This window comes from Flintibacter sp. SJQ-8, from assembly GCF_054108085.1.
This window is the reverse complement of the sequence record NZ_JBPJWR010000014.1, coordinates 1-57,671: the sequence shown is the minus strand read 5'-3', so window position 1 is coordinate 57,671 and position 57,671 is coordinate 1. Positions and strand designations below refer to the sequence as shown.

The window sequence follows — 57,671 nt, the reverse complement described above, 5'->3', positions numbered from 1 at the left end:
CACCCGGGACCGGAACAAGCCCCCGGAGGAGCGCACCCCCATGTGCGGCGTGCCCTATCACTCCTGCGAGGGCTATATCGCCCGGCTCATCGCCAAGGGCTATAAAGTGGCCATCTGCGAGCAGACGGAGGACCCGGCCCTGGCCAAGGGCCTGGTGGACCGGGACATCATCCGGGTGGTCACCCCGGGGACGGTCATCTCCTCCTCCATGCTGGAGGACAGCAAGAATAACTATCTCTGCGCCGTCTACGCCGACTCGGCCCGGTATGGCCTGTGCCTGTGCGACCTGTCCACCGGCGAGGTGTATGCCACCGCCTTCCCCGCCGGGGGGGAGAATCTGGACCACCTGAAAAACGAGCTGGCCCGGTTCCACCCGGCGGAGGCCCTGCTGTCCGCGGGAGCCTGGGAGGTGGACGGCCTGCGGGACTTTTTGAAGGAGCGGCTGGACTGCCCCTGTGAAAACGGGGGGGAGGGCCGGTTCCGCCCCGACGTGGCCCGGGCCCTGGCGGAGAAGCAGTTCCAGTCTGGATTAGACGGCCTGGGAGCGGGAGAGGAGGCCGCCGTGCAGGCGGCGGGGGCCCTGTTGTCCTATCTGTACGAGACCCAAAAGACCGACCTGAGCCACATCGCCCACTTCACCTACTATACCACGGGGCAGTTCATGGAGCTGGACCTCACCGCCCGCCAGACCCTGGAGCTCACCGCCACCATGCGGGGCAAGGAGAAGAAGGGCAGCCTGCTGTGGGTGCTGGACAAGACCCGCACGGCCATGGGCGGGCGGCTGATCCGGGGCTGGCTGGAGCGGCCCCTTCTGTCCCCCGTCCAGATCTCCCGGCGGCAGCAGGCGGTGGGCGATTTAGTGGAGAACAGCATCACCCGCCAGGAGCTGTCCGCCGCCCTGCGGGAGGTGACGGATCTGGAGCGGCTCATTGGCCGGGTGGTCTATGGCTCCGCCGGGGGCCGGGACCTGGCCGCCCTGAATACCGGCCTGGGCAAGCTGCCCCACATCCGGGAGCTGCTCGCCCCCTGCCCCTCCGCCCTGCTCCAGTCCCTGGGGCAGCAGCTGGACGACCTGCCCCAGCTGCGGGACCTGCTGACCCGTGCCCTGGTGGACGAGCCACCCTTCTCCGTGCGGGAGGGCGGCTTCATCCGGGACGGCTTTGACGGCGAGGTGGACCGGCAGAGGAATATTCTCAACCACTCCGCCGAGCTGCTGGCCCAGCTGGAGACGGACACCAAAGAGCAGACCGGCATCAAAAACATGAAGATCAAGTCCAACAAAGTGTTTGGATACTACATCGAGGTAGCCAAGTCCCAGATCGACCTGGTTCCCGACAGCTGGACCCGGAAGCAGACCACGGTGAACGCCGAGCGGTATATCTCCCAGGAGCTGAAGGAACTGGAGCACGCCATTATGTCCGCCCAGGACACGGTGACCGCGTTGGAGTATCAGCTGTTCTGCCAACTGAAGGACCAGGTGTGCCAGCAGGTGGCGGCCATCCAGGCCTCCGCCGGGGCGGTGGCCCAGGTGGACGTGCTGAACTCCTTTGCCACGGTGGCGGCGGATAACCGCTATTGTATGCCCCAGGTGGACGACTCCGACGCCCTGACCATCACCCAGGGGCGGCACCCGGTGGTGGAGAAAGTCCTGAAAGGGGTCCCCTTCGTCCCCAACGACACCCACATGGACCGGGGGGAGGACCGGTGCGCCATCATCACCGGCCCCAACATGGCGGGCAAGTCCACCTATATGCGCCAGGTGGCCCTCATTGTCCTGATGGCGCAGATGGGCTCCTTCGTCCCCGCCCAGTCGGCCCACATCGGCGTGGTGGACCGGGTGTTCACCCGCATCGGGGCCAGCGACGACCTGGCGGCGGGCCAGTCCACCTTTATGGTGGAGATGACCGAGGTGGCCGCCCTGCTGAAAAGCGCCACCCGCCGCTCCCTGCTCATTCTGGACGAGATCGGACGGGGCACCAGCACCTATGACGGCATGTCCATCGCCCGGGCGGTGCTGGAATACTGCGCCGACCCCAAGCGCCTGGGGGCCAAGACCCTGTTCGCCACCCACTATCACGAACTGACCGTGCTGGAGGGCCGCATCCCCGGGGTGAAGAACTATCACATCGCCGCAAAAAAGAAGGGGGCGGACGTGATCTTCCTGCGGAAAATTCTACGGGGCGGCGCGGACCAGAGCTATGGCATCGAGGTGGCCCGCCTGGCCGGGGTGCCCGAGGGGGTCATCCGCCGGGCCAGAGAGATCCTGACCGAGCTGGAAGGCGGCCAGGGGACCCATCCCCAGCCGGCCCAGGCGCCGGAGGACGACCAGTTCTCCATGGCCGACCTGGGCAGCCGGGCGGTATTAGACCGCCTGGAGCAGACCGACGTGAACGCCCTCTCCCCCATCCAGGCGCTGAATCTGTTAGACGAGTTGAAGCGGATGCTGGAGGGGTGAACCGCCGTAGGGGCCGACCTCCGCGTCGGCCCGTCGACAACAGATGCACCCCGCAGATGCATTGACCTCAAAACAAACAGCATAAACAAAATCAAAAAATACAAACCGTATTCAAAATTGACCCAAAAGGAGCCATTTATCATGCATCATGGAGAACTGATTTTGCGCCAGCCCCGAAAGGACGAACTGTATTGGATCTGCACCTTTGTGGTGAGTCTCATCCCCTGGGGCCTGTCCCGGGCCTATCTCACCCAGGAGACGGTGACCGCCGGCGTGCTGGCCACCCTGGCGGTGCTGGTGGCGGTGCGGGTGACGCTGCTGAAAAATTGGAATGTCCGCCGGGTGGCCTGGACAATGGATGACCGGGCCCTGGAGCTGGACGGCCGGACCATTTTGATCGGGGATATTCAGTCCGCCTTTCTCCGCCAACACACCATGACCCGGGGGGTGTGGACCCTGACCATCTGGACCAAGACCCCGCTGCGCCTGGCGGGGGTGGCCGTCGGGCCCCAGCGCCTGGCCTCCCTGCACAGTCTGCGGCAGCTGTCCGCCGCCCTGGACCAGGTCCGGGGCGTGGAGCCCCAGGTGTAAGAGAAGGGGTACATCATGCCTGAGATCGCAGTATTAGACCCGCATGTTGCCGATTTAATCGCCGCCGGCGAGGTGGTGGAGCGGCCCGCCAGCGCCGCCAAAGAGCTGATCGAAAACGCGGTGGACGCCGGAGCCTCCATCGTCACGGTGGAGATCGCCCACGGGGGCATGACCTTCCTCCGGGTGACGGACGACGGGGGCGGCATCCCCGCCGACCAGCTGAAGACCGCCTTTCTCCGCCACGCCACCAGCAAGCTCCACTCCGCCCGGGATTTAGAGGCCATCGGCACCCTGGGCTTTCGGGGCGAGGCTCTGGCCGCCATATGTGCCGTGTCCCGCATGGAGGTGCTCACCTGCACCGCCGACGCCCCCCTGGGGGCATCCCTGACGGTGGAGGGGGGCGTGCCCGGCCAGGTGGAGGAGGCGGGCTGTCCCCAGGGCACCACCATGGTGGTGCGGGACCTGTTCTATAACACCCCCGCCCGACAGAAGTTTTTGAAAAAGGACGCCGCCGAGGGGGCCGCCGTATTCGCCGTGGTGCAGAAGGCAGCCCTGTCCCACCCGGAGGTCTCCTTCCACTTCATCCGGGACGGCAAGCAGGAGCTGATGACCCCCGGGGACGGACAGCTGAAGTCCGCCGTCTACGCCGTACTGGGCCGGGAGCTGGCCCTTGGCTTCCGCCCGGTGCAGTCCGCCGGGGAGGACATGTCGGTCACCGGCTTTGTGTCTATGCCCGCCTGCTGCCGGGCCAGCCGGAACTGGCAGTTCTTCTTCGTCAATGGCCGCCCGGTGAAAAGCCCCCTGATGACCGCCGCCGTGGAGCAGGCCTATCAGAACCAGAAGATGGTGGGCAAGTTCCCCGGCTGCGTCCTCCACCTGGACATCCGCCGCAGCGCCGTGGACGTGAACGTCCACCCCGCCAAGAGCGAGGTGAAGTTCGGCAGCGAGCGCCAGGTGTTCTCCGCCGTGTACCACGCAGTCCTGTCCGCACTGGAGGCGGACCGCTCCCGGCCGCAAGTGGAGCTGAAGCCCAGGCCCATCCCCGGGGTGCGCTCCCTGGACCAGGTGACGGAGCACCAGCTGACCATCACCCCCCGCCCCGCCGCCAAGCCCGCCGGGACGATTAAGCCCGAACCCGCAGGGGCCGCCGATCTGAGACCCGTAGGGGCCGCTGTCCCCAGCGGCCCGTCTCAACCCCCGCGCCCGGCGATCCCCACGAGACCGGCCACGCCCCCCGTGAACCTGCGGGTCCAGGACAGCACCTATCGCCCCCTGACCCGGGTTTCCCCCGTTTCACCCGTGGCTGTGGAGAAAAAACCGGAGATCTCTGCCCCCACCCCCGTCTCCCCCGCCCAACCGGCGGCTTTTGCCACGGCAGAGAAGCCCCATGTGGAAAACCTAGAGCCGAAAGAACCCGAAAGACCTGTAGGGGCCGCTGTCCCCAGCGGCCCGTCGCCCGAACCCGAGCAGCCCCAGACCCCCGAAGACCTCCCCTGGCGCATGGTGGGCGAGGTGCTGCACACCTACATCGTGGTGGAGCAGGGGGACCGGGTGTTCTTCATCGACAAGCACGCCGCCCACGAGCGGATGAACTTTGACCGCATGAAGGCCCAGGGCTATGACCCCATGGCCCAGACCCTCCTCTCCCCCGTCCTGTGCCGCCTGCCCGCCGAGGAGCAGGAGGTGCTGCTGTCCCACCAGGAATTGCTGGGGCAGTTCGGCTTTGACGTGGACCAGCTGGGGGACGCCCTGGCAGTGCGCCAGGCCCCCTTCGACGTGGACGCCGGGGACATCGAGACCACTTTGTCTGAGCTGGCCCAAAAGCTGCTGACCACCGGGGACGCCGACCCCGCCGCCGCACGGGACGAGCTGCTGCACACCATGGCCTGCAAGGCCGCCATCAAGGGCGGCTGGAAGACCAGCGACCAGGAGCTGGAGCGGGTAGCCCAGGCCGTCATGTCCGGCCAGGTGAAATATTGCCCCCACGGCAGACCGGTGGCCATTGAGTTGACGCAAAAGGAGTTGGAGAAGCAGTTTAAGAGGATTTGAGTTTAGTTAGGAGTTAGGAGGGATGAGATAGGAGTTGGGGGACGGATTGCCACGTCGCTCCGCTCCTCGCAATGACAAGATACGGGGGCTTTCTGTTTCCGTCATTGCGAGGAGGGGCAAAGCCCCGACGTGGCAATCCGTAGCCCCCGTCCTAAAACTCATCACTCATCACTCCTAACTCCTACCTACCTAAAGGAGGGTCCATATGAGCAGCTACATCGACTGGAACCGATTTCTTGCGGGCTATCAGAAGTGCCGGGGCGGCAGCTTTTTCAGCTGCGGCCGGGAGCGGCTGAACCAGTGCGACAGCCAGCTGGTGCTGCCCGACGGGGAGGAGCCGCCCCTGCTGATCCTCCTCCAGCGGTGCGCCGAGGGGCGCAGCAGCTGGAACAGCCTGATCGCCCGGACCACCATCCCCCTGGACGGCAGCTACTCCCTGCACATCCGCCGGAAGGACCTGACCGGGGCGGGCTTTCAGACCCTGATGAGTCTGGCGGGAGAGCGCCGGGACTATGGCGACCCCGCCGCCCTGAAGGGCCGGGTGGTGACCACGGACGACCGGGCCTTCACCAAGCTGGTGCTGGGGGATCGGGAGCTGCGAAACGCCCTGACCGCCCGCCCCGGCGACTCCCTGCGGGTCGCCCCCGGCCCCCTGGACGACGGGGCGCACACCGTGGAGGTGTGCTGCGAGAATTTTGACGGCACCCTCACCCAGCGCTCCCCCTGGCTCACCGACCACATCGCCGCCCTCACCGACGACTGCTTTTTGAAGGACGACGGGGAGAAGTCCGCCCTGCAAAAGGCCGCCCAGGAGGACTTCGACCGGCAGATGGACGGCTTTTTGGCGTTTTTGAGGGCGGCGAGGGACGCGGTGAAGAGATGGCCGGTGAAAAAATAAAGATGGCCCAGATTAAAGCCTTCCCCTGGGGCCGATTCCCCTTGTCAAGGGGAAATGTCCCGAAGGGACAAAAGGGATAGGGCAGGTGCCCCAGTGGGCGCACTGGGGCGGATGAGGGGAGCGCCGAAGGAATTGGAGCTGTTGCGTGGGAATCCTCCAGTCATCGCCTTACGGCGATGCCAGCCCCCTTTAACAAGGGGGCCTATTGGTGCGGAACATCAGCCTCCCTTGTTAAAGGGAGGTGGCACGGCGAAGCCGTGACGGAAGGATTCCGTTCCCTCGTCCCCAAGCCTTGACCGCTCAATATTCGCCACCCTCCCCCTCATCCGTCACGGGCTTGCGCCCGCGCCACCTTCCCCCAGGGGAAGGCTAACTCCTACATCCTATCTCATCACTCCTAACTCAAAGAAGGTGAATCCTATGCCCCCTAAAATTTTAGTCATCTGCGGGCCTACGGCCTCGGGGAAGACGGCCCTGGCGGTGGAGCTGGCCCTGCGGCACCATGGCGAGGTGGTGTCGGCGGACTCCATGCAGATCTATCGCCGCATGGACATCGGCACCGCCAAGCCCACCCGGGAAGAGATGCGGGGCGTGCCCCACCACATGCTGGACGTGGCCGACCCGGAGGAGGACTTCTCCGTGGCCCGGTATGTAGACATGGCTGCCAAATGCGTGGACGACATCCTGTCCCGGGGAAAGCTGCCCATTCTGGCCGGGGGCACGGGGCTTTATATCGACTCGCTGCTCTCGGGCCGGACCTTTGCGCCCTTTCAGCCGGACAGCCCCCTGCGGGGGCAGCTGGAGGAGCAGCTGCGCCGGGAGGGCGGGGCCGCCATGCTCGCCCGCCTGGCCCAGGTGGACCCGGACAGCGCCGCCCGCCTCCACCCCAACGACGAAAAGCGCATCGTCCGGGCGTTGGAGGTATATCAGTCCACAGGCAAGACCATCACCCAGCACAATCTGGAGACCCAGGCCATCCCGCCCCGGTATGACGCCCTGACTCTGGCCCTGGCCTTTGAGCGGCGGGAGGACATGTGGAGCCGCATTGACCGCCGGGTGGACCAGATGATGGACCAGGGGCTGGTGGCGGAGGTGCAGGGCCTTTTAGACTCCGGCGTGCCCGCCAAGTGTACCGCCATGCAGGCCATCGGCTATAAGGAGATGGCCGCCGCCCTGCTGTCCGGCGGGGACGTCCGGGCGGCCGCCGAAGAGATCCAGCTCCGCTCCCGCCAGTATGCCAAGCGGCAGCTCACCTGGTTTAAGCGGAACAAGGCCGCCCGGTGGCTGCTGTGGGGCCGGGAGCCGGATTTTGCGGCTGCCCTCCAGACTTCGACAGAATATATGGAAGAATTTGGTTTAGTATAAAAGCACTCAGGGACTTTCCCAAGCACCCCCGGCGTCGCCCGAGGGTTTGGGACGGGCCCCAAAAGAAAAAGGAGTGCTACTTATGCAGAAAACCAACAACCTTCAGGAAATTTTTCTCACCCAGCTGCGCCGGGAGCGCCGCCCCGTCACCATGTTTTTGATGAACGGCTTTCAGATGCGGGGCTATGTCACCGGCTTCGACGCCTTTTCCGTGGTGCTGACCAGCGACGGAAAGCAGATGTTCGTCTATAAGCACGCCATTTCAACCATTACGCCGGAGCGCCCCGTCCCCCTGACGGAGCAGAACTCCGGGGAGTAACGCCTCCCCGCCGGGGCGGCGGCAGAAAAGAGGACCCCATGAAGCAAGGAAAATCTGTCATCACCTTTGCCATGGCCGCCATCGCCGTGGCCCTGGTCATCTATTTCGGCTTTTATGTGGCCAAGGTGTTCAGCGAGCCGTATACCACCGCCCTGGCCTATACCTATACCTCCAACGACAGCGCCGAGGCCGTGGGTATTCTGGTCCGGCAGGAGACCGTCCTCCCCGCCCAGACGGGCATCGTGGACGTGACAAGGTCAGAGGGGGAGAAGGTGGGCGTGGGCCAGAGCGTGGCCCAGGTCTATCGGGACAGCCAGGCCCAGACCAACCAGGCCGACTTAGAGGCCCTGGCCGACCAGATCCAGCTGCTGGAATACTCCTCTGACGGCGGGGGCGTGGACTCCGCCGCCAAGCTGGACGAGAATATCTTGCAGGCCGTCACCGCCCTCCACGCCGCCTCCGGCGTGGGGGACTATAACCAGCTGGAGGACCAGGTGCGCACCCTGAAGAGCACCGTGCTCAAGCGGGGCTATGTCTATGGCAACGGCCTGGGGTCCGAGGAGTTGACCCAAAAGCTCAACGACCTGAAAAGCCAGTACGCCGCCCTGAAGCAGCAGACCTCCTCCTCCACCTCCTCTGTCCGGGCCCCCCAGTCCGGGGTGTTCTCCACCCTGGTGGACGGGTATGAGACGGCGGTGACCCCCCAGACCGTGTTCCAGCTGACCCCCTCCTCCCTGTCCGCCCTGCTGGCCGGGCAGGGGAAGGAGTCCGGCGGCGGGGTGGGCAAGCTCATCACCGCCACCCGGTGGTATTTCGCCGCTGCCCTGCCTGTCTCTGTGGCAGAGCGGCTGAAGGAGGGGAGCACGGCCACCCTGCGCTTTTCCGGCGACTTTGACCAGGACATCGACATGCGGGTGGACCAGATCGGCGAGGCCGAGGGGGACAAGAGCGTGGTGGTCTTCTCCACGGACCGCTATCTGTCCCAGACCACCCTGCTGCGCCAGCAGACGGCGGAGCTGATCTTCAACAGCTGGTCCGGCCTGCGCATCCCCAAGCAGGCCCTGCGCATGGAGAAGAGCACCTATACCGACAAGGAGACGGGCCAGGAGGTGCAGAACAACCGCCTGGGCGTGTACGCCCTGCTGGGCGGACGGGCGGAGTTTAAGACCGTAGAGGTGGTCACCGAGGGGGACGACTATTACGTGGTCCGCTCCACCACCGACGAGAGCGACGCCCTCCGCGCCGGAGACGAGGTCATCGTCCGGGCGACGGAGCTGTATGACGGGCAGCTGTTGGAGTATTAAAGAGTGATGAGTTAGGAAGGATGAGTTAGGAGTTGAGGACGGATTGCCACGTCGGCCCGTTGGGCCTCCTCGCAATGACAGGAACGGAAAGCCATCGTATCTTGTCATTGCGAGGAGCGAAGCGACGCGGCAATCCGCACCCCCGTCCTAAAAAACTCATCCCTCCTAACTCCTAACTAAAAACAAAGACCGAATAAAGACAGAAAAGGTGATCAAAATGGATGTTTCTCAACATGTTCAGTCGGTAATGGAGCGCATTCGCCAGGCGGCACTGGCCGCCGGGCGGGAGCCGGGGGAGATCACCCTGTGCGCGGCGACGAAGGTTCAGACCGACGAGACCATCCGGGCCGCCATTGCCGCCGGGGTGCGGGTGTGCGGCGAGAACCGGGTGCAGGAGCTGGTGGCCCACCTGGCCGCCGACGCCTATGCCGGGGCGGAGCAGGTCCACTTCATCGGCCACCTTCAGACCAATAAAGTGAAGCAGGTGGTGGGCCACGTGGACCTCATCCAGTCGGTGGGCTCTGCCCATCTGCTCCAGGCCATCCAGAACCAGGCGGACAAGCAGGGCCTGGTCCAGGATATCCTGCTGGAGGTGAACATCGGCCAGGAGGAGAGCAAAGGGGGCTGTATGCCCCAGGAGGTGGAGGCCTTGGCCCGTCAGGCCATGGACATGAGCGCCGTCCGCCTGCGGGGTCTGATGGCCATCCCCCCTGTCTCCGCCCAGCCCGGGGCCAACAAGCCATATTTTGCGGCAATGCGTCAGCTTTTTGTTGACATCAGGGAAAAAATGTCGGATAATGAGAATGATATCGTTTGTCTGTCTATGGGCATGAGCGGAGACTTTGAGGACGCCATCGCCGAGGGCGCCACCATGGTAAGGGTGGGGTCCGCCCTGTTCGGCCCCCGGCCCCCCATGAAGTCTCATCTGCCCTCCTGAGTTCGGCTGTGATCTGACCTTTTCAGGATAATCGGAGAGAAAAGAGGAGTACCATGGGATTATTGGATGAATTCAAGCGCCTTGCCCATCCCTACGAGGATGAGGAGGAGGACGACTATGACGAGTATGACGCCCCCGCCCCCCGGGCGGAGCGCCAGGACCGGTCTGACCGCGCTGACCGCAGCGACCGGGCGGACCGCGCCGCCGAGCGGGCCGAGCGCCGGGAGCGCACCGGGTCGCTGTACAGCTCCACCGCCCTGATGGACGAGGAGCGCCGCAGCAACAAGGTGGTGAACATCCGGGCGGCCACCCAGCTTCAGGTGGTGCTGGTGAAGCCGGAGAAGTTTGAGGACGCCTCCTCCATCGCCGACCACCTGCGGGAGAAGCGCACGGTGGTGCTGAATCTGGAGTCCACCAACAAGGAGATCGCCCGCCGTCTGCTGGACTTTTTGTCCGGCGTGGCCTATGCCAACGAGGGCAAGATCAAAAAGGTGGCCATCTCCACCTATATCATCACCCCCTATAACGTGGACATTCTGGGGGATCTCATCGACGAGCTGGAGAATAACGGGATGTATTTCTGATCCCGCGCCCCCGGGCCGGTCAGGCAGGGGGCGGTTTTTTAGGAGGTAATGGACTATGCTGACCCCTCAGGAGGTCTCTGAGCGCGCCTTTCAAAAGGCGTCCTTCGGCGGCTATAACATGGGACAGGTGGACGAGTTCCTGGATGTGCTCACCGGGGACTATTCCGCCCTGTACAGCGAAAACGCCGTTTTAAAGAGCAAGATGAAGGTGCTGGTGGACAAGGTGGAGGAGTATCGTTCCACCGAGGAGGCCATGCGCAAGGCCCTGATGACCGCCCAGCGCATGGCGGACACCATGGTGAAAGAGGCCGAGCAGAAAAAGGCCGAGATGCTCCAGCAGGCTGAGGGCGAGGCCCGGCAGCGCAAGCAGGCTTTAGAACAGGAGCTCCAGGCCGAGGAGTATCGCCTGGCCCAGGCCAAGGAGCACACCGCCCAGTTCGTCGCCCAGGTGAAGGCCCTTCAGGCCGCCCAGGCCCAGTATCTGGACCAGCTCTCCCAGCTCTCCCCCGCCGCCCCCGTCCAGAGCCAGGAGGACCGGGTGGAGGAGGCCGCCGAGGAGATCGACGACAACGTTCAGCGCCTGCTGGCCCAGGCCATGCAGGAGGCCACCGCCGCCAACCAGGCCCAGCAGGCCCAGGAGACCGAGCAGGACCAGTCCCAGCCCGAGGCCGACCTGTCCGACACCGCCGAGTTCTCCCCCGTCTCCGCCCAGCCCCAGCCTGAGGAGCAGGCCCAGGAGGAGGACGTGCCCCCCGCCCGCCGGGATGGCCGCATCGATTTCGGTTCCCTGCAATTTGGCCGGGATTATGAGATCAAGTAAAATTTTAGGCATAAAAAACAGCCCTGAGAGGGCTGTTTTTTTATGCCTGTTTTGTTTATCGCAGATAGTTCAGGGGGTTCACGGCGGAGCCGCGGACGCGGACCTCGAAATGGCAGTGGGTGCCGGTGGAGCGGCCTGTGCTACCCGCCCGGGCGATGGTCTGGCCCTTGGACACCTTCTGTCCGGCGGACACCAGCAGAGAGGAGTTGTGGCCGTAATAGGTCTGGGTGCCGTTGTCGTGGGTGATGACCACCAGATTGCCATAGCTGCCCTTGTATCCGGCGAAGGTGACGGTGCCGCCGTCGGCGGCCCGGACGCTGGCACCATAGCTGGCGGAGATGTCGATGCCGGAGTGATAGCTGTACCGGCCAAAGATATACCGCCCGCCGAAGTAGGAGGTGATCCGCCCGGAGATGGGCCAGGAGAAGGAGCCGGTGGAGGCCGTTTTGGGCTTCTCTTTCGTGCCCACGGCCTTGATGGTGGTGGTGGGCTCCCGCACGGTGACGTTGGACAGGATATCCCGCTGCTGCTCCTGGCCGTTGACATAGGTCACGTCGGCCTCGATGCGGGCCTCGCCCTTCACGCCCTGGGTGACGATCTTCGAGGTGCCCTTGTACATGGAGCTGTCCTCCCGGGTCTCCACGGGGCACTCGATGTCCTGGCTGTACACCTGGTGCTCGGTGGTCTTCACCGACAGCACCGGGGTCTGGGCCTTCACGTTCAGCACGTCGCCGATCATCAGGCGGTTGATGTCCACGCTGGGGTTCAGGGCCTTTAAATCGCTCACCGACATGTCGTTGGCATAGGCGATGCCGTTGAAGGTGTCCCCCTTCACCACGGTGTAGGTGCCCGAGCCGCTTCCATTGGACTGGAGGGCCGCCTGCATCTCCTCGGTGGTCAGCACGTTGTCCGCGGCGTAGACATATTGGATGGACACGTCCTGCATGAACTCCACGGAGGTGGTGTTCTCGTTCACATACTGGTTTTTCAGCTGGTCCAGCATGTCCCGCAGGGCGGTCTCGTCCTTCACCACGCCCACGGTCTGGCCGTCTACCACCACCTGGCACTTGCGCAGGGTGACGCTGACGTCGTTGAGCTGGCTGTAAAAGTAGTCCTCGATCTGGTTCTGGCTGCTCAGGTCGGTCTTCAGGGTGAGGGCGAACTGATAGCCGATGTCCCCCTGGACCTGATAGTCATAGCCCAGGAGGGAGGAGCCCTGGGCCTCTACGTCGGCGATGGCCTGGTCCACCACCTCCCGGTCAGAGACCACGCCCACCTGCTCCCCGTCCACGGTGACGGCATAGCTGGGTGCATAGAGGGTGGTGAGGGTCAGGGCCACGCCCAGGGCGGCGGAGACCACCAAAAAGGAGGCCGGGCCGACAGCCTGCTGAATGGCCAGGGTGCCGTGGGTCCGGTGGGCCGCCCGGCGCAGATGGATGCGGGCCCAGTCCCGGGCCAGCCGCCGCCGCTGTCCCGCCCGGCGGCCCCGCTGCTGGCGGGCCTCCGGGTCATTCCAGGCCGCCGCCCGCTCTTTCAGACGGGCCCACAGGCCAGTCTGCTGGTTGTTTGAATGTTGTTCCATGTTCCGCCTCGTTCATCGTGTATGGCTCCGCTGTGGGGAGACCGGACGGGCCGCTGGGGACAGCGGCCCCTACGCGTTCAATGTACAGGCCCCGCCCCTGGGCGAGGTCTTAAAAAAGAGTTACAATTCGGTAACAACCGTAATATACACGGTTTTTCCCCGCCCGTCAACCCCGCCCCCGGGCCGGAGAGGGCCTTTTTCAGGAAAAATTTGAAAACGAATTGAAAACCTTTTGTGAACGAGGGGGTATTTTGCTGAAAACCGTCAGATGGCCAGCACCCAGAAAGTAAAGGCGGCGGTCATGGCCACCACCCCCAGGCTGGCCAGCACGTCCATGGCCAGGGCGCACCGGCGCAGGCGGCTGCTCCGGCGGCGGGGCCGGGAAATGGGCACGGGGACGGGTAAGACCCGCGGCTCCGCCGGGGCCTGGGTGGGGACGGACCAGCAGTCGGCCAGACTGCGGCGGTATTCCCCCAGGTCCACCACCTTGTCCCGGGCGCACATCATATAGGTTCTGGAAGCCTGTATCGTCTGCATCTGCCGTTCCTCCCTTATCCCCCATGCCGGGGCCGTTTGATGGGGATAGAATACCCAAAGCCCTGTCCCAAAAACCGGACAACAGCGAATTTTGTCGAAACATTTGTTCTGGATTGAGAATACAACATCTGTTCGAGCTTGTCAAGATGGTTTTAGAACAAAGATTCGAGTTTTGGGTGTAAAAAGCCTTTCCCCAGGGGAAAGCTAAAATTCGTTGTTCTCCTATACAAAACACGAAAACCATGGTAAAATCAAAACAGAAGCATCCGCCATGCAGGGAAAGGAGGGGCCATGGCCTGGTATACGACGGAGGAGACCTTATATTTCTATGAGACCCGCCGGGGACTGGAGCCTGCGGAGACGGAGCAGGACGCCCATTTGACCCTGACTTTGTCCACCCAGGAGGAGTATGACAGAGAGACGGGGCAGGTGGAACAGACGCAGGTCCAGGTGGACTATGCCTGGAGCGCTGGGCGGCCCCACTGGCGGGGAGACGACGCGATCACGGTGACCTGGGACCCGGGTCAGGACACCTATGCCGGGTCCTTCGTCAGTGAGCACCGGGCCGACGGGGCGCAGTATTACCGGACCGAGCGAGCGGGAAGGCTGAACCAGGGCAGCGCGGAGTGGTCGGTGCCCCTAAACAAGGCCGGTCTCTTTGCCAAGGAACTGGAGGGTACGGCCCGGTTTGTCCTGCTGCCCAAAACGCCCCGGGTCCACAGCCAGACGGGACAGACGGTCTATGCCCATTATCAGCATTCGGTAAGCGGCGTCCCCCTGCTGGTCGGAGCTGTGGTGGTGCTGGGCATCGCGGTCTGGTGGGGGCGGAAACACATTAGGAAGAGCAAAGCGTGAAGACCGGCCCCGAGGGGGGCCGGTTTTTCTGTGGAGAGGACGGATTGCCACGTCGGGCTGTGCCCTCCTCGCAATGACAGAGAATTGGTCTCTGCGTAAAGACGGAAGACTTCCTATTCTTGTCATTGCGAGGAGCGTGAGCGACGTGGCAATCCGCTCTTTTCCCTGCAAATACCTTGCTTTTTTTCGTGGACGCCCCGTCTTTTTTACGGGAAAGGCGTTGCGTTTTTTCGGAATTAGGGGTATAATATCCCGTCTAAAATTTAATCGTAAGTTATCATGCGCAATTTTAAGAATTCGAGGTGCCAATATCGTGCGTAACGAAAAGCTGAGAAACGTAGCGATCATCGCCCACGTAGACCACGGCAAGACCACTCTGGTGGACGAAATGCTGAAGCAGTCCGGCGTGTACCGGGAAAACCAGACCGTGGTGGACCGCGTCATGGACTCCAACGACCTGGAGCGTGAGCGGGGCATCACCATTCTGGCCAAGAATACCGCCGTGCAGTACGGCGACGTGAAGATCAACATCGTGGACACTCCGGGCCACGCCGACTTCGGCGGCGAGGTGGAGCGCATCCTGAAGATGGTCAACGGCGTTATCCTGCTGGTGGACGCCGCCGAGGGCCCCATGCCCCAGACCCGCTTCGTCCTGTCCAAGGCCCTGGAGCTGGGCCACCGGGTCATCGTGGTGGTGAACAAGATCGACCGCCCCGACCAGCGCATCCACGAGGTCATGGACGAGGTGCTGGAGCTGCTGCTGGACCTGAACGCCACCGACGAGCAGTTCGAGTCCCCCACCCTGTTCTGCTCCGGCCGCCAGGGCACCGCCTCCTACTCCCCCGACGTGCCCGGCACTGACCTGAAGCCCCTGTTCGAGACCATCATCAACTATATCCCCGCCCCCGAGGCCGACGTGGACCAGCCCTTCCAGATGCTGGTCTCCTCCATCGACTACAGCGAGTTTGTGGGCCGCATCGCCATTGGCCGCATCGAGCGGGGTACCATCAAACAGAACCAGGAGATCGCCGTGTGCAACTATCACGACCCCGACTCCCCCGCCAAGAAGGCCAAGGCCACCGCGCTGTATGAGTTCGACGGCCTGGCCAAGGTCCCCGTGCAGGAGGCCACCGCCGGCAACATCATCGCCATGAGCGGCATCGGCGACGTGACCATCGGCGACACCATCTGCGCCCCCGAGGCCGTGGAGCCCATCGAGTTTGTGAAGATCTCCGCCCCCACCATCGAGATGACCTTCTCCGTGAACGACTCCCCCTTCGCCGGGCGGGAGGGCAAGTTCGTCACCAGCCGCCAGCTGCGGGACCGCCTGTTCCGGGAGACCCTGAAGGACGTGTCCCTGCGGGTGACCGAGGTGGAGGACTCCACCGACTCCTTTAATGTGGCCGGGCGGGGCGAGATGTCCCTGTCCATCCTGATGGAGACCATGCGCCGCGAGGGCTATGAGTTCCAGGTCTCTCCCCCCCGTGTGCTGTTCCAGGAGATCGACGGCGTGAAGTGCGAGCCTGTGGAGCGCCTGGTGGCCGACGTGCCCAACGACTGCGTGGGCGCGGTGATGGAGAAGCTGGGCGCCCGCAAGGGCGAGTTCCTGTCCATGAACCCCGTGGGCAGCCGCACCAAGCTGGAGTTCCTGGTCCCCTCCCGGGGCCTGTTCGGCTATCGCAACGAGTTTTTGACCGACACCAAGGGCGAGGGCATCATGGCCTCTGTCTTTGAGAAGTACGCCCCCATGAAGGGCGAGATCCAGCGCCGGTCCACCGGCTCTCTGGTGGCCTTTGAGACGGGCGAGGCCGTGACCTATGGCCTGTTCAACGCCCAGGAGCGTGGCGTCCTGTTCATCGGCGCGGGCACCCCCGTGTACGCCGGTATGATCGTGGGTGAGTGCCCCAAGCAGGAGGACATCTCCGTCAACGTGTGCAAGAAGAAGCAGCTGACCAACATGCGGGCCTCCGGCTCTGATGACGCCCTGCGCCTGGTCACCCCCAAGACCCTGTCCCTGGAGCAGTGCCTGGAGTTCCTGGCCGATGACGAGCTGCTGGAGTGTACCCCCGAGAACCTGCGCCTGCGCAAGCGCCTGCTGGACCACAGCGCCCGTATGCGCGAGGCATCCAAGAAGAAGAACGGCTAAGCTCTGTCATTGCGAGGAGCGCAGCGACGTGGCAATCCGCGACCCCCGTCCCCTTTCCTATATAGAAAGGGCGGCGGGGGTCTTTTTTTGCAAGCAAAACCCGGGCCAAACCCAGGCCAGTCCTCCCCCGGTAAAACGCTGAAAATTCTGCCCCAAAACGTGTCTGAAACCGGGGGGAGACGGGGCGGAGACAGCACAAAATTTCAGCGGGTTTTCACGGCGAGAAACGGGAAAGGGGGCAATGAAAAAAATAAGAGAATCGAACTTAAAAAAGTAAAGACGCAAGGCGTAAAAAGACAACAAAATCCATTTACGAAATGGCTGGAATGCGGTACAATATGCCCATAAAGCGAATCCCGACTACATCGTAAAAATAACTAAGGAGGCTGTCAAACATGACCGATATCGAAATCGCCCAGGCGTCCAAGATGCTCCCCATTGAGGAGGTTGCCGCCAAGGTGGGCATCAAGCCCGAGCAGCTGGAGAACTATGGCCACTACAAGGCCAAGGTCGACATCCACGCCCTGAAGGACCTGCCCCGCAAGTCCAAGCTGGTGCTGGTGACCGCCATCAGCCCCACCCCCGCTGGCGAGGGCAAGACCACCACTTCCGTGGGTCTGGCCGACGCTCTGAACAAGATGGGCAAGAAGACCATCGTCTGCCTGCGTGAGCCCTCCCTGGGCCCCGTGTTCGGCGTGAAGGGCGGCGCTGCCGGCGGCGGCTACGCTCAGGTCGTCCCCATGGAGGACATCAACCTGCACTTCACCGGCGATTTCAACGCCATCGGCATCGCCAACAACCTGATGTCCGCCCTGATCGACAACCACATCCAGCAGGGCAACGCTCTGGACATCGACGTGCGCAACATCCCCTGGAAGCGCGTTGTTGATATGAACGACCGTCAGCTGCGTCACATCGTGTGCGGCCTGGGCGGCAAGGCCTCCGGCGTGCCCCGTGAGGACGGCTTCGACATCGTCGTGGCTTCTGAGATCATGGCTGTTCTGTGCCTGGCCACCGACCTGGCCGACATGAAGGCCCGCCTGGCCAAGATGGTCGTGGCTTACAGCCGTTCCGGCCAGCCCATCACCGCTCACGACCTGAAGGCCGAGGGCGCCATGGCTGCCGTTCTGAAGGACGCCATCAAGCCCAACATGGTCCAGACTCTGGAGCACACCCCCGCTTTCATCCACGGCGGCCCCTTCGCCAACATTGCCCACGGCTGCAACTCCATCCAGGCCACCGAGACCGCTATGAAGCTGGCCGACTACACCGTCACCGAGGCTGGCTTCGCTGCCGACCTGGGCGCTGAGAAGTTCCTGGACATCAAGTGCCGCGCTGGCGGGTTCCACCCCGACGCCGTGGTCATCGTTGCCACCGTCCGCGCCCTGAAGTATCACGGCGGCGTGCCCAAGACCGAGCTGAACCACGAGAACCTGGAGGCTCTGGAGAAGGGTCTGCCCAACCTGCTGCAGCACGTTGACAACGTGAAGAACGTCTATGGCCTGCCCTGCGTGGTCGCCATCAACGCCTTCCCCACCGACACCAAGGCCGAGCTGGACCTGGTCGAGGCCAAGTGCAAGGAGCAGGGCGTGAACGTCCGTCTGTCCGAGGTCTGGGCCAAGGGCGGCGAGGGCGGCATGGCTCTGGCCGAGGAGGTCGTCCGTCTGGCTGAGGACAAGACCAACGATCACTTCCAGTTCGTCTATGACCTGGAGGACTCCATCGAGGAGAAGCTGAACAAGATCGCCACCAAGGTCTATCGCGCTGACGGCGTGGTGCTGGCCGGCGACGCCAAGAAGCAGGCTAAGCAGCTGGCTGAGCTGGGCTTTGCCAACCTGCCCATCTGCATGGCCAAGACTCAGTTCTCCTTCTCTGACGATCAGACCAAGCTGGGCGCTCCCCGCGGCTTCAAGATCACCGTCCGCGAGATCAAGGTCAACGCCGGCGCTGGCTTCCTGGTTGCCAAGACCGGCAACATCATGACCATGCCCGGCCTGCCCAAGGTGCCCGCTGCCGAGCGCATCGACATCGACGCCGACGGCAAGATCACCGGCCTGTTCTAATCTAGGACCCATATAAGAGTTCCCCCTCTTTCTGTATCGACCCAAGCAAAAAAGAGGAAGAGCCGCATGGCCCTTCGGCCATGCGGCTCTTCTTCTGAATACAAAATATAAAAAGAGGGTTTATTCCGGCATGGGAATGTCCTTGGATTCGAAATAGGTCTTCAGCTCCACCGAGGTCTGGGAGTCGCCGTATCGCTTGATGGCGGACAGCAGCTCGTCCAGCTCCCGGGTGCCGCGGACGGCGAAGCGCAGCAGCGCGTTGAACACGCCGATGACGTGGTAATGGCTGATGATGCCGGGGTCGTTCCGGCAGAACTCGCAGAAGCTGTTGTACTTCTCCGGCTCCAGAGCCACCAGAATGAATCCGGTCATTCCGCTGTCCAGACGGGCACGGTCAATGTCGATGCGAAAATCGCGGATCACGCCCTTCTCTTCCATGCGGCGCACCCGCTCGGAAACGGCGGGAGCGGTCAGGCCCACCTGGTCGCCGATGCACTTGAGCGTCGCCCGGCAGTCGGCCTGCAAAATGTTTAAAATCTGATAATCTGTCCGGTCCATACCGGTCACTCCCTTATCTAAAGTTTGCTCGGCCGCCAAAACAGGGCCGGGCTGTTGCCGCGCCTGCGCTGTCAACCGGTTTTTTCAATTTATAGTTGTATTTTATCGAAAAGATGCTATAATTGAAAATACTTGTATTATATAATAGAAATACAAAAAAGGTATGACGGTATGAATTTCAAGCAGTTGGAATACTTCGTCGCCGTGGCAGAGGCCAAAAGCATCTCCAAGGCGGCGCGCAAGCTACACGTGGCGCAGCCCCCCATCAGCCGGCAGATCGCCATGCTGGAGGACGAGCTGAAGGTGTGTCTGTTCCTGCGCACCAACAAGGGCGTGGAGCTGACCGAGGCGGGACGGAGCCTGTATCAGCAGAGCCAGCACATGTTCCAGAACTTCCGCATGATGGTGGACAGCGTAAGGGACGTGGATGCCGGCGTGCGGGGATTGTTGAAGGTGGGTGTTGTCTACTCCAACACCCCGGTGGTGCTGAATTATCTGAAGGCCTATCACAAGGAATATCCCCAGGTAGAGCTTTATATCCGGGTGGGGGCCCCGGGCGACCTGCTGGACGACCTGAACAAGGGCAACCTGCACGTCCTCTTTCTCCGCACCCCCACCGAGGGCAGCTCGGACTTCCACGAGAAGATTTTGGGCGAGGACCCGCTGGAGCTGGTCATGTGCCCGGAGCTGGACCCGGCCCCGGACCAGGACAGCATCCCCATCGAGCTGTTGAAGGATGTGCCCATGTGTCTGCTGCGCAGCGACGATCTGTGGGGCTACAGCAGCCACCTGATCAACGAGTGCCAGCGCAAGGGCTTTACCCCCTACACGGTGTGTCAGTGCTATGACACGCCCATGACCATGCAGCTGGTCCAGGCGGGCTTTGGCATCAGCTATCTGCCCCGGTCCATCGTAGAGACCCATCCGGGCTCTAACATCTACTCCAAGCCCCTGGTCGGGCTGCCCGCGAAATCTTATCCCACGCTGCTGTGGAGCAGCAACATCTATTACGCAAACTGCGTGAAACGGTTTATCTCCATGTTCGGTTATCCCACCTAAAAGCCGGGATGCTGCCGGATATGGTTGAGAAATATCCAATCCAATTGTTATTATGAATTATGGAGGAATTTATCATGGCTAGACTGGTAGAGTGTATCCCTAACTTCAGCTGCAGCAAGGAGAAGGACGAGGCTACTTATAACGCCCTCGTTGAGGCCGCCAAGAGCGTGCCCGGCTGCACCCTGTTCGACGCCCAGACCGACGGCAACCACAACCGCTGCGTGTTCACCCTGATCGGCTCCCCCGAGGCCATCGAGGAGGTCGCCTTCCAGCTGACCAAGGTCGCCACCGAGCGCATCGACATGAACCACCACAAGGGCGAGCACAAGCGCATGGGTGCCACCGACGTGATCCCCCTGGTCCCCCAGTCCAAGGACGTGACCGTTGAGGAGTGCGTGGAGATGTCCAAGCGTCTGGGCCAGCGCATCTGGGACGAGCTGAAGGTCCCCTCCTTCCTGTATGAGGATTCCGCTACCCGTCCCGAGCGCCGCAACCTGGCTACCTGCCGCAAGGGCGAGTTCGAGGGTATGCCCGAGAAGCTGCTGCAGCCTGAGTGGGCTCCCGACTTTGGCGAGCGCAAGATCCACCCCACTGCCGGTATCGTGGCCATCGGCGCCCGTATGCCCCTGGTCGCCTTCAACGTGAACCTGGCCACCTCCGACGTGGAGATCGCCAAGAAGATCGCCAAGGTCATCCGTGGTTCCTCCGGCGGCTTCCGCAGCTGCAAGGCCATGGGCTTCATGATGGAGGACCGCGGCATCGCCCAGGTCTCCATGAACATGGTCAACTATGAGGACACCCCCCTGTACGTCACCTATGAGATGGTCAAGGCTCTGGCTGAGCGCTACGGCACCTATGTCGTGGACTGCGAGATCGTTGGCCTGACCCCCGCCAAGGCTCTGGTCGACTGCGCCGAGTTCTATCTGAAGGCCCGCGACTTCGACTGCCACAAGCAGGTCATGGAGTATCACCTGCTGGACATGCAGGGCTGAGCCTGAACGGGATAAATAAAGGAGAATATGAACATGAAGAAGTTAGCCGAACTGACCACCACCGAGTTTGTTGACCTGCTGGCCTCTGACGCTCCCGCCCCCGGCGGCGGCTCTGCCGCTGCCCTGGAGGGTGCTCTGGGCGCCGCTCTGTCCGCCATGGTGTGCGGTCTGACCACCGTTGGCAAGAGCAAGGAGAAGTACGCCGACTATCAGGAGTTCGTCATCGAGAGCCAGAAGAAGCTGACCGAGCTGAAGGTCGCCTTCGTGGACGTGATGGACCGGGACACCGAGGCGTTCAACGTCGTCAGCGCCGCTTTCGGTATGCCCAAGGCCACCGACGAGGAGAAGGCCGCCCGCTCCGCCGCCATCCAGAAGGGCCTGGAGGGCTGCACCGCCACTCCCTTTGAGATGATGGAGCTGTGCTGCAAGGCTCTGGAGATGACCCACGAGCTGCTGGGCAAGACCAACGACAGCGCCGCCAGCGACCTGGGCGTGGCCGCCCTGTCCCTGCGCGCCGGTATCCAGGGCGCCTGGCTGAACGTGCTCATCAACATCGGCAGCCTGAAGAACAAGGACCTGGCCGCCGACTATAAGAAGAAGGGCGAGGAGATGCTGGCCAAGGCTCTGCCTCTGGCTGACAAGATCTACGAGAACGTCCTGGCTCAGATGTAATTTTTTCCACAACGGGTCAGCCGGGCTTTGCCCGGCTGACCTTGTTGCGCCTAAAAACCAAAGACTGATTGACATAGACCGATTGACAGAGTAGACTTAAGCGCGTCAAGTGCCGCCGGATGGGAGGTCGCCGGCGGACGAAGGGAGCGTCCCGCGTCGCTAAAGCCGCATCCGCTGCCATGGAGGACCCAGCTCCTTTCATGGCAACACGCCGTGAAAGGAGCATTCTGCTTTTTATGAGTTCCAAAGAAAAAACCATGTTTCTGTGCCGTCTGGCCCTGCTGACTGCGGCCTATTTCGTGCTGAGCATCACCCTGACCGTAAAGACCCCCTATCTGGAGATCACCTTCAAGTCCCTGCCCGTGGTGGTGGGTGCCCTGATGTTCGGCCCGGTGGGCGGCGGTCTGGTGGCCCTGTTCGGCGAGCTGCTTGCCCAGATGATGGGCCCCTATGGCCTGATGCCCACCACCGTGCTGTGGCTGCTGCCTCCCCTGACCCGGGGCCTGCTGCTGGGCGCAGTGGCCGCCGCCCTCTCCAAGCGGGGCAGCCATCTGGAGAAGCGGCCTTTGATGTGCTATGGGGTCTGTCTGGGGGCGTCCATCGTCACCAGCTGCGTGACCACCGTATGCCTGTGGCTGGACAGCCTGATCTATCACTACTATAACTTCGCCCTGATCTTTGGCAGTGCCCTGGTCCGTTTCGGCAAAGAGATCGTGGTCACTGCGGTGGTCACCTCCCTGGCCATCCCCATGGTGCGGCTGCTGCGGCGCATGGGTCGGGTAAGTCAGCCCGCCTGATGCCGGCCGGGGCGCAGAAGGAAAGGAAGTATCTTTATGGAATGGAAGCTGTTGACCCAAGCCGATCAGGTGACCACCACCTGGTCCGGCGGAACCACCACCCAGCTGGCCATCGCGCCCGAGGGTGCGGTGTATGCCGACCGGGATTTCCTGTGGCGGCTGAGCTCCGCCAAGGTGGAGCTGGAGCACTCTGACTTCACTCCCCTGCCCGACTATAACCGCCTGATCTCTGTGCTCCACGGGGAGCTGGATATGAAGATCGGCGACGGGGCGCGCTTCGGCCTGGAGCCCTTCACCCTGCGCTCCTTCGACGGCGGCGTGCCCGTGGAGTCCTGGGGCAAGTGCACCGACTATAACCTGATGGTCCGCAAGGACAAGTGCCAGGGCATCGCCCAGTCCATCGCCCTGACAGGCGGGGCCACCTGCCGCTGGACCGCCCCCCTGGCCGCCCCCCAGGAGGGGACCCAGTGTACCCTGGCCCTCTACTGCGTCCAGGGCGGCGTGAGCCTGCCCCAGGCCGGCGTCCAGGCCCAGGAGGGCCAGCTGCTGCTGTGCCGCCAGGCCGACGAGGGCGCCGTGGAGCTGAAAGCCCACGGGGACGCCGTGGTCATGGCTGCAGCGATCTATACGCGGTAAAGTTTTGATTTTCGCCTTCCCCCCAGAGTGGGGAAGGCGAATGAACTGACAGAGAACACACTAGGAGGAACGCACATGGCCATATTGATGCCCGGGGGCCCGGTGGGCAAGGCGCTGAGTGAAAAGACCGCCCAGAATGCGGCCCGGCTGAGAGAGCTGGGCGTGACGGCCACCCTGGAGGTCATCCGGGTGGGCCAGCGGCCGGAGGATATGGCCTATGAGCGGGCGGCCATGAAGCGGGCCCAGGCCGTGGGCGTTCAGGTGCGCCAGACCCTGCTGCCCGCCGACGCCCGGCCCGAGGAGCTGGTGGCGGCCTTAGAGCGGGTGAACCGGGACGACTCCGTCCACGGCTGCCTGCTGTTCCGGCCCCTGCCCGAGCAGCTCTCCGCCCCCGGCCTCACCGAGACCCTGTGCCCGGAGAAGGACGTGGACGGCATGACCGCCGCGGGCCTGGGCGGGCTGATGACGGTGGAACGGGGCGGCTTTGCCCCCTGCACCGCCGCCGCCTGCATGGAGATGCTCCGCCACTACCGCATCCCCCTGCGGGGGAAGAACGTCACCGTGGTGGGCACCGGGCGCACCGTGGGTATGCCCCTGGTGCTGCTGCTCATCCAGGAGGACGCCACCGTGTCCGCCTGCCACCTTCAGACCCCGCCGGAGCGGCGGATGGAGCTGTGCCGCACGGCGGACATCATCATCTCTGCCGCCGGGTCTGCCGGGGTCATTGACCGGGCGCACCTGGGCCGGGGACAGACCATTGTGGACATCGGCCTGAGCCCCGGGCCGGACGGGGAGCTGCTGGGGGACGTGGACTTTGACGCCGCCGAGCCCCTGGCCGCCGCTCTCACCCCCAAGAAGGGCGGCGTGGGCGCCGTGACCACGGCGGTGCTCATGGCGCACACCGTGGAGGCGGCCATGCGCAAGTGCGGGCTGGAAGAATAATTCGAACACTTTGAGAGGAGGTGCGGTGGATGACGGGACAGGAAGCGGTGGAACGGATCCACCAGGAGGCTTGGATCGGACGGGAGCCGGGACTGAGCCGGATCACAAAGCTGCTGAGTATGGTGGGCGACCCCCATAAGGCGCTGAAATTTGTCCACATCACCGGGACCAACGGAAAGGGCTCCACGGCGGCCATGACCGCCTCGATCCTGGCGGCTGCCGGGCTGCGGGTGGGGCTTTATACTTCGCCCCACCTGTGGCGCTTTCACGAGCGCTTTCAGGTGAGCGGCCAGCCCATCCCCGACGAGGCCCTGGGCCGCATCGGCGAGCGGGTCATCCTGGCCGGGCGGCAGATGGACGACCCCGCCACCGAGTTTGAGCTGATGACCGCCCTGGGGATGCTCTATTTCCAGGAGGCCAAGTGCGACCTGGTGGTGCTGGAGGTGGGCCTGGGCGGACGGCTGGACTCCACCAACGTCATCCCCGCGCCGGAGGTGGCGGTGATCACCAACATCGGCCTGGAGCATGTGGAGCAGTTGGGTGACACCCACGCCAAGATCGCCGGAGAGAAGGCGGGCATCATCAAGCCCGGCTGCGACACCGTGCTGTATCACCAGCGCCGGGACGTGGAAGAGGTCGTCACCGATGCCTGCCGCCACGCGGGCAGCCCCATGACCGTCACCGACCCGGACAGCCTGAAGGTCCTGTCCACCGGGCGGGACGGACAGAACTTTATGTACCGGGGGGAGGGCCCCTATCACATCAATCTGCTGGGCCACTATCAGCTCAGCAACGCCCTCACCGCCCTGGACATCGCCGCCGTGCTCCGCCGCCGGGGCTGGCCCATTTCCCAGGAAGCGGTGCTGGAGGGCATGAAAAAGGCCGTGTGGCCCGCCCGCATGGAGCTGGCCCGCCGGGACCCGGACGTGATCCTGGACGGCGGCCACAACCCCCAGTGCATGGGGGCCATCCGCCAGGCCCTGGAGGAGCTGTACCCCGGCAAGAAGATCTATTTCCTGGTGGGCGTGCTGGAGGATAAGGACTATCACTCCATGGTGGGGCAGCTGCTGCCCCTGGCCAAGGCGTTCATCACCATCACCCCGGACAGCCAACGGGCCCTCCAGGCCCAGGCGCTGGCCGACTACCTCCGCGGCGAGGGGGCCGAGGCCCACTCCTGCGAGACGGTGCAGCAGGGCATGGAGAAGGCCCTGTCCATGGCCGGACCGGAGGACGTGGTGTGCGTGTGCGGCTCCCTGTACATGATCGGCGAGGCCCGCCACGTGCTGGGCCTGTGCTGACGGACTGAAAACAAGAAGAGAAGAGAGACAAAGGACCCGCCGGAAACGGCGGGTCCTTTGTCATAAAATGTTTACACAAAATGCAATTGCAATCTCGCTCCGGCGTGATATGATAAAGGGGACATGGTCCCGGGGCGCCGGGGCGAAGGAGGCACGACTTATGTTTCAGTCTATCGGATTTTTAGGCACCGGCCAGATGGGCGGGGCCCTGGCCCAGGCGGCGGTGAAGGGGGCCGGGGGAGCGGCGGTGCTGCTTGCTAACCGCACCCCGGCCAAGGCCCAGGCCCTGGCCGACCAGCTGGGCTGTCAGGCCACGGACAACCAGACGGTGGCCGCCCGGTGTGAACTTATTTTCCTGGGGGTAAAGCCCCAGATGATGGCGGGATTGCTGGAGTCCATCGCGCCGACGTTGGCGGCGCGGAAGGACCGGTTCGTCCTGGCCTCGATGGCGGCGGGCCTCACCGCCCGGCGCATCCAGGAGCTGGCGGGGGGGAATTACCCCGTCATCCGCCTGATGCCCAACACTCCTGTGGCGGTGGGGGCCGGGGTCATCCAGTTCTGCGGCCGGGATACCAGGGAAGAGGAGCTGGAGGACTTTCAGACCCTGCTGGCCCCGGCGGGTCTGGTGGACCAGGTGGACGAGGGGCTGATCGACGCGGCCTGCGCCGTCTCCGGCTGCGGCCCCGCCTTCTGCGCCCTGCTGGCCGAGGCCCTGGCCGACGGCGCGGTGGCCTGCGGGCTGCCCCGGGCCAAGGCCCAGCGCTATGCCGCCCAGACCATGGAGGGCACGGCCAGGCTGATGCGCCAGACCGGCCAGCACCCCGGCGTGATGAAGGACGCGGTGTGCTCCCCCGGGGGCAGCACCATCCAGGGCGTGCGGGTGCTGGAGGAGAAGGGCTTTCGGGCCGCCGCCATGGACGCGGTGATCGCCGCCTTTGAAAAGACCCAGGCCCTGGGCAAGTAACGGTAAGGGAGACAGACATATGCGTATCGTGGTAAAAGTGGGCACCTCTACCCTGGCGCACGCCACCGGGCGGCTGAACATCCGCCATGTGGAGCAGCTGGTGAAGGTGCTGTCCGATCTGAAAAACGCGGGGCACGAGATGATCCTGGTGTCCTCCGGCGCCATCGGCATGGGGGTGGGCAAGCTGAATCTGCCCGGACGCCCCGGCGACATGCCCACCAAACAGGCCGCCGCCGCCGTGGGCCAGTGCGAGCTGATGTATACCTATGACAAGCTGTTCTCCGAGTATAACCACACGGTGGCCCAGATCCTGCTCACCGGGGAGGACGTGGACCACGCGGACCGGCGGCGGAACTTTGAAAACACCATGTCCCGCCTGCTGGAGCTGGGGGCCCTGCCCATCATCAACGAGAACGACACCATCGCCACCGAGGAGATCAAGGTGGGCGACAACGACACCCTGGGCGCCATTGTGGCCTGCTCGGCCAAGGCCGACCTGCTGGTGCTGCTCAGCGACATCGAGGGGCTGTATACCGCCGACCCCCGCCGGGACCCCAACGCCCGGCTCATCCCCGTGGTGGAGGAGGTCACCCCCGACATCCTGGCCCTGGCCGGGGAGAAGGGCAGCGACCTGGCCACCGGCGGCATGGCCACGAAACTCAGGGCCGCCCAGATGGCCACCGCCCAGGGCTGCGACATGGTCATCACCAACGGCGAGCACCCGGAGGTGCTGTATGACATCGCCGAGGGCAAGGCCGTGGGCACAAGATTCGTGGCGAAGAAGTGAAGAAAAAAGCCTTCCCCTGGGGCCGATTCCCCTTATCAAGGGGAAATGTCCCGAAGGGACAAAAGGGATAGGGCAGGTGCCCCAGTGGGCACACTGGGGCGGATGAGGGGAACGCCGAAGGGCTGGGAACTGTTGCGTGGGAATCCTCCAGTCATCGCCTGCGGCGATGCCAGCCCCCTTTGACAAGGGGGCCTATTGGTGCGAAACATCAGCCTCCCTTGTGAAAGGGAGGTGGCACGGCGAAGCCGTGACGGAAGGATTCCGTTCCCTCGTCCCCGAGCCTTCCCCCAGGGGAAGGCTATTGGCGGATGTTATTTGTCTACATGAAAATTCAAGGAGATGATCTCAATGACCACACAGGAGCTGCTGCTGCGGGCCCGGGGGGCCAAGGACGCCATGGCCATGGCGGACACGCAGACCAAGGACCGGGCGCTGCTGGCCATGGCCGACGCCCTGGAGGCGGAGCAGGAGAAGATCCTGGCCGCCAACGCCCAGGACCTGGAGCAGGCCAGAGGCACCGTGAGCGACGTGATGCTGGACCGGCTGGCCCTGTCCCCGGAGCGCATCCGGGGCATGGCCCAGGGTATCCGGGAGGTGGCCGCCCTGCCCGACCCGGTGGGGGAGGTGCTGGCCCGGGTGGAGCGGCCCAACGGCCTGGTGATCGAAAAGACCGCCGTGCCCATGGGGGTCATCGCCATCATCTATGAGAGCCGGCCCAACGTCACCTCTGACGCGGCGGCCCTGGCGTTAAAGGCCGGGTCTGCCTGCGTGCTGCGGGGCGGGAAGGAGGCCCACCGGTCCGCCGGGGCCATTGTGGCCGCCCTGAAAAAGGGCATGGAGCAGGCGGGCCTATCCCAGGACGCCCTCCAGCTGGTGGAGGACACCAGCCGGGACAGCGCCAACCAGCTGATGCAGGCCCGGGGCCTGGTGGACCTGCTCATCCCCCGCGGGGGCGCGGGGCTCATCCGGGCCTGCGTGGACAACGCGACTGTGCCCGTGCTGGAGACGGGCACGGGCATCTGCCACATCTATGTGGACAAGGACGCCGACCAGGACAAGGCCCTGAATATCCTGGAAAACGCCAAGTGCAGCCGCCCCAGCGTGTGCAACGCCGCCGAGGTGTGCCTGGTCCACCGGGACATCGCGAAAGAATTCCTGCCCAAGTTCCACAAGCGCATAGTGGAGGACCGGGCCAAGGCCGGGCTGCACCCGGTGCAGCTGCGCCTGGACGAGACCGCCGTCGCCATCATCCCCGGGGAGAAGGCGGGGGAGCGGGACTTTGACACGGAGTTTTTGGACTATGTGATGGCCGTGGCCGTGGTGGACGGCGTGGAACAGGCCATCGACCACATCGCAAAACACTCCACCGGCCACAGCGACTGCATCGTCACCGAAAACGCCGCCGCCGCCCGCCTGTTCCAGACACGGGTGGACTCCGCCGCCGTCTATTGGAATGCCTCCACCCGCTTTACCGACGGGGGAGAGTTCGGCTTGGGCTGCGAGATGGGCATCTCCACCCAAAAGCTCCACGCCCGGGGCCCCCTGGGTCTGCGGGAGCTGTGTACATTCAAATTCCTCATCCGGGGGGACGGCCAGACACGCTGACCGCCGGAGAGGAAGCGTTTTTCCCAAGAGGTAGAAGACTTTATGAACCGTTATATGCGAGACTTTGTAACGACTACGGAGGAGCTGCTGGGCAGCGACACGGTGCGCAGCATGGGCCAGTGGAAGCACCACGGCCCCATCACCACATTGGACCACTCGTTGTTTGTGGCCTATCTGTCCTATCGGTGGGCCAGGTTCCTCCATCTGGACGCCCGGGCAGCCGCCCGGGGCGGACTGCTCCACGACCTGTATCTGTACGACTCCAAGGACAAGAGCGCCCACCCGGGCTGGCAGTGCTTTGACCACCCCAGGACGGCGGCGAAAAACGCCCAGGCGCTCACCGACCTGAGCCCCAAAGAAAAGAACATCATCCTGTCCCACATGTGGCCCCTGGGCGGGGCCCTGCCCCGGTCCCCGGAGGCGTGGCTGGTGGACCTGGTGGACACCATCTGCGCCGGGCTGGAGGTGTTCCGCATCTATCACCCCGCCAAGCTGCGCCGCCGCCTGGGCGTGACGCCCATTGCGGGGACGACCTGATTTTGGACGGGGAGAGGCCGGGACAAAACCCCAAAATCGGGCGATGTTGCGGGGAAAATCGTGCTTTCTGGCCCAGTTTAAAAATTTTCATCTTGTCAGGGGGAAAAAACCCTGATAATATGCTATAATGTACGCGACAGCGCTGCCGAACACGCCGGGCGGTCCCGGCTGGCGGAGGGCGGCGCAAGAGAGAAGAGCGGCCTGCCCGCGCTTTGTGCGGGCACCCTGAACCAAAAAAATAAAAACGAGAGGCGGCGCAAACCGCAGCGGGACCGGACTGCGCCGACGAAATGGGAGGACAAAACATGATCGCACACGGGAAGGATATTAAGGTCTTTACCGGAAATTCCAATCCGCAGCTGGCCAAAGACATCTGCGCAGAACTGGGCATCCCCCTGGGCAATTCCGAGGTGGGCGCTTTCTCCGACGGGGAGAACTTCGCCTCTATCTATGAGACGGTGCGCGGCTCCGACGTCTTTGTGGTCCAGTCCACCTGCTCCTTTGAGAAGGACGGCAAGCCCGGCACGGTGAACGACTCGCTGATGGAGCTGCTTATTATGATCGACGCCCTGAAGCGGGCCTCCGCCGGACGGATCACCGCCGTGATCCCCTATTTCGGCTATGCCCGTCAGGACCGGAAGACCAAGCCCCGCGACCCCATCTCTGCCAAGCTGGTGGCCAACCTGATCACCACTGCCGGCGCTGACCGGGTGCTGACCATGGACCTGCACGCCAACCAGATCCAGGGCTTCTTCGACATCCCGGTGGACAACCTGCTGGGCTCCCCCATCTTTGTGGACCACTTCATCGAGAAGTATGCCTCCTGCCACGACGACACCATGGTGGTGTCCCCCGACGTGGGCTCTGTGGCCCGTGCCCGGGCCTTCGCCCAGAAGCTGAACATGCCCCTGGCCATTGTGGACAAGCGCCGCCAGAAGGCCAACTCCTCTGAGGTGATGAACATCATCGGCGAGGTCGAGGGCAAGCACGTCATCCTGCTGGACGACATGGTGGACACCGGCGGGTCCCTGTGCCACGCCGCCAAGGCCCTGGTGGAGATCGGCCACGCCAAGGACGTGACCGCCTGCGCCTCCCACGGCGTGCTGTCCGGCCCTGCCATCCAGCGCATCACCGACAGCGTGCTGGACGAGGTGGTCTTCCTGAACACCATCCCGCCCCGCCACGGTCAGCACTGCGACAAGATCAAGTATATCTCCGTGGCCCACCTGTTTGCCGAGGCCATCAGCCACATCTACATGGAGACCTCCGTCTCCCCCCTGTTCCTGTAATAGGGCACAACTGAAAAAGACCAACAGGGGCGGGTAGCTTTACCCGCCCCTTGTGGCACTGTTTTGCCCTCTCCGCCCCCTTCGGGGGCACCTCCCCCACAGGGGGAGGCAAGGGGAAGTAGGGGCGGCTATTAGCCGCCCGCCATTGGCATACCGGGTATTGCGGGCGGATGATATCCGCCCCTGCGGTCGCCCGATTCAGAAGATGATGCATCAAAACCATTCAAAGTGAGGAAACATTATGTTTGGAAAAAATTCCGGCGGGGCGGCCTGGCTGCTGGTCTGTTTGGGCAACCCGGGGGATAAATATGAGAATACCCGGCACAACGTGGGCTTTATGGTGGCCGACGAGATCGGCGAGCGGCAGAACGCCCCCATCCAGAAGCTGAAGTTCAAGGCCCTGACCAACCTGTTCACCATCTCCGGCCAGAAAGTCCTGGTGATGAAGCCGATTACCTATATGAACCTGTCCGGGGAGGCGGTGCGCCAGGCGGTGGACTTTTATAAGATCCAGCCCGACCACGTGCTCGTTGTCTCTGACGACACCGCCCTGGCCCTGGGCCGCCTGCGCATCCGCAAGGGCGGCTCCGCCGGGGGACACAACGGCCTGAAGAACATCATCCTCCACCTGGGCACCGACCAGTTCCCCCGGCTGCGGGTGGGCGTTGGGGAGAAGCCCCACCCCGACTATGACATGGCCGACTGGGTGCTGGGCAAGTTCACCGGGGAGGACAAAAAGACCATGGACGCCGCAGTAAAACGCGCCGCCGACGCCATCGAGTGCATTTTGGCCGAGGGGCTGGATAAGGGCATGAACCGGTTTAATGGGTAAAAAAGCCTTCCCCCAGGGGAAGACTGATCTTACCCCCTTTTGCACCCACACACTTCCAAATTTTTCAAGAGAGGTCCTGTTTATGCAGATGCAGCTGCTGACGGCGGCTTTGAGCCGGCTTCCTGAATTTCAACAGCTTTTGACCGCCCTGGAGGGCGGGCGGTGTCCCGCGGCCCTGTCTGGGGTGGCGGCCATCCACCGGGCCCACATCGCCGCGGGGCTGGCCCTGAAGACGGGCCGCCCGGTGGTGGTGGTGTGCGCCGACGAGAGCGAGGGGGAGCGGATGGCCCGGGACCTGACGGCGCTGTCCGGGAAGCCGGTGCCCATGCTCACGCCCCGGTCCTTCACCTTCCACAACGCGGCCACCGTGTCCCGCCAGTGGGAGCAGCGGCGGCTGGCCATGCTCCACGGCCTGTCCACGGGGGAGCTGACCCTGGCCGTGGCCACGGTGGAGGGCCTGATGCAGCGGACCATGGAGCCGGAGGTGCTGGAGTGCTGCTGCGTCACCCTGGAGGTGGGCAAGAGCCACGACTTAAACGACCTGGCCGAGACGCTGACGGCGGCGGGCTATACCCGGTGCGACCAGGTGGAGGGGCCGGGGCAGTTCGCCCTGAGAGGCGGCATCCTGGACGTGTTCAGCCCTGGGATGGACCGGCCCGTGCGGGCGGAGTTCTTCGGGGACGAGGTGGACGCCATGGGGGTGTTCGACCCGGACAGCCAGCGGCGCACGGAGAACTTAGACCGGGCGGTGCTGCTGCCCGCCGCCGAGACCCTGCCCCAGATGGCCCCCGGGGGCCGGGCGGGTCTGGCGGTGAAGCTGGGCAAGCTGGCGGCCAAGGCATTGCAGAAGGGGGAGAAGGAGCTCTCCGCAACCCTGGAGCAGGACCGGGAGGCCATCGCCCAGGGGCGGTCTTTCCCCGCCATGGACCGGTATCTGCCCCTGATCTACCCCAAGCTCTGTACGGCGGCGGACTTTCTGCCCGGGGACGCCTGCGTGGTCTTTTCCGAGTGCGCCCGGGTGGCCGAGCGGGCCAAGACCTATCAGTGGCAGCTGGAGGAGGACGCCAAGACCCTGATGGAGCGGGGGGAGCTGGACGGCAGCTGCGCCCAGCTCTTCCGCAGCTACAGCCAGCTGTGTAATCTGCTGGAGGACTGGGCGGTGGTCTATCTGGACGCCTTTACCACCTCCGCCTATCCCGCCCCGCCCCGGACCCTGCTGTCCATTGTGGCCAAGCAGCTGCCCTCCTTTGGGGCCAGCCTGGAGACGGCGGTGCAGGACCTGGCCCACTATCAGCGCAGCGGCTTCGGCTCCCTGGTGCTGGCGGGGGGCGAACAGCGGGCCCTTGAATTGCAGACCCTGCTGCGGGAGCAGAAGGTCAAGTCCGCCGTGGAATTCCAGCTGAAGGACCTGCCCAAGTCAGGGGAGATCGTCATCACCCTGGGGGGCCTGTCCGCGGGCATGGAGTATCCCCAGATCCTGCTGGCGGTGGTCACCGAGGGGGGCGGCACGGCGGTGCGCCGCCCCAAGCGGCAGAAGGACACCACCAACCGGCAGAAGCTGAAGTCCTATGCCGACCTGGCCCCTGGCGACTTAGTCGTCCACGAGCACCACGGCGTGGGCCGCTATGTGGGCATGGTGAAGATGCCCGTGGACGGGGTGGAGCGGGACTATGTGAAGATCGCCTACGCCGGGACAGACGTGCTCTATGTCCCCGCCACCCAGCTGGATCTGGTCAGCAAGTATATCGGCGGGGGCGAGGACGCCAACGAGACGAAAAAGCTCTCCCGCCTGGGGGGCGGCGACTGGGAGAAGGCCAAGAGCAAGGCCCGCAAGGCGGTAAAAGACCTGGCCAAGGGTCTCATCGCCCTGTACGCCCAGCGGCAGCGCCAGCCGGGCTATGCCTTCTCCCCCGACTCCCCCTGGCAGCGGGAGTTTGAGGAGCAGTTTGAGTACACCGAGACCGACGACCAGCTGCGGTGCATCGGGGAGATCAAGCGGGACATGGAGCGCCCCACCCCCATGGACCGGCTGCTGTGCGGCGACGTGGGCTATGGCAAGACGGAGGTGGCCTTCCGGGCCATGATGAAGTGCGTGCTGGACGGCAAGCAGGCGGCGGTGCTGGTGCCCACCACTGTCCTGGCTCGGCAGCACTATCTCAACGCCCTGCGCCGCTTTGCCAAATACCCGGTGAACATCGACGTGGTCTCCCGCTTCCGCACGCCGACGCAGATGAAGGAGACATTGCGGAAGGTAGAAAACGGCGAGGTGGATATTCTCATCGGCACCCACCGGCTGTTCAATAAAGACGTGAAGTTCAAGGACCTGGGGCTGCTGGTGGTGGACGAGGAGCAGCGCTTTGGCGTGCAGCACAAGGAGAAGCTGAAGGAGAACTTCCGCCAGGTGGACGTGCTTACCCTGTCGGCCACGCCCATCCCCCGGACGCTGAACATGGCCCTGTCGGGCATCCGGGACATGTCCACCCTGGAGGAGCCGCCCGCAGACCGCCAGCCGGTGCAGACCTATGTGCTGGAGCACGACTGGGGGGTGCTGGGGGACGCCATGCGCCGGGAGCTGGAGCGGGGCGGCCAGGTCTATTACCTCCACAACCGGGTGGATACCATTGACCGCACCGCCAGCCGCATCCAGCAGCTGCTGGGGGACCAGGCCGCCGTGGGTGTGGCCCACGGAAAGATGGCCCAGGAGGCCATTGACGACGTGATGAGCCGCATGACCGACGGGGAGCTGAACGTGCTGGTGTGCACCACCATCATCGAGACGGGCATCGACCTGCCCAACGCCAACACCCTGATCATCGAGGACGCGGACCACTTAGGGCTGGCCCAGCTCCACCAGATCCGGGGCCGGGTGGGCCGGTCCAACCGCCGGGCCTTTGCCTATCTCACCTATCGCAAGGGCAAGGCCCTGTCAGAGAACTCCGCCAAGCGACTGGAGGCCATCCGGGAGTTTGCCGAGTTCGGCTCCGGCTTTAAGATCGCCATGCGGGACCTGGAGATCCGGGGGGCGGGCAACGTGCTGGGGCCGGAGCAGTCGGGCTTTATGCTCAGCGTGGGCTATGACATGTATCTCAAGCTGCTGGAGGAGGCGGTGCTGACCCAGCAGGGCCAGCCCGTGCCCAAGCGGACCGACTGCGCCGCCAACCTGACGGTGGCCGCCTCCATCCCGGACCGGTATGTCCCCGCCCAGGAGCAGCGCATGGACCTCTATCGCCGCATCGCCGCCCTGCGCACCGAGCAGGACGCCGACGACCTGGTGGACGAGCTGATCGACCGCTATGGCGAGCCGCCCCGGACGGTAAACAACCTGATCTCCGTGGCCCTGCTGCGCACCGAGGCCGCCCAGGCGGGCATCACCGACATCGACCAGAAGAACGGCTCTCTGCTGCTGACCATCCCGGAGTTTGACCTGCGCCTGGTGTCCCAGCTGTGCGGGGGGGAGCGGTATAAGGGGCGGCTGCTGTTCTCCGCCGGGGAGAAGCCCTATCTGTCCCTGCGCCTGAAGAAGGGGGAGGACGCCCTCCGCGCCGCCCGGGCATTGGTGGCCGACTATGCGGCGCAGCTGGAGTAAACCTCTTGTTCCCAACTCCCCTTTGTGCTATGATAAAAAAACCACCTGCGTTTAAAGCGGGAGAGTTTTTACCGCTGGAAAGGAAAACAAATACCATGAGCATCAAAAAACGGCTTTTATCCGCCGCCCTGGCCCTGGCCCTGGGCGCGTCCCTTCTCACCGGCTGCTCCAAGGGGGCGGACGGCTCCGGAAGCCAGAGCGGCTCCGGCGACAGCTCCTCTGACGTGCAGGCCATGGACCTGACGGACGTCACCGACCCCTATCTGGCCACCGCCGGTATCGCCGGGGACACCGTGGTGGGCACGGTGGGCGAGTATGAGGTGACGGCGGACAGTCTGCTGTATTGGCTGAACTATAACATCAGCTATACCAAGCAGCAGTACAGCGCCTATGGCATCACCGACATGCGCTGGGACGAGACCAGCGACGACGGCACCACCACCGCCCAGGCCCTGCTGAAGACGGCCATGCAGCTGGCCAGCTTCTATCGCCTGCTACCCGAGCTGGCGGCGAAAGAGGGCCTGAGCGTGTCTCAGGAGACCATCGACGGCCTGAAGGACGACGAGGCCAGCATCACCCAGCAGCTGGGCAGCGAGACGCTGAAGGACCACTATTTCTGGATGCAGATGCTGACCCCCGCCCTGTATCAGAAGATGTATCAGGCCGGTGAGGCCAGCCAGCTGCTTCAGGACAAGTATTTCGGCGAGGGCACCCAGGGCTATCCCACCGACGCCGAGGTGAAGACCTATGCCGAGGACGAGCTGGGCTATTATCGGGCCAAGCACATCCTGCTGCTGACCAAGGACATGACCCAGACCGTGACCAACGACGACGGCACCACCGGCTATGCCCCCCTGGACGACGAGACCATCGCCCAGAAGAAGGCCAAGGCCGACGAGCTTTTGCAGCAGCTGCGGGCCTCTGACGACCCCATCGCCCTGTTCGATGAACTGATGAACGAGAACAGCGAGGACACCGGTCTGGCCGCCAACCCCGACGGCTATACCACCAGCAAGGGGGCCATGGTCCCCGAGTTTGAGCAGGCCGCCCTGGCCCTGAAGGAGGGCGAGATCAGCGACGTGGTGGAGAGCGACTATGGCTATCACATCATCCTGCGCCTGCCCCTGGACCTGGACCAGTTCCGCAGCCAGCTCATCGGCGACAAGATGGAGCAGCAGAGCAACCAGTGGCTGGACGAGTATGGCGTGAAGACCAACGAGGTCTATGACCAGATCGACCCCGAGGCCTTCTGGGAGAAGGCCCAGTCCCTGACCCTGGGGGCCAAGAACGAGATCCAGGCCGTTCTGGATGCCAAAAACGCCGAGGACAGCAGCTCCTCCGCCAGCAGCGCCAGCACCAGCGCCGCAGGCTCGGCCAGCAGCGGGTCCTGAGAGCGGTAAAATTCGACATGTGCAAGAGCGCGCCCCGAGCGGGGCGCGCTCTTTTTGCCTTCCCCTGGGGGAAGGCTTAAAAACTTTCCACATTCCGCCCACCAAATGTGGAAAAATATTTCCCTGTCACGATTCTGCAAAAAACAGGACAGGCCCGGGGGTATACTTTGTGCCACATAAGGGAAGGAGCGTGGAGACATGGAACGGTGGCACAGCATGACGGCGCGGCAGGTGATGGAGAAGCTGGGCAGCGGGCCGGAGGGCCTCTCTGACGGGGAGGCCGCCCGGCGGCTGGAGCGGGACGGGCCAAATCAACTGGACCCGCCCCGGCGGCCGCCCCTGCTGCTGCGGCTGCTGGGGCAGTTTCAGGACCCCATGATATTGGTGCTGCTGGCGGCGGCGGGGCTGTCTCTGGCGGCCAGCGGGGGCCGGGACTGGCTGGACGGGGCCATTATCCTCATCATCGTGGCGGTGAACGCGGTGCTGTCCATCACCCAGGAGGACCACGCCCACCAGGCATTGGAGCAGCTGCGGGACATGTCCGCCCCCATGGCCCTGGCGCTGAGAAACGGGAAGGAGCGCCGCCTGCCCGCCGCGGCCCTGGCGGTGGGGGATGTGATCTTGCTCCAGGCGGGGGACCAGGTCCCGGCGGACGCCCGATTATTGGAGAGCACCCGCCTGCGGGCGGACGAGTCGGCCATGACGGGGGAGTCCGCCCCGGTGGAGAAGTCCCCCCGGGAGGGTCTGGACGAGGACACCCCCCTGGGGGACCGGACCAATATGCTCCTGTCCGGGACCATGGTCACGGCGGGCCACGGCAGGGCCATGGTGGTGGCGGTGGGCATGGACACCCAGATGGGCCGCATTGCCGGGCTGCTGCTGGAGGAGGGGGAGAGCCAGACGCCCCTTCAGAAGAAGATGGCCGAGATCTCCAAGACCCTGTCGTTTCTGTGCCTGGCGGTGTGCGGGGTGATGTTCGGCCTGGGGCTGCTCCAGGGGAAGGACCTGCTGGGTATGTTCCTCACGGCGGTGAGCCTGGCCGTGGCCGCCATCCCCGAGGGGCTGCCCGCCATCGTCACCATTGTGCTGGCCATGGGGGTGCAGCGCATGGCGGGGCGGGGGGCTATCGTCAAGCGCCTGCCTGCGGTGGAGACCTTGGGCTGCGCGTCGGTGATCTGCTCGGACAAAACGGGGACCCTGACCCAGAACCGCATGACGGCAAAAGAACTGTGGGTGCCCCAGGGGGGAGCGCGGCGGGAGGCCCTGACGGCGGGGGCCCTGTGCTCCGATGCCAAACTGACCTGGAGCGGGGGCACGCCCACGGCGGAGGGGGACCCCACCGAGACCGCCCTGGTAGAGGCCGCCGCCCGGGAGGGGGTGGACCAGCGGCAGCTGGAGAGCCGCCGTCCCCGGGCGGGGGAGGCCCCCTTTGACTCAGAGCGCAAGCGGATGTCCGTCCTCTATCCCGGCCCGGGGGGCGGCTGGGTGCTGTACGTAAAAGGGGCGCCCGACGTGGTGCTGCCCCGGTGTTCCGCCGGACCCACCGGCCCCATGGGGGAGACGGAGCGGCGGCGGGTGCTGGAGGTGAACGACAGCATGGCCGGCCGTGCCCTACGGGTCATCGCCGTGGCCAGCCGGAAGCTGGAGCGCTCCCCCGGGGAGAATTTAGAGGGGGCGGAGGAGCAGCTGACCTTTTTGGGCCTGTTCGGCCTGATGGACCCGCCCCGGCCCGAGGCCCGTGCCGCCGTGTCCCGGTGTCACATGGCGGGGGTGCGCCCGGTGATGATCACCGGGGACCACAGGGCCACTGCCGCCGCCGTGGCCCGTGCCCTGGACCTGAGCCGTCCGGGGGACAAGATCCTCACCGGGGCGGAGCTGGAGCGGATGAGCCAGGAGGAGCTGGAGCGGGCGGCGGAGCGTACATCTGTCTTCGCCCGGGTGGCCCCGGAGCACAAGACCCGCATCGTCAAAGCCTTGCAGAAGCGGGGCCACGTGGTCGCCATGACAGGGGACGGGGTGAACGACGCCCCGGCCCTGAAAGCGGCGGACATCGGCTGCGCCATGGGAAGAGCGGGCACCGACGTGGCCAAGGGCGCGGCGGACATGATCCTCACCGACGACAACTTTGCCACGATAGTAGCCGCCATCGAGGAGGGGCGGGGGATATACTCCAACATCCGCAAGGCCATCCACTATCTCCTCTCCTGCAACATCGGGGAGATCATCACCATTTTCGTGGCGACCCTGTTGGACTTAGGGCAGATGCCGTTAGTTCCCGTGCAGCTGCTGTGGCTGAACCTGGTGACGGACTCCCTCCCCGCTCTGGCCCTGGGGGTGGAGCCGGTGGAGGAGGGAGTGATGGAGCAGCGGCCAAGGGACGCCCGGGCGGAGCTGTTTGACCGGCGGTTCTCCCTGCGCCTGGCCTGGCAGGGGCTGATGGTGGGGGGACTGACCCTGGCGGCATACTACTTAGGGCTCACCCGCCTGTCCCGCCCGGGTTTGGAGGGTGCGGCGGCCAACACCATGGCCTTTGCCACCCTGACCATGTGCCAGCTGTTCCACGCCTTTAACGTGCGCAGCGAGGAGCAGTCCCTCTTCCACATGGGCCCTCTGTCCAACCCCGCCATGGTAAGGGCCTTTGTCACGGGGATGCTCTTGCAACTGGCCGTCCTCCTCCTGCCGCCCCTCCAGGGGGTGTTCTCCGTCATTCCCATGGACGGGGAACAGTGGCTGGCGGTGCTGCTGCTGGCCGCCGCGCCCATCCCCATCTGCGAGGGGGCGAAAGTAGTTAGGAGGTAGGTGAGAGGTAGGAGTTAGGAGGGATGAGTGAGGAGTTTTTAGCCTTCCCCCTCCCAGGGGGAAGATGGTCCCGAAGGGACCGGATGAGGGTGAGTATCGTTGGCGCGGTGGTCATCGACGGGCGGACACAGAGGTCCGCCCCTACAAGAGCCATCGTGACCTGTCATCCCATCGATAACGGATGCACCTCCGTGGTCCCCCTCATCCGTCACGGCTTCGCCGCGCCACCTTCCCCCGGGGGAAGGCTTTTTTACAATGCATAATCCCCTCCTTTTTCCGGCAGACTTAGAGGGTGATGAAACTCCGATCTCATCACTCCTAACGCCTAACTGGAAAAAGGGAGGGCTTTTTTATGTCCAAATCGCCAAAGCAGAGCCCGGACCGGCCACATCCCCGGCGGGAGCCGCGTATCCCTCTGCCCCTGAGTCTGGAGAATCTGGGCCGGGTGTTTGACCGGTGCGCCGACTATCAGACCCGAGAGGTCTGTCTGGCGGGCGCGGGGGATCGGACGCTGACGGTGTGCTACATCGACGGCATGGCCCGGTCAGAGCGGCTGAACGACTATGTCCTCCGGCCCCTGGCCCAGGACGAGAGCCTGGCCCGTGTGCCAAAGGGGGAGCTGCTGGAGCGCTTGCAGCAGGGGGCGCTGTACGCCCAGCAGGTACACCGGCGGACCACCCTGGACCAGGTGGCCCTGGACCTGGTGGACGGCAGCTGCGCCCTGTTCCTCCCGGGAGAGGGGGCGGCCCTGACTATTCCGGTGTCCACGGAGGAAAAACGCTCTGTGGGGGAGCCGGAGAATGAGCCGTCCTTGAAGGGGGCGCGGGACTCCTTTGTGGAGAGCCTGCGCACCAACACATCCCTGGTCCGCCGCCGCCTGCGGGCCCCGGAGCTGCGGGTGGAGGAGCACATCGTGGGCCGCCAGAGCTTAACGCCGGTGGACGTGATCTGGCTGAAGGACATCGCCGACCCGGACATGGTGCGCCGGGTGGGGGAGCGGCTGGACGACATGGACGTGGACGGGGTGGAGTCTGCCGGAAATTTAGAGGAGTATCTGGTCCCCGCCGCAGCCAGCGCCTTTCCCCTGATCTTATCCACCCAGCGGCCGGACCGCTTCTGCCGGGAGCTGCTGGACGGGCGGGTGGGCCTGCTGTGCGACGGCATCCCCCTGGGTTGGGTGGCTCCGGGGACGGCGGACCAGTTTTTCAAGACGGGGCAGGACCGGGCCTATCACTGGATGGCCGCCTCGGCACTGCGGCTCATCCGCTATTTCTGCGCCGCCGTCACATTGCTGCTGCCGGGGCTGTATATCGCCCTGGTGACCTATCACCCGGAGGCCATCCCCGGCAAGCTGGCCCTGTCCATCGTCGCCGCCAAGCAGGAGGTGCCCTTCTCCACCATCTTCGAGGTACTCATCATGCTCCTGTCCTTTGAGGTCATCCAGGAGGCGGGGCTGCGCCTGCCCGGGCCCATCGGCTCCACGGTGTCCATCCTGGGCGGACTGGTGGTGGGCAACGCGGCGGTGGACGCCCACATCGTCTCCCCGGCGGTGCTCATTGCGGTGGCCATCGCCGGGGTGGCGGGGTACACCATGCCCTCCCAGGACTTTGGCAACGCCCTGCGGCTGTGGCGCTTTGGACTGACGGTGCTGTCCAGCCTGGGCGGACTGTTCGGCCTGGTGCTGGGCTGCGTGGCGCTCCTTTATCACCTGGCGGGGCTGGAGAGCTTCGGCGTGGCCTATCTGGCCCCCTTTACCGCCGGACCGGGGAGGCACTTGGGCAGGTCCAACCTGATCCGTCCGCCCCTGCCCACGTTAAAATGGCGGGACGGACCGGAGCACACCCGGAACCGGAGGAACCAGCGGTGAGGCGGGGGGTGAGTCTGGCCCTGGCCGCCGCCCTGCTCCTGTCCGGCTGCGGAGCCCTCCCCCGGCCCCGGGAAATGGGGGACATGGCCCTGCTGCGGGTGATGGGGTTGGACCGGGGGGAGGGCGGCCCGGCCATGAGCGCCGCCACCGGCCCCCAGGCTCCCGAACAGCCCGCCCGGCTGTGGCAGGGGGAGGGGACCTCTCTCAGCGCTGCCGCCCAGGCCATCCAGAGCCGCAGTGACCGGTATGTGTTCTTCGGCTATGTGGACCAGCTGCTGCTAGGGGAGGACCAGAGCCGCCGGGGGGTGGAGGATATCTTCGCCTATGTGGCCCGGGACACCCAGCTGAGCCTGGCCGCCCGGCTGTGGGTCGTTCAGGACGGAGACGCCCACGGGGCTTTGGAGGCCGGGGGCGACCAGGGGGTGGAGAGCCGTTTGGCTACCCTGGCCGCCGACGGGGAGATGGGGCTGTCTATCCGCCCCCGGCGGGTGGGGGAGGTCTACGCCCAGCTGCTGGAGCAGGGGTGCAGCTATGCCCCCGCCCTGACCGTGGGGGAGGCGGAGCTGACGGCGGCGGGCTACGCGGTCTTTGCCGGGGAGCACCTGGCGGGCTTTTTAGAGGGGGAGAGCGCCCGGGGATTGGAACTGCTGCTGGGCTGCCCCATGGCGGAGGTGGTGGAGGTCCCCCTGCCAGACAGCAGGGCGGCGGTGCGCATCACCGGGGCCAAGACAATCAGGCGGTTCGGAGGACCGGACGGGGAGATCAAACTCACCTGCCGGGTGACGGCGGAGCTGGCGGAGGGAGACGGCCCCCTGTCCGAGGCGGAGCGGGAGACCGTCTGCCGCCATCTGGAGACGCTGGCGGAGCGGGAGCTTGCGTCGGCGTTGGAACAGCTGCGGGCCTGGAAAGCGGACTGCGCCGGCTTGGGTCCCCGGGCCGCCCTGTCCGACCCGGGGCTGTGGAGCAAATTAGAGCCGGACTGGCCGGAGGTCTTTTCCCGGCTGGAGCCGGAGCTTATCGTGCAGGCGGACCTGCCCGGGGGCTGAGTGAAGTGTAAGGAGGGAGCGGGAATGAAGAAACGGGCGCTGTCTCAGGCGCAGCTGGCCGCCCTGGTTTGGGCGGGGGTGTTGGCTCCGGCGGCGGAGCTGCTGCCGGGTGCGGCTCTCTCTGCGGGCCGTGGAGCGTGGCTGGCCCCTCTGGCGGCCCTCCCCCTGGCACTGCTGTCCGTGTGGCTGCTCACCCGCCTGGCGAGGGACCGGGGCCTGGCCCGGGGCATTCTGGACGGCCTGGGGCCATGGCTTGGCCGAGGCGTGCTGCTATTCTATATGGTGTGGGCGCTGGGGCTGCTGGCCCTGCGGCTGCGGCTGTGCGCCGGGCGGATGCTGTCCTCCGGCTATCGGGACGGGGCCCTGCCCTATTTCCTGCTGGCGGCGGCGGGGGTGGTGTTCTGGCTGGCGGGGGGCAGTCTGGCCGCCTTCGCCCGGGCTGGGCAGCTGTTTCTCACGGTGCTGGCGGTGACGGGGGGAGCCATCCTCCTGCTGTCCCTGCCCCAGGTGCGTTTTGTCCGGCTGCTGCCCCTGTGGACGGAGGACGTTTGTCCGGTGCTCCGGGGCGGCCTGGCCGCGGTAGGCGTGCTGGGTTGGGGGAGCTGCTGGGCTTTTCTTGCGGGGGAGACGCCGCCGGGATATAGGGGGAGCTATCGTCGGACGGCCCTGGGCTGTCTGGTCCTCACTCTGGCCCAGGGGGTGATCCTGGGCAGTCTGGGGCCGGTGCTGGCCGGGCGGCTGGACAGTCCCTTCCTGGCCCTGGCCAAAAGCGTGGGGGTGGAGGGGGCCTTCCAGCGGGTGGAGAGCGTGGTGGCCGCCCTGTGGGTGACGGCGGACGTGACCATGGCGGGCCTGCTGGTCTTCGCCCTGCGGGCTATGGCGTCGGCAGCTGTGCCCCGGTATCAAGAGGAGTGGGTGGGGCGGGGCGCGGTGCTTCTGGCCGCCATCGCGGCGCTGCTCCTGCCCGGGCGGCAGGTGGAGACCCTGGAGCGCCTGGCCCTGGGGGCCAACCTGTGGTTTGGGCTACTTCTGCCCATTTTGCTGGCGGTATGGATAAAACTGCACAAGAGGGGGTAAAATATTGGGGAGGAAAGGGAGGTGTGGAGCGGGAAAAAGGGGGATATGGGGCCTCCGGTGACAAAACGTAAAAAAAGAGGAAAAAACCTGTAAAAAACAGTTGACAAACGGGGGCGCTTCTGATAATATAAGCAAGCACTTTGAGCGAGGGACTTGTTCCCCAGCAAAAGCCCGTTAGGAAACTGATACAGCCGCTAAAGCGAGAACAAAACAGCCTGAAAAGCTAGAAAAAAGTTCTTGACAAGGCGAACTGAGTATGGTATCCTAAATGAGTCGCCTGCGAGGGCGACGGTGATAAAACTCCAAGGGCCTGGCGGATGAGAGGACTTGAAAAGAAGTTGAAAAACTTCTGAAAAAAGTTCTTGACAAAAGGAAAACGAAGTGATATCATTAAAAACCGCTGCGGGACGCAGCGTGTACCTTGTAAATTAAACAACGTGACAAACACGAAGCACCAAAAGGTGATGGTTGTTTTAAGAGCTTTGAAAAGAGCTTGTAGGAACAACGTCAATTTATTTTCTTTGAAGCAAGGAACGCTTCAATAAAGATGATTTGATTGGCTTCGGCCATTTAAATACCATTTTATTGAGAGTTTGATCCTGGCTCAGGATGAACGCTGGCGGCGTGCTTAACACATGCAAGTCGAACGGAGAGCTAATGACAGAGGATTCGTCCAATGGATTTAGTTTCTTAGTGGCGGACGGGTGAGTAACGCGTGAGTAACCCGCCTTGGAGTGGGGAATAACACAGTGAAAATTGTGCTAATACCGCATAATGCATTTGGATCGCATGATTCTGAATGCCAAAGATTTATCGCTCTGAGATGGACTCGCGTCTGATTAGCTAGTTGGCGGGGCAACGGCCCACCAAGGCGACGATCAGTAGCCGGACTGAGAGGTTGGCCGGCCACATTGGGACTGAGACACGGCCCAGACTCCTACGGGAGGCAGCAGTGGGGAATATTGGGCAATGGGCGCAAGCCTGACCCAGCAACGCCGCGTGAAGGAAGAAGGCTTTCGGGTTGTAAACTTCTTTTGTCAGGGACGAAGCAAGTGACGGTACCTGACGAATAAGCCACGGCTAACTACGTGCCAGCAGCCGCGGTAATACGTAGGTGGCAAGCGTTATCCGGATTTACTGGGTGTAAAGGGCGTGTAGGCGGGAAAGCAAGTCAGATGTGAAAACTGTGGGCTCAACCCACAGCCTGCATTTGAAACTGTTTTTCTTGAGTACTGGAGAGGCAGATGGAATTCCTAGTGTAGCGGTGAAATGCGTAGATATTAGGAGGAACACCAGTGGCGAAGGCGATCTGCTGGACAGCAACTGACGCTGAGGCGCGAAAGCGTGGGGAGCAAACAGGATTAGATACCCTGGTAGTCCACGCTGTAAACGATGGATACTAGGTGTGGGGGGTCTGACCCCCTCCGTGCCGCAGTTAACACAATAAGTATCCCACCTGGGGAGTACGATCGCAAGGTTGAAACTCAAAGGAATTGACGGGGGCCCGCACAAGCGGTGGAGTATGTGGTTTAATTCGAAGCAACGCGAAGAACCTTACCAGGGCTTGACATCCCGAGGCCCGGCTTAGAGATAAGCCTTTCTCTTCGGAGACCTCGGTGACAGGTGGTGCATGGTTGTCGTCAGCTCGTGTCGTGAGATGTTGGGTTAAGTCCCGCAACGAGCGCAACCCTTATTGTTAGTTGCTACGCAAGAGCACTCTAGCGAGACTGCCGTTGACAAAACGGAGGAAGGTGGGGACGACGTCAAATCATCATGCCCCTTATGTCCTGGGCCACACACGTACTACAATGGTGGTCAACAGAGGGAAGCAATACTGTGAAGTGGAGCAAACCCCTAAAAGCCATCCCAGTTCGGATCGCAGGCTGCAACCCGCCTGCGTGAAGTTGGAATCGCTAGTAATCGCGGATCAGCATGCCGCGGTGAATACGTTCCCGGGCCTTGTACACACCGCCCGTCACACCATGAGAGTCGGGAACACCCGAAGTCCGTAGTCTAACCGCAAGGGGGACGCGGCCGAAGGTGGGTTCGATAATTGGGGTGAAGTCGTAACAAGGTAGCCGTATCGGAAGGTGCGGCTGGATCACCTCCTTTCTAAGGAGACCTCAACAGATGAAACAAGCTGTTGTAATGTCCTAAGGTCAGACCTGAAGTGTGAATGGATGTCACGTTGTTTAATTTAGAGGGAACACGCAGCGTTGGGAAGCGGCGAAGGACGGGCCCATAGCTCAGCTGGCTAGAGCGCACGACTGATAATCGTGAGGTCGGTGGTTCGAGTCCACTTGGGCCCACCACCAAAATAGTCGAGCGACGACGCGGGGGTTTAGCTCAGCTGGAAGAGCACCTGCTTTGCAAGCAGGGGGTCACCGGTTCGAGCCCGGTAACCTCCACCAGACAAGATCGGATCGAAGTGCTTGAAGATCAAGTATTTCGATCTGACCTTGAAAAAGGTCGGAAGCTGCACCTTGAAAACTGAACAGTGAAGCAAGCAAGAAATTGCGAGCAAGCAACAGAGAGGTAACAAAGTTAATTTTTGTGGACTTTTTAAGATAAATTAAAGGGTAACAAAAACTACAATGAACCAAACTGAAGCCTGCATAATTCTTATAGACGAAGAGAACAGCTTAGAGATAGGCTGTTCTACGAAGGTCAAGCTAATAAGAGCGCAAGGGGAATGCCTTGGCATCAAGAGCCGATGAAGGACGTGACAAGCTGCGATAAGCTGCGGGGAGCTGCACATAAGCATTGATCCGCGGATTTCCGAATGGGGAAACCCGTCAGAGCAATACTCTGACAACGTGCATTGAATAAAATAGGTGTACGTGGGGAACCGCCTGAACTGAAACATCTAAGTAGGGCGAGGAAGAGAAATCAACAGAGATTCCGCTAGTAGTGGCGAGCGAACGCGGAAGAGGGCAAACCGGAGGATTTATTCTCCGGGGTTGTGGACCGACGCACGATGCAATAGGTTAGCTGAACGGCATGGGAAGGCCGACCAGAGCGGGTGATAGTCCCGTAAGCGAAAACCGATTTGTGTTAGTTGGTATCCAGAGTACCGCAGGACACGTGAAACCCTGTGGGAAACTGGGGGGACCACCCTCCAACCCTAAATACTACTTGATGACCGATAGAGGAGCAGTACCGTGAGGGAAAGGTGAAAAGGACCCCGGGAGGGGAGTGAAAAAGAACCTGAAACCTTGTGCTTACAAGCACTCAAAGCTCGTTAAGGAGTGATGAGGTACTTTTTGTAGAACGGTCCGGCGAGTTATTGTATGTAGCGAGCTTAAGGTATTCAGTACCGGAGGCGAAGCGAGAGCGAGTCTGAACAGGGCGACATAAGTTGCATGCAATAGACCCGAAACCAGGTGACCTATCCATGAGCAGGTTGAAGTGGAGGTAAAACTCCATGGAGGACCGAACCGACCCCCGTTGCAATGGTGGCGGATGACTTGTGGATAGCGGAGAAATTCTAATCGAACTTGGAGATAGCTGGTTCTCCCCGAAATAGCTTTAGGGCTAGCGTTGATTTAGATTACCGGAGGTAAAGCACTGAATGGGCTAGGGGCTGATAAAGTTACTGAACCCTATCAAACTCAGAATGCCGGCTAATTGATGATCAGCAGTCAGACTACGTGAGATAAGTCTCGTGGTCAAAAGGGAAACAGCCCAGACCTACAGCTAAGGTCCCAAATATACGCTAAGTGGAAAACGATGTGGAATTGCGAAAACAACCAGGATGTTGGCTTAGAAGCAGCCACACATTAAAAGAGTGCGTAATAGCTCACTGGTCGAGTGACTCTGCGCGGAAAATGTAACGGGGCTAAGCGTATAACCGAAGCTTAGGATGCAGCAATGCGTGGTAGGGGAGCGTCGAATATGGGGTGAAGTCGCAGCGGAAGCAGCGGTGGACTGTATTCGAGTGAGAATGCCGGAATGAGTAGCGAGAATTATGTGGGAATCATAATGGCCGAAAATCTAAGGTTTCTTGGGGAAGGTTCGTCCGCCCAAGGTAAGCCGGGAGCTAAGGCGAGGCCGAGAGGCGTAGTCGATGCACATACGGTTGAAATTCCGTAGCCACCGAAACTTAAGTTAGAGGGACACTTGGAACTATCTGATCCCGGGCGTTGGTTGACCCGGGCGAAAGGGACCGAAATCAAGTAGGGAAGTCAGAGAACGACGAGGCGAGAAAAGCTCTAATGTATGCTAAGGTGCCCGTACCGCAAACCGACACAGGTAGATGAGGAGAGGATCCTAAGGCCAACGGGAGAAGGGTTGTTAAGGAACTCGGCAAAATTACCCCGTAACTTCGGGATAAGGGGAGCTCCCTAAGGGGAGCCGCAGAGAATAGGCCCAAGCGACTGTTTACCAAAAACACAGGTCTATGCTAAATCGAAAGATGACGTATATGGGCTGACGCCTGCCCGGTGCTGGAAGGTTAAGAGGAGAGCTTAGCGCAAGCGAAGGTTTGAATTGAAGCCCCAGTAAACGGCGGCCGTAACTATAACGGTCCTAAGGTAGCGAAATTCCTTGTCAGGTAAGTTCTGACCCGCACGAATGGCGTAACGATTTGGGCGCTGTCTCAACAGCCCACCCGGCGAAATTGTAGTACTGGTGAAGATGCCAGTTACCCGCAACTAGACGGAAAGACCCCATGGAGCTTTACTGTAGCTTAATACTGAGGATTGGTAAATCATGTACAGGATAGGTGGGAGACATGGAAGCAGTGGCGTCAGCCATTGTGGAGTCGCCCTTGGGATACCACCCTTGATTTACTGGTTTTCTAACCTGCGGCCCTGGATCGGGTCGGGGGACACTGTTAGGTGGGCAGTTTGACTGGGGCGGTCGCCTCCTAAAAGGTAACGGAGGCGCTCAAAGGTTCGTTCAGCACGGACGGAAATCGTGCAGTGAGTGTAAACGCAGAAACGAGCCTAACTGCGACACCGACGGGTGGAGCAGTAACGAAAGTTGGAGTTAGTGATCCGGCGGTATGCAAGTGGAAGTGCCGTCGCTCAACGGATAAAAGCTACCCTGGGGATAACAGGCTGATCTCCCCCAAGCGTCCACAGCGACGGGGAGGTTTGGCACCTCGATGTCGGCTCGTCACATCCTGGGGCTGTATTCGGTCCCAAGGGTTCGGCTGTTCGCCGATTAAAGTGGCACGCGAGCTGGGTTCAGAACGTCGTGAGACAGTTCGGTCCCTATCTGTTGCGGGCGTAAGAGATTTGAAGGGAGCTGTCCTTAGTACGAGAGGACCGGGATGGACAGACCTCTGGTGCACCAGTTGTCCTGCCAAGGGCACAGCTGGGTAGCTACGTCTGGACGAGATAAACGCTGAAAGCATCTAAGCGTGAAACTCCCCCTAAGATTAGATCTCTCATCCTTTAAGGAGTAAGGCTCGACGTAGACTATGTCGTTGATAGGTCGGAGGTGGAAGTGCCGTGAGGCATGTAGCTGACCGATACTAATAAGCCGAGGGCTTGACCTACAAAGTTATGAGAAATACGCAGGCGCTTGTAAGCGATGAGGAGTTTGTTTCACTGTTCGGTTTTCAGGGTGCAGAGCAACGTATCTCCAAAATCAATTCAGAGCCCAGCGAAGCGGGTCTGAATTGAAGAGGAAGCACAACGAAATGGGTGAGCTTTCGCCGAAGGTGGAAGCGAAGGATATGGAGTTTGTGCTGACGAGATGCGCCTTTAGCTCAGTTGGTAGAGCAACTGACTCTTAATCAGTGGGTCCCGGGTTCGAATCCCTGAAGGCGCACCATCTGGCCCGTTGGTCAAGCGGTTAAGACGGCGGCCTCTCACGCCGCAAACATGGGTTCGATTCCCGTACGGGTCACCAATCAGATTTCAAATGAAATTTGATATTGACAAGTGAGACACAATAAGCTATAATGTTTACTGTTGAGAAGGCAGTAAGGAGAGAAAACAAAGTTTTCTTTGCTTACTTTCTTCTAAAAAGAGAGTAAAAGTTGGTATTGATTAGGGCGAGGGTCCACCCGTTCCCATTCCGAACACGGAAGTTAAGCTCGCTTCTGCCGAAAATACTTGCCTGGAGACGGGCTGGAAAGATAGGTAATGCCAACACAAGGGTCTGGTCGACCAGACCGGACCCTTTCACATTCCTCAATAGCTCAGTCGGTAGAGCATGCGGCTGTTAACCGCAGGGTCGTTGGTTCGAGTCCAACTTGGGGAGCCAAAGCGGCTTGTCGCCAGAACGACGGCAAGCCGCTCTTTCAAGAAATAAGTTTGAACGGTTTGGGCCTTTAGCTCAGTTGGTTAGAGCAGCCGGCTCATAACCGGTCGGTCCACGGTTCGAGCCCGTGAAGGCCCACCATATAGGGGTATAGCTCAGCTGGTAGAGCAGCGGTCTCCAAAACCGCGTGCCGAGGGTTCGATTCCTTCTGCCCCTGCCATTGTGAATTACGGTTCTTCCGTTTCGATATTTTAAATGGCTCGGTAGTTCAGTTGGTTAGAACGCCGGCCTGTCACGCCGGAGGTCGAGGGTTCAAGTCCCTTCCGAGTCGCCATTTAATTTGCTGCTATAGCTCAGTCGGTAGAGCGCATCCTTGGTAAGGATGAGGTCGGCAGTTCGAATCTGCCTAGCAGCTCCACAAAAACCTTGAAGTCGATTGGCTTCAAGGTTTTTTTATGTCTAAAATAGCCTGTTGTTACTGAGCTGAGAGCCATGAAAAGGAGTTTTTTATGAGTAAGATTCAATGCTGGTGTCGTGCTAATGCTATGCTGGCTATTTCACTATTGGCCGCAGTTGTAACGGCATTCTTTGTTCCGCCCGATAGGGACTACTTGGGTTATTACGACCTTAAAACGCTTTCCTGCCTGTTTAGTGTTTTGGCGGTGGTAGGTGCTTTGCGAGACCTGCATATCTTTTCTGCCCTCTCCCAGCGGATGGTGCGCACTTTTTCCACGGTTCGGGGCGTGTGTACGGCATTAGTGGTTATTACTATGTTCGGTTCTATGCTTCTGACCAACGATACCGCTTTGTTGACCTTCCTGCCGCTGGGCTGGTTTGTCCTTTCCTCCACAAGTCAGGACAAGCATACTGCGCTCCTTTTCATCCTGCAAAACTGCGCCGCTAACCTGTGTGGAATGATCACGCCTTTCGGCAATCCGCAAAATCTCTATCTTTTCAGTTATTATGGTCTTTCTACGAAAACGTTCTTTTCTGTTATGATGCCGCCGTTCCTCCTGTCTGCTGTTCTGATTCTCCTGTGCTGCTTGGCGTTTCCAAAAGAACAGCTTTCGGTTCCGGAAGCACGGATCGCGATAGACTCACGCCGAGCCGTCACCTATGGTGTGCTATTCTGTTTAGCCGTTGCCATGGTGCTGCGGCTGGTACCCTATATTCTTGGCCTGATTATTATTGTTCTGGCGCTCTGGTTTCTGGATCGGCACGCACTGAAAACTGTGGACTGGGGACTGCTGGCCACTTTTGCCGCTTTTTTCACCTTTTCCGGAAATCTTGCCCGAATGGAAGCTGTTCGGGTACTGTTTGCCCGTCTTTTATCCCACGGTACCATGCTGATTTCCGCGCTTACCTGCCAGATCATCAGCAATGTCCCTGCCTCTATTCTACTCAGCCGATTCACACAAGATGCCAGCGGGCTTTTGATTGGCGTCAATGTGGGCGGTGCGGGGACACTGGTGGCTTCTCTGGCAAGTCTTATTACCTTTCGAGAATATACGCGCCGCATTCCCGGCGGAGGCAAGCACTTTCTCTTACTATTTTCCGGAATCAGCTTTACATTTCTGGCGATTCTTCTGGTTGTAATGTCCGTTCTGATGTGATAGGCCGTTGCTATGTGACGGCGTAAGATTTTTCTTTTCGTTCAGCGCTTGCCACGCCCCTTTCTACGGGCTATAATATGGGAAAACCATCTAGGAGGCACAGATCATGAAGAAAATTTTTGCGGCGGCCACGGCGCTGGCCCTGTGCGCCGGGCTTTTGGCCGGGTGCGGACAGAACAGCGGCGGGGGGAAGGCCGACGGCGGTCTGGCGGACAGTCTGCCCATCGACCTGGAGTTTGCCAGCGGCGTGGGGGCCTGGAGCACGGACCTGACTCTGGAGCCGGACGGCTCCTTCTCCGGCGTGTACCACGATTCGGACATGGGGGACAGCGAAGAGAGCTACCCCGACGGGACCATGTATACCTGCACCTTCTCCGGGAAGTTCACGGACATCAAGCAGCTGGACGACCACAGCTATTCCCTGACGCTGGAGGACCTCACCAGCGACTATGAGCAGGACAAGGAGTGGGTGGAGGACGGCGTGCGCTACGTCTCCTCGGAGCCCTATGGCGTGGAGGAGGGGAAGGACTTTATCCTCTATCTGCCCGACACGCCCACAGACGGCCTGGACGAGGAATTCCTGTCCTGGTGGCCCGGACAGTATCAGGAGGAGAAGACGGGCACGTTGGACTTCTACGGCCTTTATAACGTGGACAAGGGCTACGGCTTCTTTGGTTGACAACAGCAGACGCCCCCGGCGCATCGGTGTGAAAACCGGTGAGCCGGGGGCGTATTTTATTTTCTTCAGATGGCGGGCTGGTCGGCGATCTGCATGGGGGGCAGATACTGCACGGAGCGGATGGAGGTCAGGCCAACGCGGTTGGCCTTTTTGATGTACTCCTCCAGGCTGCCGGTGGTGAAGATGTCCATGCGGCCGGGGGCCCGCTGGTCGTTGCGCAGGCCCCGGGCGTCCAGGTCCCGGGAGAGGGTCTTGGCCATCTGCCGGGCGGGGTCCAGCAGGTCCAGGGTGGGGTACAGGCGGCGGATGTTGTCCTCCACCAGGGGATAGTGGGTGCAGCCCAGCACGCAGCACTGGATGTGGTCCACGTTCACCAGGCCGTCCAGACCGGCGCGGATCTCGGCGTCGATGGCAGGCTGGGCGGCGGGGTCGCCTACATTCTGCTCCACCAGGTTGGCCAGGTCGGGGCAGCCGTGGCTGAACACCTGGCGCTCCGGGGCCTGCTTGTGGATCAGGTTGGGATAGCAGCCCGACTGAGCGGTGAAGCAGGTGGAGATGACGCCCACCCGCTGATAGGCTGTGGCGGCCACGGCGTCGGCCCCCGCCTGGACCACGCTGAGGACGGGGCAGCGCATCTCGTCCCGATATTGGTCGATGAGACAGGAGATGGTGTTGCAGGCGACCAGAAGGGCCTTCACGTTATGGCTGTCCATAAAGCGAAGCATATAGCGGGTCATTTCTAAGATCTCCTCGGCGGTGTGGTTGCCATAGGGGGTGTTGGCCCCGTCGCCCAGATAGAGGATGTTCTCCTGGGGCAGCAGCTCCTGCACCCGGCGGGCCACGCTGAAGCCGCCGATGCCCGAATCGATCACGCCGATGGCGTCAGTCTTTTGGTTTATCATAAATGGATGCCTCCCTAAAATTTTCAACGGTAACAGTGTTCACGCCCACACCCGAAAGGCGGGGCTGCGGCGGCCCAGGTCCAGCACGCCCTTGCGATAGACGCCGAACTCGGTGATCACCAGGGGAAAGACCACGTCGTGGGGCTCCCGGGGGATGATGGTGCGCAGCAGGCTCTCCCGGCAGAGCATGGCGGCGTTTTCGGGATTTCCGGCGAAAAAGCGGTCATAGAACCCGGTGCCCTGGCCCAGACGGTGGCCCAGGCGGTCACAGCTGACGCAGGGGATGATGGACAGGTCCACCTGGTCCAGGGTCATTTTGGGGGTGTCCTCCTCCGGCTCCAGCACGCCATAGGCGCCCCGGTGGAGCTGGTCCAGGCTGGTGATCTGCCGGGGCTCCATGATCCCCTCCCCCACGCAGAGGGGGACGCAGAGGGTCTTTCCGCTGTGCAGGGCGTCCAGCAGAACGGGGGTGGTGTCGATCTCCCGGGTGGTGCTGACAAAGCAGAACAGGCTCTGGGCCCGGCGGTATTCCGGCAGGGCCAGCACCTGGATGGCCACCGCCTGGTCAGACCGGGCCCGGTCACAGATGGAGATCAGCTGCTCGTCCCGGCGCACGGCCATGCGGAGCTGACGCTTGCGTTGTGTGATCGTCATGGGAAAGGGACCCTCCTTGCAAAAAATAAAAGGCCAGAAGCAGGCGGCTGGCGTGCCGCCTGTTTCTGACCTTTGGTAGGTATGTGCTTCGGGGACGCCGGAGCACCGGTAGAAAAGGGGATATGAAATTAGACGCGGGGGAGAGACAGCGCTTACAGGACGTTCATGAAGAACGTGAGGATCAGGGAGTTCACGATGTCGGTGAAGAAGCCGCCGCACACGGGGATGATGAGGTAGGCCTTTTCAGAGGGCCCGAAGACCTTCGTCAGGGCGTCCATGTTGGCCATGGCGTTGGGGGTGGCGCCCATGCCGAAGCCGCAGTGACCGGCGCTGAGGACGGCGGCGTCGTAATCCCGGCCCATCATGTTGAAGGTGACGAAATAGACGAACAGGCCGGTGAGCACCGTCTGGATGAGCAGGATGGCCACCATGGGACCGGCCAGATCGGCCAGCTGCCACAGCTGCATGCCCATCATGGCCAGGGCCAGGAAGAAGTTCAGGCTGATGGAGCCGATGGTCTCGATCTCCTGCACGGGCAGGTCCAGGTCAAACTTGTCGCAGATGGCGTTGCGGATGATGATGCCGATGATCATGGAGCCCACATAGGAGGCCAGGGTGATGTTGAACTTGTCGAAGAGCATACTGATCAGGGTGCCCGGGCCGCAGGCCAGGAAGATGAGGGCCAGGGCCAGGGTGCCCCGGTCCACGTCCAGCTTGGCGGTGCCCTCGGTGTTCTTCTTCAGCTCCAGCAGGGCCTCGTGATCCACCTGGGCGGCGTCGCTGGAGCTCAGGCCCAGCTTCTTGATGCGGCGGCGGGCCAGGGGGTTGCCGATGACGTTACCGGCCACCAGACCATAGGTAGCGGCGGCCACGCCGACGGTGAGGGCGTTCTGCACGCCCATGCTCTCCAGCAGGGGGGCGAAGGCGGTGGTGGTGCCGTGGCCGCCGGTGAGGGGCATGGAGCCCAGGGCCAGACCCAGCAGGGGCTGGAGACCGAAGACCTTGCACAGGGCGGCGCCGACCACGTCCTGGATGCCGATGAGGATACACACGGCCACCAGGAAGACGATGAGGGACTTGCCGCCCTTCTTCAGCATGCCGAATCCGGCGGTGAAGCCCACGCTGGTGAAGAAGACGTTCATAAACACGCTTTGCAGCGTGGTGTCAACGGAGAGTTGCAGTACGCCGGTCTGATACAGGATCAGGTTCACGATGGCGTAGATAATGCCGCCGATGACGGGGCTGGGGATGCAGTAAGTACGGAAGACGGAAATTTTCGATTTCAGAAACGCGCCGAAGTAGAAGATGGCAACGGCAAGCGCCATAGACTGATACAGGTTAAGGGACAGACTCATATTATCTCAGCTCCTATTTTTCATTTCTTGCTCCCTGCTTAACCCAAGCAGCTTACGGAACGGGGAAGACCGGGGGCCTTCCAATGACGGGTGGTGCTGAACCCTTATATTTTTGAAGAGCCGCGCTCAAACCGCTCCTTCAAAAACAAAGGGCTAGAAAGATTTCTTTGTGTCCGCGCCCACATTGGCGGGGGACAAAGAGCTTTCTGGCCTTTTCCATCTCTGGTCACGGAGGATATCCGGGACCCAATGAAGAAGACTTATTTTATTGTATGGGGGTGTGCGTGGGTTTTGCGTCTTTAAAATTTCAAAGCAATTGCATGATACACCAAACAAACGAAAGTGTAAAGACGGAAAACAGCACAAAATGAAGGTTGGGATTTTGTGTAGGATGCCCGATTGACGGGAAAAGAAAATTGTGCTATCCTGTGGGCAAGTTAAATTTATTGGTTTTGAGATGACCTCTCAAAATCAAAATAAATTTGGACGAAGCCAAACATTCTTTGTGGCGCGATACCTTATTGATACGGATATGTATTGTGGTATCTCTCCATTGTTGTTTGCTTGCGTCCGTTTTTTATTTGCCAAACGGGGCCCCAAACCGGAAAACAGAAAGGATGGATGCAAGATGTATTGGCCGGACGATTCGGTCTTTATCACCGGCGTAGCCAAGGTCACCAAGGACGACGCCATCAACGCCATGTACGGCACCTTTTCCCTCAGCCTGGTGGTGGACGTCCACAGCAACCGCATCCTAAGCGCCAGCGGGAACATGGTCATGCAGAACACCAACGACTTTTTGGCCCACCTGCTCATCGGGAAGAACATCGTCACCCAGATGGATGAGATGTGCGACGTCCTGAAAAAGCGCTTTCTGGCCCTGGCCCAAAAGGCGGTGATCGTGGCCCTGCGGGACGCCCAGAACCACTATCTCATGGCCTATCCCGCCGCCCGGGAGAATCCCACCGGAATTTAAGTCCCAGCGAAAACAGCATAACGACCCGCGTGGGTCGGAGGTTCCTTACAAAATTGGTTTCTCAGTCTCCCCCTGAGAAACTGCCCTTTGGAAGGTCGGCTTTTTGGACACGGTGCCCGCCGTGCCCCTGAGTCGGCCTTCCTTTTTTGCGAAAATCGGGCAGAATTCAGGGCGGAAAGCCAAAATACACACAAAACACACAATATTTTGTCATAACAGGAAGGGAGCAATTTATTATGTCTAACCCCACCAAACAGGATGCGATCAAGCTGCTGGACGTGTTCGACCCCGAGATGGCCACCCTGCTGCACCGGGAGGAGAAGCGCCAGTTCGAGACCATCGGCCTCATTGCCTCTGAAAACGTGGTGTCCCCCATGGCCTCCTGCCTGGAGGGCTCCGCCTTCACCAACAAGAACACCGAGGGCTATGCCGGCAAGCGCTTTGTGGGCGGCTGTCAGCTGTCCGACCAGGCCGAGCTGCTGGCCGTGGAGCGGGTGAAGCTGGCCTTTGGCGTGGACCACGCCAACATCCAGTGCGGCAACGCCACCATCGCCAACATCGCCGTCCTGCGGGCCTTCCTGAAGCCCGGCGACACCTTTATGGGTCTGACCCTGGACAACGGCGGCCACCTGAGCCACGGCGCCAAGTTCCACTTCAGCGGCGCCATGTTCAACGCCGTCCACTATGGCGTCAGCCGTGAGACCGAGATGATCGACATGGACGAGGTCCACCGCCTGGCCCTGGAGAACAAGCCCAAGCTGATCTGTGTGGGCGCTTCCTCCTATCCCCGCCTCATCGACTATAAGCGCTTCCGGGAGATCTGCGACGAGGTGGGCGCTTACTTCTGGGTGGACTGCGCCCACGACTGCGGCCTGATCGCCGGCGGCGCCATCCCCAGCCCCGTGGAGTATGCCCACGTCATCACCTTCTCCACCCAGAAGACCCTGCGCGGTCCCCGCGGCTGCGGCGTGATCCTGGTGTGCAAGGACATCGAGATCCCCGACGGCAAGAACAAGGACGGCTCCCCCAAGTATACCAAGCTGAGCCTGAAGATCGACCGCTCCGTGTTCCCCCGCCTGCAGGGCGGCCCCAAGGGCGACATGCTGGCCGCCCGGGGCGTGCTGTTCTATGAGCTGCTCCAGCCCGAGTTCAAGGAGTATGCCAAGCAGGTGTGCAAGAACGCCAAGGCCCTGGCCAAGGGCTGCGCCGACGAGGGCATGCGCCTGATCACCGGCGGCACCGACACCCACATGGTCATGATCGACGTGACCCCCCTGGGCGTGAACGGCCTGGAGGCCGAGACCCTGCTGAACAGCCTGGGCCTGGTCACCAACAAGAACATGATCCCCTATGACCAGCTGCCCCCCAGCTGCGGCAGCGGCCTGCGCATCGGCAGCCCCACCATGACCACCCGCGGCGCCAAGGAGGAGGAGATGGAGCACATCGGCCACCTGCTGGGCAAGGCCCTGAAGAACAAGGACAACCAGGCCGTTCTGGACGAGATCGCCGCCGAGGTCAAGCAGATCGCCACCTCTCACCCCATGTTCTCCAGCGAGTGGGTCTCCCCCTCCATCCGCAAGGACTTTGAGGACATGTACTACAACGTGGAGTATTGAGCACAGAAAGGAACGATGCGCAATGGCTCTGTTATTAAAAGGCGGCCCCGTGGCCGAGGCCATGAGCCAGCGGCTGCTGGATCAGTGTGCCACCTTGAAGGAGGCGGGCGTGACCCCCGTCTTCGCCATCGTCCGGGTGGGCGAAAAGGCCAACGACATCTCCTATGAGCGGGGCGCCACCAAGCGGGCCCAGGCTCTGGGCGTGGAGGTGCGCAACTTCATTCTGCCCGAGTCGGTCACCGAGGACCAGCTGGTGGAGACCCTGGAGGGCATCAATCACGACAGCGGCATCCACGGCTGCCTGATGTTCCGGCCCCTGCCCCCCCACCTGGACACCCCCAGAGTGGCCCGGACGCTGGACGCCTCTAAGGACGTGGACGCCATGACCTCCTCCGCCATGGGCGTGCTGCTGTCCCCCAGCGCG

The 57,671-nt window shown here is 62.4% G+C and carries 43 protein-coding genes, 9 tRNA genes, 3 rRNA genes and 1 riboswitch (1 of these 56 running past the window's edge); of the genes, 49 read left to right on the top strand and 6 right to left on the bottom strand.

The window, feature by feature from the left end:
* From mutS to ACSAMP_RS10875, 10 genes are all read left to right on the top strand, one after another.
* A protein-coding gene (gene mutS / locus ACSAMP_RS10920) for a DNA mismatch repair protein MutS (RefSeq protein ID WP_457800465.1) crosses the window boundary here: on the top strand, window positions 1-2,455 show its 3' portion. Its footprint begins 149 nt before the window's first position; the window shows 2,455 of its 2,604 coding nt (coding positions 150-2,604); its start codon lies off the left edge, out of view; the stop codon is at window positions 2,453-2,455.
* Window positions 2,456-2,596: 141 nt separating this feature from the next.
* Window positions 2,597-3,046: a hypothetical protein gene (locus tag ACSAMP_RS10915; RefSeq protein ID WP_457800464.1), complete on the top strand. Its 450-nt coding sequence runs from the start codon at window positions 2,597-2,599 to the stop codon at window positions 3,044-3,046.
* A 15-nt stretch (window positions 3,047-3,061) separates the two neighbouring features.
* Window positions 3,062-5,095, top strand: coding sequence for a DNA mismatch repair endonuclease MutL (gene mutL / locus ACSAMP_RS10910; protein WP_457800463.1), 2,034 nt, complete (start codon window positions 3,062-3,064; stop codon window positions 5,093-5,095).
* Between the two features lie 205 nt (window positions 5,096-5,300).
* A complete protein-coding gene (locus tag ACSAMP_RS10905) occupies window positions 5,301-5,993 on the top strand; it encodes a hypothetical protein (protein WP_457800462.1) in 693 nt (230 codons plus the stop codon).
* Window positions 5,994-6,413: 420 nt separating this feature from the next.
* On the top strand, window positions 6,414-7,358 hold the full coding sequence (gene miaA / locus ACSAMP_RS10900) for a tRNA (adenosine(37)-N6)-dimethylallyltransferase MiaA (RefSeq protein WP_457800461.1): 945 nt from the start codon (window positions 6,414-6,416) through the stop codon (window positions 7,356-7,358).
* An 82-nt stretch (window positions 7,359-7,440) separates the two neighbouring features.
* Window positions 7,441-7,677, top strand: a complete 237-nt coding sequence (gene hfq / locus ACSAMP_RS10895) for an RNA chaperone Hfq (protein WP_441796890.1) — start codon at window positions 7,441-7,443, stop codon at window positions 7,675-7,677.
* A gap of 38 nt (window positions 7,678-7,715) precedes the next feature.
* Window positions 7,716-8,981 (top strand): biotin/lipoyl attachment domain-containing protein, encoded by a 1,266-nt coding sequence (locus ACSAMP_RS10890; protein ID WP_457800460.1) that lies wholly within the window; start codon window positions 7,716-7,718, stop codon window positions 8,979-8,981.
* 217 nt (window positions 8,982-9,198) lie between these two features.
* Complete coding sequence (locus ACSAMP_RS10885) at window positions 9,199-9,918, top strand: YggS family pyridoxal phosphate-dependent enzyme (RefSeq protein WP_457800459.1); 720 nt, start codon at window positions 9,199-9,201, stop codon at window positions 9,916-9,918.
* Window positions 9,919-9,971: 53 nt separating this feature from the next.
* Window positions 9,972-10,502: a cell division protein SepF gene (locus tag ACSAMP_RS10880; protein WP_457800458.1), complete on the top strand. Its 531-nt coding sequence runs from the start codon at window positions 9,972-9,974 to the stop codon at window positions 10,500-10,502.
* Between the two features lie 55 nt (window positions 10,503-10,557).
* Window positions 10,558-11,322 carry a DivIVA domain-containing protein gene (locus ACSAMP_RS10875; protein ID WP_457800457.1) on the top strand — a complete coding sequence of 255 codons (765 nt, stop codon included), beginning with the start codon at window positions 10,558-10,560 and terminating at the stop codon, window positions 11,320-11,322.
* A 55-nt stretch (window positions 11,323-11,377) separates the two neighbouring features.
* Here the strand turns inward: ACSAMP_RS10875 and ACSAMP_RS10870 are convergent, their stop codons facing one another.
* Window positions 11,378-12,904 (bottom strand): peptidoglycan DD-metalloendopeptidase family protein, encoded by a 1,527-nt coding sequence (locus ACSAMP_RS10870; RefSeq protein WP_457800456.1) that lies wholly within the window; start codon window positions 12,902-12,904, stop codon window positions 11,378-11,380.
* A 264-nt stretch (window positions 12,905-13,168) separates the two neighbouring features.
* A complete protein-coding gene (locus ACSAMP_RS10865) occupies window positions 13,169-13,441 on the bottom strand; it encodes a hypothetical protein (RefSeq protein WP_441796896.1) in 273 nt (90 codons plus the stop codon).
* Between the two features lie 291 nt (window positions 13,442-13,732).
* On the opposite strand from ACSAMP_RS10865, the gene ACSAMP_RS10860 reads away from it, so the two are divergent.
* The 3 genes from ACSAMP_RS10860 to ACSAMP_RS10850 all read left to right on the top strand — a co-directional run bounded on the left by ACSAMP_RS10860 (window position 13,733) and on the right by ACSAMP_RS10850 (window position 18,505).
* Window positions 13,733-14,296 (top strand): hypothetical protein, encoded by a 564-nt coding sequence (locus ACSAMP_RS10860; protein ID WP_457800455.1) that lies wholly within the window; start codon window positions 13,733-13,735, stop codon window positions 14,294-14,296.
* A 313-nt stretch (window positions 14,297-14,609) separates the two neighbouring features.
* On the top strand, window positions 14,610-16,442 hold the full coding sequence (gene typA / locus ACSAMP_RS10855; protein WP_441796898.1) for a translational GTPase TypA: 1,833 nt from the start codon (window positions 14,610-14,612) through the stop codon (window positions 16,440-16,442).
* Between the two features lie 395 nt (window positions 16,443-16,837).
* Window positions 16,838-18,505 carry a formate--tetrahydrofolate ligase gene (locus ACSAMP_RS10850; RefSeq protein WP_457800454.1) on the top strand — a complete coding sequence of 556 codons (1,668 nt, stop codon included), beginning with the start codon at window positions 16,838-16,840 and terminating at the stop codon, window positions 18,503-18,505.
* Between the two features lie 120 nt (window positions 18,506-18,625).
* Here the strand turns inward: ACSAMP_RS10850 and ACSAMP_RS10845 are convergent, their stop codons facing one another.
* Window positions 18,626-19,063 (bottom strand): Lrp/AsnC family transcriptional regulator, encoded by a 438-nt coding sequence (locus tag ACSAMP_RS10845; RefSeq protein WP_147563454.1) that lies wholly within the window; start codon window positions 19,061-19,063, stop codon window positions 18,626-18,628.
* A 171-nt stretch (window positions 19,064-19,234) separates the two neighbouring features.
* On the opposite strand from ACSAMP_RS10845, the gene ACSAMP_RS10840 reads away from it, so the two are divergent.
* The 33 genes from ACSAMP_RS10840 (at window position 19,235) to ACSAMP_RS10680 (ending at window position 51,744) form a co-directional block, all read left to right on the top strand.
* The gene (locus ACSAMP_RS10840) at window positions 19,235-20,122 is read left to right on the top strand and encodes a LysR family transcriptional regulator (RefSeq protein WP_441796900.1); all 888 of its coding nucleotides are present in this window, start codon (window positions 19,235-19,237) and stop codon (window positions 20,120-20,122) included.
* Between the two features lie 74 nt (window positions 20,123-20,196).
* Complete coding sequence (ftcD, locus tag ACSAMP_RS10835; protein WP_457800453.1) at window positions 20,197-21,114, top strand: glutamate formimidoyltransferase; 918 nt, start codon at window positions 20,197-20,199, stop codon at window positions 21,112-21,114.
* Window positions 21,115-21,147: 33 nt separating this feature from the next.
* Window positions 21,148-21,786 carry a cyclodeaminase/cyclohydrolase family protein gene (locus ACSAMP_RS10830; RefSeq protein WP_441796901.1) on the top strand — a complete coding sequence of 213 codons (639 nt, stop codon included), beginning with the start codon at window positions 21,148-21,150 and terminating at the stop codon, window positions 21,784-21,786.
* Window positions 21,787-21,870: 84 nt separating this feature from the next.
* Window positions 21,871-21,965, top strand: a riboswitch (THF riboswitch).
* A 57-nt stretch (window positions 21,966-22,022) separates the two neighbouring features.
* The gene (locus ACSAMP_RS10825; protein ID WP_457800452.1) at window positions 22,023-22,583 is read left to right on the top strand and encodes a folate family ECF transporter S component; all 561 of its coding nucleotides are present in this window, start codon (window positions 22,023-22,025) and stop codon (window positions 22,581-22,583) included.
* Window positions 22,584-22,619: 36 nt separating this feature from the next.
* Window positions 22,620-23,219 (top strand): HutD family protein, encoded by a 600-nt coding sequence (locus tag ACSAMP_RS10820; protein WP_457800451.1) that lies wholly within the window; start codon window positions 22,620-22,622, stop codon window positions 23,217-23,219.
* 75 nt (window positions 23,220-23,294) lie between these two features.
* Complete coding sequence (locus ACSAMP_RS10815) at window positions 23,295-24,161, top strand: bifunctional 5,10-methylenetetrahydrofolate dehydrogenase/5,10-methenyltetrahydrofolate cyclohydrolase (RefSeq protein WP_457800450.1); 867 nt, start codon at window positions 23,295-23,297, stop codon at window positions 24,159-24,161.
* 29 nt (window positions 24,162-24,190) lie between these two features.
* Window positions 24,191-25,459, top strand: coding sequence for a bifunctional folylpolyglutamate synthase/dihydrofolate synthase (locus tag ACSAMP_RS10810; RefSeq protein ID WP_457800449.1), 1,269 nt, complete (start codon window positions 24,191-24,193; stop codon window positions 25,457-25,459).
* Window positions 25,460-25,619: 160 nt separating this feature from the next.
* Entirely contained in the window at window positions 25,620-26,423 is an 804-nt protein-coding gene (proC, locus tag ACSAMP_RS10805; RefSeq protein ID WP_441796906.1) for a pyrroline-5-carboxylate reductase, read from the top strand.
* A 19-nt stretch (window positions 26,424-26,442) separates the two neighbouring features.
* Entirely contained in the window at window positions 26,443-27,210 is a 768-nt protein-coding gene (proB, locus tag ACSAMP_RS10800) for a glutamate 5-kinase (RefSeq protein WP_457800448.1), read from the top strand.
* Between the two features lie 348 nt (window positions 27,211-27,558).
* Entirely contained in the window at window positions 27,559-28,815 is a 1,257-nt protein-coding gene (locus tag ACSAMP_RS10795; protein ID WP_441796908.1) for a glutamate-5-semialdehyde dehydrogenase, read from the top strand.
* 42 nt (window positions 28,816-28,857) lie between these two features.
* Window positions 28,858-29,352 (top strand): HD domain-containing protein, encoded by a 495-nt coding sequence (locus ACSAMP_RS10790; protein WP_457800447.1) that lies wholly within the window; start codon window positions 28,858-28,860, stop codon window positions 29,350-29,352.
* 305 nt (window positions 29,353-29,657) lie between these two features.
* Window positions 29,658-30,641, top strand: a complete 984-nt coding sequence (locus ACSAMP_RS10785) for a ribose-phosphate pyrophosphokinase (RefSeq protein ID WP_441796910.1) — start codon at window positions 29,658-29,660, stop codon at window positions 30,639-30,641.
* A 238-nt stretch (window positions 30,642-30,879) separates the two neighbouring features.
* On the top strand, window positions 30,880-31,473 hold the full coding sequence (gene pth, locus ACSAMP_RS10780; protein ID WP_457800529.1) for an aminoacyl-tRNA hydrolase: 594 nt from the start codon (window positions 30,880-30,882) through the stop codon (window positions 31,471-31,473).
* 82 nt (window positions 31,474-31,555) lie between these two features.
* Window positions 31,556-35,059, top strand: coding sequence for a transcription-repair coupling factor (gene mfd / locus ACSAMP_RS10775; RefSeq protein ID WP_457800446.1), 3,504 nt, complete (start codon window positions 31,556-31,558; stop codon window positions 35,057-35,059).
* Window positions 35,060-35,154: 95 nt separating this feature from the next.
* Window positions 35,155-36,450, top strand: a complete 1,296-nt coding sequence (locus ACSAMP_RS10770; protein ID WP_457800445.1) for a peptidylprolyl isomerase — start codon at window positions 35,155-35,157, stop codon at window positions 36,448-36,450.
* Between the two features lie 198 nt (window positions 36,451-36,648).
* The gene (locus ACSAMP_RS10765; RefSeq protein ID WP_457800444.1) at window positions 36,649-39,249 is read left to right on the top strand and encodes a cation-translocating P-type ATPase; all 2,601 of its coding nucleotides are present in this window, start codon (window positions 36,649-36,651) and stop codon (window positions 39,247-39,249) included.
* Window positions 39,250-39,601: 352 nt separating this feature from the next.
* A complete protein-coding gene (locus tag ACSAMP_RS10760; RefSeq protein WP_457800443.1) occupies window positions 39,602-41,116 on the top strand; it encodes a spore germination protein in 1,515 nt (504 codons plus the stop codon).
* Window positions 41,113-42,162 carry a Ger(x)C family spore germination protein gene (locus tag ACSAMP_RS10755; RefSeq protein WP_457800442.1) on the top strand — a complete coding sequence of 350 codons (1,050 nt, stop codon included), beginning with the start codon at window positions 41,113-41,115 and terminating at the stop codon, window positions 42,160-42,162. Before ACSAMP_RS10760 ends, ACSAMP_RS10755 begins: the two co-directional genes overlap by 4 nt.
* Before the next feature lie 24 nt (window positions 42,163-42,186).
* Window positions 42,187-43,239, top strand: a complete 1,053-nt coding sequence (locus ACSAMP_RS10750) for a GerAB/ArcD/ProY family transporter (RefSeq protein ID WP_457800441.1) — start codon at window positions 42,187-42,189, stop codon at window positions 43,237-43,239.
* Between the two features lie 581 nt (window positions 43,240-43,820).
* Window positions 43,821-45,351, top strand: a 16S ribosomal RNA gene (locus ACSAMP_RS10745).
* Between the two features lie 123 nt (window positions 45,352-45,474).
* Window positions 45,475-45,551: transfer RNA gene (locus ACSAMP_RS10740), tRNA-Ile, on the top strand.
* A gap of 23 nt (window positions 45,552-45,574) precedes the next feature.
* Window positions 45,575-45,650, top strand: a tRNA-Ala gene (locus ACSAMP_RS10735).
* A 254-nt stretch (window positions 45,651-45,904) separates the two neighbouring features.
* Window positions 45,905-48,742: ribosomal RNA gene (locus tag ACSAMP_RS10730) — 23S ribosomal RNA — on the top strand.
* A gap of 202 nt (window positions 48,743-48,944) precedes the next feature.
* Window positions 48,945-49,020 (top strand) — tRNA-Lys (locus ACSAMP_RS10725).
* Between the two features lie 3 nt (window positions 49,021-49,023).
* Window positions 49,024-49,098, top strand: a tRNA-Glu gene (locus ACSAMP_RS10720).
* Between the two features lie 129 nt (window positions 49,099-49,227).
* Window positions 49,228-49,343 (top strand): 5S ribosomal RNA (rrf, locus tag ACSAMP_RS10715).
* The 16S, 23S and 5S rRNA genes sit together here with 9 tRNA genes alongside, the layout of an rRNA operon.
* Before the next feature lie 36 nt (window positions 49,344-49,379).
* Window positions 49,380-49,455: transfer RNA gene (locus ACSAMP_RS10710), tRNA-Asn, on the top strand.
* A gap of 61 nt (window positions 49,456-49,516) precedes the next feature.
* Window positions 49,517-49,593 (top strand) — tRNA-Ile (locus ACSAMP_RS10705).
* A 3-nt stretch (window positions 49,594-49,596) separates the two neighbouring features.
* A tRNA-Trp gene (locus tag ACSAMP_RS10700) sits at window positions 49,597-49,672 on the top strand.
* A 37-nt stretch (window positions 49,673-49,709) separates the two neighbouring features.
* A tRNA-Asp gene (locus ACSAMP_RS10695) sits at window positions 49,710-49,786 on the top strand.
* A gap of 8 nt (window positions 49,787-49,794) precedes the next feature.
* Window positions 49,795-49,870 (top strand) — tRNA-Thr (locus ACSAMP_RS10690).
* 91 nt (window positions 49,871-49,961) lie between these two features.
* Complete coding sequence (locus ACSAMP_RS10685) at window positions 49,962-51,065, top strand: SLC13 family permease (RefSeq protein WP_457800422.1); 1,104 nt, start codon at window positions 49,962-49,964, stop codon at window positions 51,063-51,065.
* Between the two features lie 106 nt (window positions 51,066-51,171).
* Window positions 51,172-51,744 (top strand): hypothetical protein, encoded by a 573-nt coding sequence (locus tag ACSAMP_RS10680; protein ID WP_457800423.1) that lies wholly within the window; start codon window positions 51,172-51,174, stop codon window positions 51,742-51,744.
* Between the two features lie 65 nt (window positions 51,745-51,809).
* On the opposite strand, the gene murI is transcribed toward ACSAMP_RS10680, so the two are convergent.
* The 3 genes from murI to gltS form a co-directional block, all read right to left on the bottom strand.
* The gene (gene murI / locus ACSAMP_RS10675) at window positions 51,810-52,646 is read right to left on the bottom strand and encodes a glutamate racemase (protein WP_457800424.1); all 837 of its coding nucleotides are present in this window, start codon (window positions 52,644-52,646) and stop codon (window positions 51,810-51,812) included.
* Window positions 52,647-52,685: 39 nt separating this feature from the next.
* Window positions 52,686-53,300 carry a 5-formyltetrahydrofolate cyclo-ligase gene (locus ACSAMP_RS10670; protein WP_457800425.1) on the bottom strand — a complete coding sequence of 205 codons (615 nt, stop codon included), beginning with the start codon at window positions 53,298-53,300 and terminating at the stop codon, window positions 52,686-52,688.
* 152 nt (window positions 53,301-53,452) lie between these two features.
* Window positions 53,453-54,655 (bottom strand): sodium/glutamate symporter, encoded by a 1,203-nt coding sequence (gltS, locus tag ACSAMP_RS10665; RefSeq protein WP_457800426.1) that lies wholly within the window; start codon window positions 54,653-54,655, stop codon window positions 53,453-53,455.
* Window positions 54,656-55,283: 628 nt separating this feature from the next.
* Here gltS and ACSAMP_RS10660 point away from each other — a divergent pair.
* From ACSAMP_RS10660 to ACSAMP_RS10650, 3 genes are all read left to right on the top strand, one after another.
* Complete coding sequence (locus ACSAMP_RS10660) at window positions 55,284-55,631, top strand: DUF3870 domain-containing protein (protein ID WP_457800427.1); 348 nt, start codon at window positions 55,284-55,286, stop codon at window positions 55,629-55,631.
* Window positions 55,632-55,867: 236 nt separating this feature from the next.
* On the top strand, window positions 55,868-57,247 hold the full coding sequence (locus ACSAMP_RS10655; protein ID WP_457800428.1) for a serine hydroxymethyltransferase: 1,380 nt from the start codon (window positions 55,868-55,870) through the stop codon (window positions 57,245-57,247).
* Between the two features lie 22 nt (window positions 57,248-57,269).
* Window positions 57,270-57,671, top strand: a 402-nt coding sequence (locus tag ACSAMP_RS10650) for a tetrahydrofolate dehydrogenase/cyclohydrolase catalytic domain-containing protein (RefSeq protein ID WP_457800440.1), incomplete at its 3' end; no start/stop codon positions are given.

Excerpts from the sequence above, each read along its gene's own strand:
- gltS (WP_457800426.1), bottom strand. The coding sequence starts at position 54,655 with ATGAGTCTGTCCCTTAACCTGTATCAGTCTATGGCGCTTGCCGTTGCC.
- ACSAMP_RS10795 (WP_441796908.1), top strand. The coding sequence starts at position 27,559 with ATGACCACACAGGAGCTGCTGCTGCGGGCCCGGGGGGCCAAGGACGCC.
- ACSAMP_RS10785 (WP_441796910.1), top strand. The coding sequence starts at position 29,658 with ATGATCGCACACGGGAAGGATATTAAGGTCTTTACCGGAAATTCCAAT.
- ACSAMP_RS10860 (WP_457800455.1), top strand. The coding sequence starts at position 13,733 with ATGGCCTGGTATACGACGGAGGAGACCTTATATTTCTATGAGACCCGC.
- ACSAMP_RS10905 (WP_457800462.1), top strand. The coding sequence starts at position 5,301 with ATGAGCAGCTACATCGACTGGAACCGATTTCTTGCGGGCTATCAGAAG.
- hfq (WP_441796890.1), top strand. The coding sequence starts at position 7,441 with ATGCAGAAAACCAACAACCTTCAGGAAATTTTTCTCACCCAGCTGCGC.
- ACSAMP_RS10810 (WP_457800449.1), top strand. The coding sequence starts at position 24,191 with ATGACGGGACAGGAAGCGGTGGAACGGATCCACCAGGAGGCTTGGATC.
- ACSAMP_RS10840 (WP_441796900.1), top strand. The coding sequence starts at position 19,235 with ATGAATTTCAAGCAGTTGGAATACTTCGTCGCCGTGGCAGAGGCCAAA.
- ACSAMP_RS10820 (WP_457800451.1), top strand. The coding sequence starts at position 22,620 with ATGGAATGGAAGCTGTTGACCCAAGCCGATCAGGTGACCACCACCTGG.
- ACSAMP_RS10790 (WP_457800447.1), top strand. The coding sequence starts at position 28,858 with ATGAACCGTTATATGCGAGACTTTGTAACGACTACGGAGGAGCTGCTG.
- ACSAMP_RS10875 (WP_457800457.1), top strand. The coding sequence starts at position 10,558 with ATGCTGACCCCTCAGGAGGTCTCTGAGCGCGCCTTTCAAAAGGCGTCC.
- ftcD (WP_457800453.1), top strand. The coding sequence starts at position 20,197 with ATGGCTAGACTGGTAGAGTGTATCCCTAACTTCAGCTGCAGCAAGGAG.
- ACSAMP_RS10865 (WP_441796896.1), bottom strand. The coding sequence starts at position 13,441 with ATGCAGACGATACAGGCTTCCAGAACCTATATGATGTGCGCCCGGGAC.
- ACSAMP_RS10825 (WP_457800452.1), top strand. The coding sequence starts at position 22,023 with ATGAGTTCCAAAGAAAAAACCATGTTTCTGTGCCGTCTGGCCCTGCTG.
- ACSAMP_RS10885 (WP_457800459.1), top strand. The coding sequence starts at position 9,199 with ATGGATGTTTCTCAACATGTTCAGTCGGTAATGGAGCGCATTCGCCAG.
- miaA (WP_457800461.1), top strand. The coding sequence starts at position 6,414 with ATGCCCCCTAAAATTTTAGTCATCTGCGGGCCTACGGCCTCGGGGAAG.
- ACSAMP_RS10870 (WP_457800456.1), bottom strand. The coding sequence starts at position 12,904 with ATGGAACAACATTCAAACAACCAGCAGACTGGCCTGTGGGCCCGTCTG.
- ACSAMP_RS10660 (WP_457800427.1), top strand. The coding sequence starts at position 55,284 with ATGTATTGGCCGGACGATTCGGTCTTTATCACCGGCGTAGCCAAGGTC.
- ACSAMP_RS10815 (WP_457800450.1), top strand. The coding sequence starts at position 23,295 with ATGGCCATATTGATGCCCGGGGGCCCGGTGGGCAAGGCGCTGAGTGAA.
- ACSAMP_RS10830 (WP_441796901.1), top strand. The coding sequence starts at position 21,148 with ATGAAGAAGTTAGCCGAACTGACCACCACCGAGTTTGTTGACCTGCTG.
- ACSAMP_RS10770 (WP_457800445.1), top strand. The coding sequence starts at position 35,155 with ATGAGCATCAAAAAACGGCTTTTATCCGCCGCCCTGGCCCTGGCCCTG.
- proB (WP_457800448.1), top strand. The coding sequence starts at position 26,443 with ATGCGTATCGTGGTAAAAGTGGGCACCTCTACCCTGGCGCACGCCACC.
- ACSAMP_RS10850 (WP_457800454.1), top strand. The coding sequence starts at position 16,838 with ATGACCGATATCGAAATCGCCCAGGCGTCCAAGATGCTCCCCATTGAG.
- murI (WP_457800424.1), bottom strand. The coding sequence starts at position 52,646 with ATGATAAACCAAAAGACTGACGCCATCGGCGTGATCGATTCGGGCATC.
- ACSAMP_RS10670 (WP_457800425.1), bottom strand. The coding sequence starts at position 53,300 with ATGACGATCACACAACGCAAGCGTCAGCTCCGCATGGCCGTGCGCCGG.
- ACSAMP_RS10750 (WP_457800441.1), top strand. The coding sequence starts at position 42,187 with ATGAAGAAACGGGCGCTGTCTCAGGCGCAGCTGGCCGCCCTGGTTTGG.
- ACSAMP_RS10685 (WP_457800422.1), top strand. The coding sequence starts at position 49,962 with ATGAGTAAGATTCAATGCTGGTGTCGTGCTAATGCTATGCTGGCTATT.
- mfd (WP_457800446.1), top strand. The coding sequence starts at position 31,556 with ATGCAGATGCAGCTGCTGACGGCGGCTTTGAGCCGGCTTCCTGAATTT.
- proC (WP_441796906.1), top strand. The coding sequence starts at position 25,620 with ATGTTTCAGTCTATCGGATTTTTAGGCACCGGCCAGATGGGCGGGGCC.
- ACSAMP_RS10880 (WP_457800458.1), top strand. The coding sequence starts at position 9,972 with ATGGGATTATTGGATGAATTCAAGCGCCTTGCCCATCCCTACGAGGAT.
- mutL (WP_457800463.1), top strand. The coding sequence starts at position 3,062 with ATGCCTGAGATCGCAGTATTAGACCCGCATGTTGCCGATTTAATCGCC.
- ACSAMP_RS10765 (WP_457800444.1), top strand. The coding sequence starts at position 36,649 with ATGGAACGGTGGCACAGCATGACGGCGCGGCAGGTGATGGAGAAGCTG.
- ACSAMP_RS10760 (WP_457800443.1), top strand. The coding sequence starts at position 39,602 with ATGTCCAAATCGCCAAAGCAGAGCCCGGACCGGCCACATCCCCGGCGG.
- ACSAMP_RS10890 (WP_457800460.1), top strand. The coding sequence starts at position 7,716 with ATGAAGCAAGGAAAATCTGTCATCACCTTTGCCATGGCCGCCATCGCC.
- ACSAMP_RS10915 (WP_457800464.1), top strand. The coding sequence starts at position 2,597 with ATGCATCATGGAGAACTGATTTTGCGCCAGCCCCGAAAGGACGAACTG.
- ACSAMP_RS10680 (WP_457800423.1), top strand. The coding sequence starts at position 51,172 with ATGAAGAAAATTTTTGCGGCGGCCACGGCGCTGGCCCTGTGCGCCGGG.
- ACSAMP_RS10655 (WP_457800428.1), top strand. The coding sequence starts at position 55,868 with ATGTCTAACCCCACCAAACAGGATGCGATCAAGCTGCTGGACGTGTTC.
- ACSAMP_RS10845 (WP_147563454.1), bottom strand. The coding sequence starts at position 19,063 with ATGGACCGGACAGATTATCAGATTTTAAACATTTTGCAGGCCGACTGC.